Genomic DNA, 57,671 nt, shown 5'->3' on the forward strand with positions numbered 1-57,671 from the left:
GGTTATTCAAACCCTTCGAAATGCTCACGGATCAGTGTCATAAAGGCATCACCAAAACGTTCCAGTTTACGCTGCCCAACCCCGTTAATAAGCAGAAGTTCATTGGGCGTTATTGGGCACTGTTCTGCCATTTCAATCAGTGTTACGTCATTGAAAACGACAAAAGGCGGAATATTGTTCTCATCAGCAATGGATTTCCGCAATTTCCGCAACTTAGCGAACAATTTACGATCATAGTTCCCACTGTATGATTTGTTTTGTTGATTTCTGCTTTTCAAACTTAGGATTCGAGGCACAGCAAGCTGCAAAGGCACTTCGCCACGCAGAACAGGCCGCGCCGCTTCCATCAATTGTAATGCAGAATAATTGGCAATATTTTGGTTGATTAACCCCAGATGGATCAGCTGGCGCAGGATGCTCATCCAGTGTTCCTGACTATGCTCTTTGCCAAGGCCGTAAACGGGCAATTTATCATGCCCTAACTCCCTGATACGTTGATTATTAGCGCCGCGTAACACGTCTACAATATAGCCAATACCAAATCGTTGTCCAACGCGGTAGATACAGGACAAGGCTTTCTGCGCATCTACTAAACCATCATAACGTTTCGGCGGATCAAGGCAGATATCACAGTTGCCACAGGCGGTTTGCTGGCTTTCACCAAAATAGTTGAGCAATACCAATCGTCGGCAGGTTTGCGCTTCAGCAAACGCTCCCATGGCATTAAGTTTATGACGCTCAATATTTTGCTGTTCGCCTGCGGGTTTTTCTTCCAGACAACGGCGTAGCCACGCCATATCTGCCGGGTCGTAGAACAGTACCGCTTCAGCAGGCAGGCCATCCCGCCCTGCACGCCCCGTTTCCTGATAGTAAGATTCAATATTACGGGGAATATCAAAATGCACGACAAAACGTACGTTGGGTTTGTTGATCCCCATACCAAACGCCACTGTAGCAACAACTACCTGCAAATCATCCCGCTGGAAAGCATCCTGCACCCAGACACGCTGATTAGTCTCCAGCCCCGCATGGTAAGGAGCGACACTTAATCCCCGTTTTTGCAATCGCTCTGCGGTTTCTTCCACTTTGTTCCTGCTGTTGCAATAAATAATCCCGCTTTTTCCTTGCTGGCTACGAACAAATGACCAGAGTTGATCAAGAGGTTTATATTTTTCAACTAATGTATAGCGAATGTTAGGACGATCAAAACTGCTAATATGAATGATGGGATCACGCAACTCCAACAAGCGAACAATATCCTGTCGGGTGGTTTTATCTGCTGTGGCTGTTAGTGCGATAACAGGAAGATCGGGCAAGCGTCTGCGTAATTGTCCAAGCGCACGATATTCCGGCCGAAAATCATGTCCCCACTGAGAAATACAGTGCGCTTCATCAACTGCCAGCAAAGCCGGATGCCAGTCATGTAAATGATCGAGAAAGTTATCAGTTACCATCCGTTCCGGGGCAATATAAAGCAATTTGATATTTCCCTGACGGCAACGCCGGATAATATCGAATTGTTGCTCACGACTTTGAGTTGAGTTTAAGCACTCTGCTTCTATGCCATTTGTTCTCAATTGATCAACCTGATCTTTCATCAATGAGATCAATGGAGAAACGACCAGCGTTAATCCATTTTTGACCAAAGCAGGGATCTGATAACACAACGATTTACCGCCACCTGTCGGCATAATAACCAGACAATCACGGTCATCAAGAACGGCGTCTATTACCTGCTGCTGTCCGGGACGAAATTGCTGATATCCGAATGTTTTTCGTAATATTTGTTCAGCCAGCGATGCCGTGCTGATGACTTCTGCGGTAGACACGCCTTTCCTCAATTATTGAAATTATTTATTCAAAGCTATTTATTTAAACGATTTACATATAGAAGCTATACCCAATGGATTTCAAGTTGCGTCGCGGCGGCAAGGGAATGACAAATTCGTCGAGAACGAATTTGCCCAGCCAAAAGCTGGCCTCTGGTGAGTGAGCACAACCAACAAAGAGGCAACTTGAAAGACGAAGGGTATTACAGTATATCATTCAGCATGACATTGGGTCTGCTTGAAGTTGTAATCAATCATCGGTTCACCCTATCCACTGAATACTTGTGTATAAACGCGAACATGTTTCGACAGTAGGTAACTCCAATCCCGCTCTCCGCTACCATAACCATTGCTTGTTTATTACTGAGACATTCTAAACACGAAACGAGCATTTTTTATAGCAACTTTTTCTTCATAAAATTGTTTTTTCAAAGCGCTTCTCAGACTGGCAAGCTGGAAAATAAAAGCATAAACTTAACAAGTTATTAACCAAAAATAACTATCTAATATCAGTGAATTTATTTTTTTAATTTTCAGGAAATCCAATATGGAAACGATACAGCGACCAACCCAACCTTTAACACAAGAAGAGGCGCGTAAATTTATAGGTGAGGCGTTTGTTTATCATATGCCATTTAACCAACTTTTAGGGCTTGAATTGGTTCGTTTTGAAGAAGACTACGCAGAGATTCAGTTTATTAATCAAGATAAGCTAGTGGGTAATATGATCCAGAAAATCCTGCATGGCGGTGTTATAGCTTCAATACTTGATGTTGCTGGCGGTTTAGTCTGTACCGGGAGTGCACTGGCCACGATGAAAGTCATTACGATGGAAGAACTACAAAAACGCCTGCCTACGATAGGTACTATAGATCTGCGTGTTGATTACCTGCGTCCCGGACGTGGTGAAGTATTTACTGCCAGCAGTAATATCATTCGTGCCGGTAATAAAGTATCTGTCGCCAGAATAGAATTGCACAATGAAAAACAGGTACATATCGCCAGCGCAACGGGGACTTATCTGATTGGATGATATTCAATATTCTTAAATATAATGTTCTGAATTCTGCAAGAGGGGGATGTGATAAAAAACACATTCCTTTTTTGCAAGATAAACCCGCCAATTATTAAATTATGATTGAACCTGAAATATTAATTCCCGCTAATTTCTTGTCAATTTATCACTTTATTTAGAAATACTCGTGTCATTCGCTACCCGCAGACAAATATCTTGATTTCCAACCCCATATTTTGTTTTTAATTATTTGATTTATATAAATTATTGAGTGATTGCAATCACATTGCAGTGACTATTTTTCATACTAAATAAAAACCTGCTATATCTTGTCGATTATTATCTGAGCGAAAGAAATTTAAAAAATACAGTTCCTGATCGCCCTCAATATTCCCACATTAAATATTCCCGGCGAATCGTTGGTTAAAAGAGAAATTAAGGATAACAGCTACCCAAATATCGCATTAATAGCGACATTAAATAAGGACGAAAAATTATGTCACTGAAAAAGAGTATTATTTCTCAGAAGAGCCGGCAAACTGGCGGTAATTCATCCGGCGGACTTCTATTCACTCTGACAGCAGGCAGCCTGCCACCCCAAACTTTTGTTGTCACTGATTTCGCGTTGACAGAAGGTTTTTCACAACCTTTTCAGCTTAATATTGGTCTGGCAAGTGCTAATCCCTCTATCGATTTTTCTACTGTGCTCGATCACACTGCCACACTCACGATTTTGCAGGGAGAAACCGAACAACGAAGCATCAGCGGTATGGTATCCAGCTTTGAACAAGGGAATACCGGATTACATCAGACCACCTATCAGATGATTATCCGCCCTGACTTGTGGCGTACAACACTACGCCAAAATTCACGCATCTTCCAACAGCGCGATATCGTTACCATCGTCACCACCATCTTAAAAGAACACGGCATTCGTGATGTGGTATTTAGTTTGCGCCAGCCACATCCAGAGCGTGAATTTTGTGTGCAATATCAGGAAAGCGACTTCACTTTCATCCAGCGTTTGAGCGCAGAAGAAGGCATTTTCTACTTTTTTGAATGCAGCAACGGGCGTAATACGCTGGTCTTTGCCGATGATGCTGGTTCAGTACCGTTGGGCATCGAACTTCCCTACCAACCCAGTGAACAAAGTCCTACAGGTGATGTTTCTGTTAGTAGTATCACCAACCGCGCGCAGGTCAGACCGGCACAGGTACAACTTAAAGATTACACCTTTAAAAATCCGGCCTGGGCAGCAGAATTCAGCCAGCAAATGAAAGAGGACAACCTCCAGAAGCTCTATTACGAGCATTACGATTATCCCGGACGCTTCAAAGATGAACAGCATGGTGCTGCTTTTACCCGCTACCGGCTCGAAGCACTGCGTAACGATGCGCTGATAGGACATGGCAACGGTTATGCCATCGCCATCCAACCGGGGCGGCTCTTCACCCTGACCAACCATCCGCGTGGAGAATGGAATCAGCCGTGGCAGGTTATTTCCGCCAGCCATACTGGTTATCAACCACAAGCGTTAGAACAGGAAATCAGTGGCAGTGGTACAACACTAAACAGCCAATTTAGTTTTATCCGCCAAACCCAGACTTGGCGCCCTTCTCCACTGCCTAAGCCGATCGTTGATGGGCCACAAATTGCCAAAGTCGTCGGCCCTGCCGGGGAAGAAATTTTTTGTGACCAATATGGTCGTGTTCGACTCCAGTTCCCGTGGGATCGCTATGGCCGCAGTGATGATCAAAGCTCCTGCTGGATACGCGTTACTCATCCGTGGGCGGGGCAAGGCTGGGGAATGCTCGCTATTCCTCGTGTCGGCCAAGAGGTTGTGGTTGATTTCTTACATGGCGATCCAGATCAACCCATCGTTATCGGCAGAACCTATCACGCCAGCAATATCCCTCCCGGCGGCTTGCCCGGCAGCAAAACCCAAATGGCGTTTCGCTCCAAAACCCATAAGGGAGAGGGCTATAACCAAATGTTGTTTGAGGATGCGAAAGGCAGTGAACAACTCGCCCTGCATGCCCAAAAAGATATGAATACCATCGTTCTGAATGATATGAACACCACTGTCCTCAACGACCGTACCACGCAGGTGAAACACGATCACACCGAAAACATCGGCAACAATCAGGTGATATCCGTACGTAAAGATCGCATCAAGGAAGTGACTGGCGAGGAGACCAGTACTATCCACGGTAACCGGCAAGTGACAGTGGAGAAAAAAAGTAAGTTAAGCGCCAAAGAAGACATTTCTATCCAGTCTGTCAACGGTGGCATCCAAATCAGCACAGGCGGTGCCAGTATCACTCTGGACAAGAAGGGCAATATCCATATTACCGGCAAAAATATCATCATCAACGGCAAGGAACAGGTTCAACTGAACTAGCCGAGCCAATCAAAACACATGCGAACACGGTAGCTACATAGACCAAAAAAGAGTGATAAAGGAAGACACCCATGAATAAACAACCCTATCAAATGAATGAAGGAACCTTAACTATTCCATCTGACTGGCGTGATGAATCGATGCAGGTATTTGTCCTGCCAGATGACAGTGGCGTTAATTTGGTGATTAACCGCACACCCGTACCGATGGGTTCTGACCACACCGCCTACTACGCCCAAACATTGACTCAATTTGAAACCCATCTCCCCGGTTATAAAGAGCATCAAAGGCTGGAGATAGAACTAAGCGGGGCGCTGGCTTGGCGACTGGACTACCAATGGCAAAGCCCGGAAGGTGAGATGCACCAGACTGTTGTGCTGCAAATACGGGACAATTTGCTGCTGGCTTTTAACCTGACTTCTCCACAGCCGTTTGAGGAAAGGCAGCGTAACGCTCTGCTGGCAATTGTCAGTAGTTTTCAGGCGACCTGACAGGAGGTCAGTTATGGGATTGATGGATGAAATTGCTCTTCGCACTGCGCGGGTAGGTGCGACTCATGCCAGTAAGCAACTTCAACCGATAGCACGAGAGCTTGGCCCTGCGGCTGCACGTGAGGGTGATCCTATTCAGCATAAAAGTTTTTTAGGGGCACTTGCAGGCGTGGTTGTGGGCGCGTTGATCGGTGCCGCGGTTTTTGGAGCTGCTGCATTTCTGATAGGTGCAACCGGCGGGCTGGCGACTGTTGCCATTATGGCTCTCGGCACGCTGGGGACAATAGCGTTGGGTGATGTAATAGGCAAAGCCAGTTCAGCCGTTACAGACGCTATCGATAGTTGTAACCCGCCAGCCGGGATGATTACCACGGGTTCACCTAATGTCTTTATTGAAGGCAAGCCAGCGGCGCGTGTGGAAGTGGATACAGCAGACTGCAAAAACCACCCCGCGCCACGCATCGCTCAGGGCAGTGAAAGCGTCTTTATCAACGAAAAGCCCGCCGCACGAATCAAGGATAAACTGGAGTGTGGCTCAACTATCAAAGGTGGTGCAAGCAAAGTCTTTATTGGTTCTGGTCAGGGCACATACCTTGATATACAAGAAGAGTTTTCAGCCTGGCAGCGTGCATTGCTTGTTGCAGTAGAATTTCTCGTTCCGCCATCACGAGGAGCCGTAAAAGGCTTTGCAAAACTATTTACTAAAGTAGGCCGGAAAGCGGCTATCGAAGGTGCGAAAAAAGGTGCTCAAAAAGCCGCTGGAAAAATCAGAAGTGTCTCTGAACAAGCCAAAAAGATTGCCAACCGCCAAACCATCAGTTGTGCCAAACATGCTTTCAAACATAATAAAGGACTGAAGCGTTATACGGAAAGTGTCAAGAAATTCTTTACGGGCGATCCAATAGACGTTACCACCGGCGCTCTGTTTGACCAGCGTACCGATATCGAATTAGGGCAGACGATACCGCTGCAATTTATTCGCAGCTGGTCACCCGGTCATCGCGGATTGCTAGGGGAAAACTGGCTGGATAACTTCTCCGAATGTGTCCTTGTTACAGGGGATCGAATAGAAATTTTGACAACCGAAGGCTCTTCACTCTTCTTTGCCCTGCCAGCCAGTTATGACCACAGTATCAACCCTGAACACCCCAATTTCAGACTGAGCCGATATAAGCAAGGCCTTATCCTGAGTGATCGCGACAGCTTAATCAGTAAATATTTTACCTTCCCCGCGACTGTCTTTCCTACAACTGTCTTCCCTACAACCACGGAGGCTGACCCAGACAAAGAGAGCACCCAACGTTTGTGGCTGACCGAATATCGCGACAATAACGATAACACCATCCAGTTCCATTACAGTGAACAACACCAACTGGTTAAGGTTACCCATAGCGATGGCCCAGAATTAGTGTTGCTGTACCACGAAAATGGATTACTGGAAGAGATCCGTCGTACCGATAATGGCCTGAATGAAATGCTGGCGCGTTACGGTTATCACGATAACGGCTGGCTGGCCGATGCAGACAGTACACAAACCTATCACCTGTTTTATGAATACAACGAGCAAGGGTTAATCAGTCGCTGGTCTGATCATGATCAAACTGCGGTGGATTACGTCTACGATAAGCAGGGGCGCTGTATCTATAGCATCGGTTCTGGTGGTTTCTATCCGGTTCATCTCTCCTATGAACCGGGCATCACCCATTCAACCACGCCACAAGGCCATACGACGACCTGGCATTACAATGATGAGCAACAAGTAACCCAGGTGGAAACACCATGCGGTAGTGTCACGCGCTATGAATACGACGAATGGGGAAATTTGCGCCGCCAGATTTTACCGCAAGGCGAAATTATTACCCTTGATTACCTCGCAGATACCGGATTAGTGACCGCTTTTACCAATGCCATCGGTGCAATATGGCGTTATCACTATGATGATGCCGATCGCCTTATCAACATGACAGACCCACTCGGACGAGTTTGGTGGCAACAATTCGACAATAAAGGTAATCCTGAATGTTTTATCGCACCAGATGGGCATAAGACCACTCTGACCCGTAATGAGTTTGGCTTGATAACCGCCGTAGAAGACAGTGACGGCAATAAGCGCAGTTGGGAATATGACCGCCATCAACGTCTGACTAAGTTGTTTGATGAAGAAAACCGCAGCCTGCAACTGGGTTATGACAGTCAGGATCGCCTGCGCCGAATGACTACTGGCGGTGGTGCCCTTTGGCGTTGGGATTATGATCGTCATCACCGCATTTCCTTAAGTGACCGACCCAATAACAGTATTGAGCGTTTCCGCCATGACCGTCACGGCAACCTGACTGAATGGACGGACGCCCACGGCGTAAAATGGCAGATTGAATACGGACCATTTGATTTACCTCTCGCACGTGTGGATGGAGAAGGAAACCGCTGGCAGTACCGTTATGACTCTGACAGTCTGCAATTGCTGGAAGTTATCACGCCACAAGGGGAAAGCTACCGCTATACACTGGATGCAGACGGGCAGGTGATTACTGAAACCGACTATGCAGATACCCAATGGCACTACGCTTATGATCTCAACGGTAACTGCATTGAAAAGCGTGATGTGCTAGGCAATATCACTCGCTACAAATACGATGCCGCACAACGGCTGACAGCCGTACATACACCGGAAGGAACCACCAACTACAGCTATGACCTCATCGGACGTCTGCTGGAAGTACAGCACCTGATACTACTCCTTTAACATTCGAATACGATGAGCAAGGCCGTATTATTCGGGAAACCCAGCCACACGGGGAAATTCGCCATGAATATCCCAATAACGCTACAACAGAAAGGCAACTTCATACACCCGATGGCCGACTTTGGCAGGCAAAAACCACTGTTAATAAAGTTGGAGAGCTGAATTTACTGGCAATCAATGGTGACCATTCTCTGACCTTTGAGCGGGATAAGGATAGAAACGAATGGCATCGCCAGTCTGATAAGGGCTTTATCCTGCGTCAGGAGCACTCGTTAATGGGGCTGCTCACTTCCCAACGTGCCGGACGTAACACTGAGTTTTTTGCTGCTCATGAAGTGGCAGATATCCCGCAACCGACATTAGCAGGATTAGATCGCGAATATCGTTATGACGACGCACTTAACCTGGTGGCGGCGAATGATGAGCGGCAATGGTTACGTTATGTGGTTAATGGTAATGGACAAGTGACCTCAGTCAGTGATGGTGATCGGTTGCGGGAACATTATCAATATGATGCCTGCGGTTACCCATCCCGCCGTTTTGACGGCATCAATGAAATTGACGGGGAACGGCTCTACCAGAAAGGGCACCGGTTACGCCAGCTCGGCCAGCATCTGTTTGAGTATGATGATGCGGGGCGGATGACTGCCATGCAGTTGTGGCAGGAAGGCCATCGTTCTCAGTTGACCAAGTTCCGCTGGAACAGCCAGAATCAACTCATCGGCGTGCTGACACCGGGCGGCCAGCAGTGGGATTATCGCTATGATGCTTTTGGGCGGCGAACTGAGAAAATTTGCCAGCAAGCCGGAATGAGCACAACGTATTTGTGGGATGGCGATGTGCCGGCAGAAATCCGCGAGTATCGGCACAACCGATTGTACAGTATCCGTCATCTGGTGTTTGATAGCTGGCAGTTACTGGCGCAGCAGGTTCAGTTTTTCACGCCTGATCCTGAAAACCGTGATGAATTGATTGCGGGTAAAATCCAGACTCACTATGCAGTCTGTGCCCCAACGGGGGAGCCACTGGCGTTGTTTGATTCGCAAGGGCATCGGGTCTGGCGCCAACCTGTGCATTCTCTGTATGGAATACGTCTTGGAGTAGCGGGAGAAAATTCAAAATTTGATCCGGGACTAAAATTCGCAGGGCAGTGGCTGGATGAAGAAAGCGGGCTGGTCTACAATCGGTTCCGGTATTACTCGCCGGTGGCGGGGCAGTATCTGACTCCTGACCCCATCGGGCTGCTGGGCGGGGTGAATCCTTATGGGTATGTGCATAATCCATTGTCTTGGGTTGATCCATTCGGGTTAGCGAAGTGTTCTCTTCCTCCTAAAAAAATCAATTTAACCAAAGACGGTGTTCAGCATGTTAAAGATAGGCATGTTGGCAATGTTGATGGTTGGTCTCATAAGAGCAAATGGACTCTTAATAATGCTGATGTCAAATCAACGATAAGAGATGTATTCCGTAATCCAGATAGAATTACTCGTGATGGGGACCGATTTATATATGAAAAAGTTATGAAAAGAGATGTCGGTATAACTCCAGAAGGAGAAATATTAAATAAAGTAAGGGTTGTTACTGAGTCAAATGGTGATTTGGTTACTTCTTTCCCACAAAGTGTATTTAGAGATTTGAAACCAACCGATGTGATTTTATGGGACTTGATATACATATTACGGCAATTAATGGTAAAGTTACTCATATAGTTATGAGTGAAATTTTACATTCGAGCATTTTTTCTTCTTCAACGAGATGGAGTAGTTCAAAAAATCTCAGCAAGATTAAAGATTACTACAAAACAGACTGTTTGTTAAAAAGTAAGGATGCTGCTTCTTTTATTCATGAGCTAACCGAAATGAAAAATAGAGTCACAGATGGAAAAGACGAATTGAATAAAATAATCGAAAAATTAAAAAATATACAAGTCAGTTCCATTAGGGTTAGTGGTGACTGATTTACAGCTCAAAAGCCGGAAAGATCTCCATGATCTTCCGGTTTTCTTCTTTTTTAAGAGCAGCTAATTCCCTGCCCTTAGTTGCTGTTGTAGTCGCCAATCAGTTCCCGCATTCTCAGCTTAATTTCGCTGAGCTGGTCTTGCTGGCGCTGGTACTGTTGTTTAATGCTTTGGGTCTCATCGCTGTCAGGAATAAGCACCAGACAGCCGTCCATAATCTTCACGGTGAGTGTGCCGCCGATATCAAAACCGGCTGCCTTAAGCCATTGCCCTTTAAGATGTATCGCGGGCGGGGCGCTAGCCTTGTCATTTTGCGGCACATATCCCACAGTGTAATAACGTTCTGTTTTCGCGGCTTTATTTACGGCACGGTTTTGCTTAGAATGCGCCTTAGCCATCATTCAACTCCTTGTTAGTTGCTTGTGGTTAGCGTTTTGGTTGTGCTCCAACACAGCCAGAACGCGTTAAATATCAGCGTGTGATATTAATTGCCTGTTTAATCTTCTCTTGTGTGATTGCCATATCCAGAATGCGGCAAATCACATCCTGAGCTTAATCTCACTGAGCTCGTCTTGCTGGCGCTGGTATTGTTGTTTAAAGCTGCGGGTGTCATCGCTGTCAGGAATGAGCACCAGACAGCCCTCCATAATCTTAACGGTGAGTGTGCCGCCAATCTCAAAGCCCACCGCTTTAAGCCATCTTCCCGTTAAATTTATCGCGGGTCTGGGGTTCGGCCTGCCATTTTGCGGCACGTATCCCACGATGTAATAACGTTCTGTTTTGACTGTTTTATTTAAAATACTCCCCCAAATAGCCAAAATTATCTATTAACAAGCCACCACTCTGGGTATATGATAAATCATACTGCATCAGTCATTACACCGCGCTCATCTTAACAATCGCCAATTCCGGCAATACCAAAAAGTCGCAACAACTTGTCTTACAAAGTTATTTATTGAAACATCAATCAATAAACCAGCCAGAGAACAAGCTATGACCCCAAGAACCAAAGCAGAACAAAAAATCCTCGCGGGGACTCCCGTCTCTGCCGTTGTCTATATTTGGTATCCCTGCAACAAATTTGTTGCAGGGCATGCCTCTATCTATATTGGTGGAGTACCCAGATGCCCCTGGCCAATTGGGGTTACGGAACCCCCAACGCCGCCAAATTCCACACCAGCAAGCCCCATACCACCAACTGAAAGGAGACGTTCAGCTTCTTCCATTTTTTCAAGACATGAAAGAAGTCCTTCAAGGGGTTCTATCTTCTCACGGGGTGCCGGTTCTCCTGCTCCTTACAACGTTACTGAAAGAGATTGGCCTTCAACATCCATACAGCATCCACCATCTCCAACAGATAATAATTATGTCAGTTTCTATTCTGATCCCAACAGGTATCAAGGAGGCTTATCATTTGCAGGAACCTTCGGTAATATTCAGAAAGATTTTATACTACAACCCCATCTGGAATATTTGCTTATCAACTTAGATGTTGAAAAAATGCAGGCAAAAAAGAATGAAATCTATATTGGGAAAACATATGGCAACTATCATGTGAGCCATAGCTATAGTACTTTCAGTAAAAATTGCGCAACAATAGTTGCCAGAATATTAACAGCGGGTGGTGTGGAAAGTTTATTAAACCCAATTCAGAGAATAGGATATGGAAAAAATATCTATTGGACTCCGAAAGACATTGCACAACTATGTAATGAGTTGAGAAATAACGATCTTGCAGTCAAAATACGAGGACTAGATTGCCCTGATAAATCTGAAATACCAATTAGAACGATGATGGGATTCAGATAGTTTGATAGTGTAAATATGTCAACATCGCTTGCCAACGTGGTTCACTGTTAGATCCTCTCCAACATTCAGACTACTTATGTAATAAATGAGTTTTCCGCATAAATCTAGTTTATTATTTTTATAATAAACTATTATTCAGCATAATTGTCTAAAAATCCGATTGGGAAATTTTCTTTATTATTTACATCATTAATTTCTTGTAAATTACTTAACCCAGTGACACATTGTACGGCTCTATGGGCTAACATCTAACAAGCTCTTCCCACTTTTTCTGAACACTCTCTGAACATTCAAGGATATTATGAACAAACCACAGACAGCCAAAGGTATCCTGTATGCCTTAGGTGCCTACCTGATTTGGGGGTTAGCTCCCATCTACTTCAAAAGCATACAATATGTTCCCCCCGATGAAATCGTATCGCACCGTGTTATATGGTCTGTATTTTTTATGGTGCTGATGTTGACAGTAACTCGTCACTGGCGTCAGGCTTGGGTAGTTGTCCGTCAACCTAAAATCTTGCTATTGTTAGGTTTTACTGCCTTCACGATTACCAGTAACTGGCTAACTTATATCTGGGCAGTCAATAATAACCATCTTCTTGAAGCAAGTCTGGGGTATTTTATTAACCCTTTGGTGAGTGTGTTACTTGGTATGATGTTCCTCGGTGAGCGGTTCCGGCGGATACAGTGGATTGCCGTGGCTTTAGCCTTTACAGGCGTACTCATCCAAGTCGTGCAATTTGGCTCTGTACCTGTGATTGGCCTGTATTTAGCGACAACATTTGCCGTCTACGGTTTGATCCGTAAAAAGCTAGGGGTGGATGCACAAACGGGCATGTTAATTGAGACAGTCTGGGTATTCCCTGTCGCTCTGAGTTATCTGCTGTTCTTCACCGACAGCCCGACCAGCAACATGTTAGATAATACCTATTCCTTGAATCTGATGCTGATTGCAGCCGGTATTATTACGACGGTGCCACTGTTGCTTTTTACCGCAGCGGCTGCACATCTACGTTTGTCCACGCTGGGTTTCTTCCAGTATCTTGGTCCAACCATAATGTTCTTGTTAGCAACTCTGGTTTATGGTGAGAAGATTGGGCCAGATCGTTTGATCACTTTTGGCTTTATTTGGGCTGCTCTGATTCTGTTTACGCTGGATGCGCTTTATACGCAGCGCCGCTTGCGGAAGTAGGCAATCATCTTTAGTAAATTCAGAACTGATCCAATACTGTATTGAAAGTTTGGATCAGTTTCTCGATTAATTTCATTATGATTTTATTGATATATTTCAGTCCAATCTTCTAAAGGCAACCCAATTACACGCGAAAATTCACGGGTATTGTTTGTTACTAATATAGCTCCCACAGACAGGGCGTGCCCTGCAATGGCGGTATCATTATGTCCGATTGATGTGCCCGCAGAAGTCAAAGCAACTTTTACTTTTGTTGTTGCGTCCACCGCAGATTTATCCCACGATAAGATTCCATCCAAACGTTTACAAAATTCGTCCACTAATACACCATGTTTCGGAGAGGCTTTTTCCCCAATTGCCCCGAAACGCATTTCCGAATAAGTAATAGCAGATACCACAATTGGATAGTTGTTCATTACACATTTCTGTAATTGGTTTATCACCGCAATAGGCGGCTCACGCATAATGAATGAACAAATGTTAGTATCCAACATGTAAAGCTTTTTCATAACGTAAAACGTCCTTCCTCAATAATATCCGGTCGTTCAGATAGAAAATCTTCGTCCGCCTTATCCTCTGATAAAAATGAATGCCAGCTAGGTTTTACTGGGCGTAATATAATGGTCTCTCCTTCTCGGATAATTTCCAATTCATTCACTCCCTCAAAATCCAGATCTTTAGGTAAACGGATAGCACGATTATTACCATTTTTAAAAACAGCTACAGTTCTCATATGAAATCTCCTACACTGGGAAACATATGTATAGCATATGCCAACACTCAGAGCAGGTCGATATACGAACAAATGCGAGTACGAAAATATACCTTTTCAGGTTGTAGTATAACGAGAGATAGCCCCCAGAAATATAGCTGACTATGTAACTGGGGGGTCTTTAGAAATAACTAGCAAAGCGGCTATAAAGAATGGAGATCGGAATTATTACAGCCAGTTTTTCCGCTTAAAGTAGAGGTAAGGAGCCAATCCTGCTGCAATCATCAGCCCAATGGCCGCAGGATAGCCGAATGTCCAATTCAGCTCCGGCATAAATTTGAAGTTCATTCCATAACTGGAAGCCACCAGCGTTGGCGGCAGAAATACCACAGAAACAACGGAGAAAATTTTGATAATACGACTCTGTTCAATATTGATGAAGCCCATCGCTGCCTGCATCAAGAAGTTAACTTTCTGAAACAGTGATTCGTTATGCGGTAACAGGGATTCAATATCCCGCAGGATCTCACGGGCCTGTTCCAATTGGTTAGCAGGCAAACGGGCACGACGCACAAGAAAGTTCAGGGCGCGCTGGCTATCCATTAAACAGAGGCGCACTTTCCAGCCAATATCTTCCTGCTCAGCAAGATTCGATAGGGCGGAATCAAACTCATCCCCTTGTTTACCGTTCATAATCACCCGGCTCAGGGATTCCAGTACGCTGTAGATATTTTCAATCACATCTGCTAACTGTTCGATCTTGGTTTCGAACAAATCCATCAGCAGCTCATAAGCATTCCCGTCAACCATAGTCTGGTTACGGGCGCGCATTCGGTATAATCGAAATGCAGGGAGTTCACGCTCTCGCAGTGTGTAGAGACGACCGTCACGAATGGTAAATGCGACTGTCGAGTTGCCAGCATGGTCTTCAGCGTCTTCAAAATAGAAGAATGAGTGGACGTGCATACCGTCTTCATCTTCAAAAAAACGGGCCGAAGCCTCGATATCATCCAATTCAGTGCGGGTCGCCAAGGCTTGCCCTAACTCGTTCTGAACTTGGAGTCGATCATCATCTCCCAGTCCAACCAAATCTACCCACATGGAGTCGGATAACTTATCACCTTCTTCAAGTTCAAGACGGAGCAGGCGATTATTCTCTAATTTAAATGCGTTCAGCATGTACCATAAGTCTCCTTATACTCCCTACGTTTATCGTAAGGCGCGAATGTTACGCTTATACCTGTCGTATTTCAAACTGCCTCTTTGTTGACTGCGTTCGTGCCCCCCGGTCACATAATAGTTATCTATGTTCTCAGGGATTCACTCTCTTGTCGCCGCAACGCAACTTGAAATCCATAGGGTATAGAAGAAAAAAACCTGTCAACATTCGACCGGATTATTATTGGCCGGTTTCAAGCCGGGCATAAGCAGCCACCAGCCACTTGATGCCTTCACCCTGAAACGCGATTTGCAAACGGCAATGCTCCCCACTGCCTTCAATATTGATAATCGTCCCTTCACCAAATTTAGGATGGCGGACACGCTGTCCTAGGGCATATCCGCTGTCATTAGTGCTAATCGGTGTTCCCAACCGTTTATGATTCACCGGACGGGACACTGTTGCCCGCAGGCGAACTTCAGTGACACATTCTGCCGGTAGCTCCCCGATAAAACGAGACGGACGGTGATACACTTCTTTTCCGTACAGGCGACGACTTTCGGCGTAGGTCAAAGTCAGTTTTTCCATCGCCCTTGTCACACCCACGTAAGCCAGACGGCGTTCTTCTTCCAAACGCCCCCCTTCTTCAATGGACATTTGGCTTGGGAACATACCCTCTTCCATACCGACAATAAAAACTTGCTGGAATTCCAATCCCTTCGCCGAGTGCAGGGTCATCAACTGAGCAGAATCCTGATAGGCATCTGCCTGCCCTTCACCCGCTTCAAGCGCAGCATGAGACAAGAAAGCCTGCAATGGCATCAAATCTTCGTCTTCATCCTGATAGCTGTACTGGCGGGTCGCCGTGACTAATTCCTCAAGGTTTTCGATACGTGCTTGCGCTTTTTCGCCTTTTTCCTGCTGATACATCGCCCATAAGCCAGAATCACGGATAATCCGATCAGTCTGTATATGTAGTGGCATCTCTTGTGTTTCAGTTTCCAGTGCATCAATTAACTCAATAAAACGCTGTAGGGCAGATGCGGCCCGTCCTGCCAGCACTTTTTGCTGAATCAGCATCAGACTGCTTTCCCACAGCGTTTTCTGCTGATCCCGCGCCATCTGACGCACTACATCTAATGTTCTGTCTCCAATCCCCCGAGTAGGTGTATTGACCACGCGTTCAAAGGAGGAATCATCATTACGGTTTGCTACCAGACGCAGGTAAGATAAAGCGTCTTTGATTTCCTGACGTTCAAAGAAGCGTTGGCCGCCATAAATACGGTAAGGTATGGAAGCCTGCAACAAGGCTTCTTCCAATACACGGGACTGGGCATTACTGCGGTACAGGATCGCACACTCTTTCAAAGCTCCGCCGTTGTCCAACCAATGCTTGATGCGGCTAACAACATAACGCGCCTCATCCAATTCATTAAAAGCAGAATAAAGTGAGATCAGTTCTCCTTCGCTGCCTTCTGTCCATAAGTTTTTACCCAGTCGGTCATTGTTATGAGCAATCAGGGCATTAGCTGCCTTAAGTATATTGCTGGTGGAACGGTAATTCTGTTCCAGACGAATAGTCTCCGCAGCCGGGAAATCTTTGAGGAAACGCTGAATGTTTTCTACCTGTGCTCCCCGCCAACCGTAAATAGACTGATCATCGTCGCCAACAATCATCACTTTACCGGAATCACCGGCTAACAAGCGGATCCAAGCGTATTGAATGCTGTTGGTATCCTGAAATTCATCTACCAGGATATTAGTAAAACGATCACGATAATGTTGCAATATTTGCGGTTTGTTCAACCACAGCTCATGGGCACGCAACAATAACTCAGCAAAATCCACCAATCCGGCACGATCACAAGCTTCCTGATAGGCCTGATAAATTTTCAGCCATGTTGCTTCCACCGGATTGCCGTAACTTTCAATGTGCTGAGGGCGCAATCCCTCATCTTTTTTGCCGTTGATGTACCACATACCCTGACGCGCAGGCCACTGTTTGTCATCCAGATTCATCGCTTTGACGATACGTTTAATCAGACGGTGCTGATCTTCACTGTCCAGAATCTGAAAATCCTGCGGCAAGTTGGCATCCAGATGATGAGCGCGCAGTAAACGATGAGCCAGACTATGAAACGTTCCAATCCACATGCCTCCCTGACTGGTGCCAATCAGATTTTCAATGCGGTGGCGCATCTCTGCTGCTGCTTTATTGGTAAATGTTACTGCCATAACGGAGAAAGGTGAGGCATGTTCAACTGACAGTAACCAGGCGATACGGTGCACCAATACGCGAGTCTTACCACTGCCGGCACCTGCCAGTACCAGCATATTGGTACGGGGTACAGCAACGGTTTCACGTTGTTTATCATTCAGGCTTTCGAGCAGATAAGAGACGTCCATAATTACCATCAGTTGTTAACAATGACTTTTGTCGCTGTTTTTTTATACAGGATTATAGTCTGAAATTATATCAGTGAGATCAAAGAATCCAAGTCAGAAATCTCAATATGTGGAACCAGCCGCCCTTCAGGCTCTTGCATCAGATTTTTATTTTCAACATTAATCCAACAAGCCTGCATACCGCTGCAAAGCGCCCCTTCGACATCTGTCTTCAAATTATCACCAACATGCAGGATTTGATTTGTTGGCAGCTCCAATCGTTCAGCCGCCAGATGATACATGTCCGGACAAGGCTTGGAACGTCCGTCCACCCCTGCTTTAAGAACAAATTTAAAATAACGGGCAAGACCACATTCAGCAAGTTCAACATTCCCATTGGTGATCGCCACCAGCGGCATTTTTTCTGCCAGCACCGATAAGGTGTTATGGGTCGATTCTGGTATGGTGATCTGATTACGCCAATAGGTGAAACAAGACATAATCTCATCCGCACCACGTATAGCAGCCTCACGGTTAAAGCCGTGGTAGCTGAACATCAGTTCTGCGGACTGCCGCCGCCATGCTGTCAGATCATGGTAAATTTCTGGTTCCATCTCAAGAACAGCCTGACGATATACATACAGATCTTCGCTGTCAAAAAGACTGAATTTGGCATCGTATTGCCTGATAAAACACAATACTTCTTTTTCGGTTTTATCGATGACTGGATGGTTATCGTAAAGTGTGTCATCCAGATCGAATGTCATCGCAGCAAATGGTGCGAGAGGCCGATAAAAACGCATTATGGTTTCCCTCTTTTTGCTCTAGGGTGAGCCACATCATAGACTTTGGATAAGTGTTGAAAATCCAGATGGGTGTAGATCTGGGTAGACGATAAACTTGCATGGCCCAACAATTCTTGTACAGCCCGGAGATCACCACTGGATTCCAGAATATGTGTAGCAAACGAATGGCGCAGTTTATGGGGATGAATATGATTGTTTATCCCCTGACGAATACCCCACTGTTCAAATCGTTTCTGTACATTGCGGGCTGAGATCCGTTTCCCACTTTGAGTGGAAATAAAAACGGCATTATCTTCCGGTTCAAACAGCTCCCGCATTTCCAGCCAACGTTGCAACCACTCCAATGCAACCCTTCCGACCGGGACTTTACGCTCTTTACTGCCTTTACCCTGCACCCAGACCTCACCATTTTCCAAATCCAGATGCCGACAATCCAGGCCAACCAGTTCAGATAGGCGTAAACCCGCACCATACATGACTTCCATCATTGTTCTGTCACGCACAGACAGAGGATCATTCAGGTCAATATTGAGTAGTTGGTTAGCTTCGTCCACATCTATGTTTTTGGGTAAGTGGTGCTTTTTGCGTGGTGTACTGACAACTTTGGCAGGATTGGCCTCTATTTTTTCCTGTGTCACCATCCAGTCAAGAAAACTGCGCAAGGAAGAAAGACGCAGTGCAAGACTGGCAGACTGCAACCCAGCCCGACGGCCACGGGTAGCGAACATTCTGACTTTAGTCGCATCAAGAGACTGCCATTCTGTCATCCCCATTTCCAATGATATTTCTGCCAATGCTGTGAGGTGACGACGATAATTGATTATTGTCATCGGACTTAGACGACGCTCAACTCGCAGATAGTGCAAAAAGGCTTCTACTGGCTCAAGGAATAAATCGATTGGCTGACTCATACTCGTTCAATCCAACGGGATAGTAACCCCGGCAACAGTTTCACCAACTGATCCAACAGGTCAGTTCCCATCCCTTCGTGATAATACCGTTTATCATGGCTATTGAAGATCACCATGCCTAACTCTCCCTGTCCTCCTAAAAGAGATACAGCAACTGAACCAACATGACGAGCCTGAGGCATCAACAATAAAATTTCCGGGCCGTGTAACATACCGAGATAATGGTTATTGTCACCGAATCGTTGGATCCGGACTGGCTCAAAAGCATTACGGGATATCGCTAAATCCGGTGCATTCAGTGGGGCACCAAGAAACCACTTGTCAGAGAACAACCGAATATAGCAGTTGCTCAGACCCAGTGTTTTTGACCATAAGCTTAAACGGGAAAGAAAATCCTGCAAACTTTCGGCAGCAGAAAGTTCAGCAAGCAATTGCAACAGGCGATTAAACAATATTTCATTTTGTTTTGCCTGTTCCACCAGATGTATCAGATCTTCTTCCAGATAGCGGATTCGTTTTCTCTGACGGTTCATATGCCATTCCATCAGAGAAACACATTCACGTACTGGATGAGGAACCTCTATTCTATCGACCGCATTAGCATTGCGGATAAAAAAATTGGGGTTATTCAGCAGATAATCCACCACTATCTGATCATCCAATTCGTTTTCGGTATGCAATGGTTTGCTTTCTTTACCCATTTTCCAAATGCCCCATATTTCAAAAATAACTCCAGCCACACTGAATCAACTACACATGAATTGTGCCGTCATAAACGTGAGTTGCAGGCCCGGTCATATAAAGTGGCTGCCCTGACCCAGCCCAGAGAATATTCAGGGAACCGCCTGGCAAATCAACGCGAACCTGCTTATCTAACAGATTTTGCTGGATACCAACAGCAACAGCAGCACAAGCGCCACTGCCACACGCCTGCGTTTCTCCGGCACCTCGCTCAAAGACACGCAATCGGATATGGTTATGATTCATGACCTGCATAAAACCAATATTCGCTCTCTCAGGAAAACGTTCATGACGCTCTAAAACGGGGCCAAGCACTGCAACATCTGCGGTGTCCACATTCTCAACCTGAATAACACAGTGAGGGTTCCCCATTGATACAACACCACAGAGCACCGTACGATCCATGACCCGGATAATATAGGTTTTTTCTGCTTTGTTAGCGCGGAAAGGGACGGACTGCGGTTCAAAGACTGGCTCGCCCATATTGACACAGACCTGATCATCGTGCGTCACACTCAGCGTCATATGACCAGACCGCGTACTAACTTTAATGTCACGTTTATTCGTCAATCCTCTTAAACGGACAAAACGAGCAAAACAACGCGCTCCATTACCACATTGAGAAACTTCACTGCCATCCGCATTAAAAATACGATAGTGGAAGTCTAGGTCAGGATCATAGGGTGCTTCAACAACCAGCAGTTGATCAAACCCCACACCAGTATGTCTATCCGATAACCGGCAGATTAATTCCGGTGAAAAATAAACATTCTGGGTCACTGCATCAACGACCATAAAATCATTGCCAAGACCATGCATTTTGGAGAATTGCATATACTACTCCAAGTGAAATTCCATCACCTGCTTAGGCTTATTAAGCATTCGCTGAGGTATTGTTTTTAATAATATCGTTTTTAGAGATGTTATTTTGAGAAGTATTGCCCGTCGGTTGCACCTTATTCAATGAAGTTTGTGGTGCAACGGACTCTGCTGGCGGGAAATAAAGAGGGCCCTTCAAGCCACATCCCGCAATAGAGAGTAATGTTATGATAGCAAGTGACCAACGGAATTGTTTGTTCATCATAATAATTAATGCCTGTGATTCATACGCCAATACTCTCTATAATCGCAGTTAGGCCCTGAAAAGCAAATAGGAAATGAATATGAACGATAGCGAATTTCATCAATTAGCTGATCAATTGATGCTACATCTTGAAGAACAACTGGATAATTATGAGGGTGATGCAGATATTGACTGTGAAACCAATGGCGGCGTAATGACACTAAGCTTTGAGAATGGCAGCAAGATCATTATCAATCGCCAGGAACCTTTTCACCAAATCTGGCTGGCAACTAAAAATGGCGGTTATCACTTCGATTACCGGGATAACAAGTGGGTTTGCGACCGTAGCGGTAACGATTTTCTTTCCATGCTGGCACAAGCAATCACAGAACAGAGTGGCGAGCCATTTCAGTTTTAATGAAGTTTTTATCCCTTCAGTGAAACAATCGACATCTTGTGCCGTATCCCAAATACGGCACTTTTACTGACTACAACTATGACCTAACTATAACCCACTCTCAATAGTGGTACAAAGAATGAAACGGGTCATTATTTGCCCTGAATACTTCATCCAGCTCCAGATCAATAATACTTCGTGTTTCATTATCCAACGGCGACTTACCATCCATAAATGGTGCTACATGAGTACGCTCGCCTTTCTTAACGATTTGATAGAACTGTGGCAAATTAAAATTGATAAAACTGGAGCCATAGGTAAAACGATCATGCGATGAAGAATAAAAACGGCTGACATCACGCACCAATTCTTCTTTACTTCCTTCACAATGGAAATAAATTTCTACCCGGTTTGATTCATCCAGAATATAGATATTGAACTCTTGATTACCTTCAATATCTTCAAAGAAAAACTGAATTATCCCTTCACAGGCAAAACCATCAATGACAGGGGGCAGATGTTTTTCTTTAGCATCAATTTTAACTGGCAGACCATGTAGCTTGGTATTTGAAATTGCACCATAGAATTCCACCGCATTTTCCAGTTTTTGCACTGAAACGTTGAGCCGTTCAAAAAACAGCCCCCAAGTTTGACCAGAAATGCGTAGTGCCTTGAAGCGGTTAGGATCCTGCCGATTACTGGAGAGACGCAACCCGATACACTCTGAAACCAACTGCTGGATGCGGGTGCGAATTAATCCACACAAATGCTCGCTATAACAAAAAACTTCAACACTAGCTGGCGGTGCTGCATCTCTGTGCATTTTTCCCAGTATCGTTTTCAACGCTTCCAGCATGGATTGTTCACCGCTGAAATGCAGTGTTCTCACTTCATTCCATGAATTACGGTAAAGCAGGTCGATACTATCCACCAGACATTGCTGTGACTCACCAAAACTAAATACATCTAACTTTCTGAAATCAAAATGTACAATCTGATTGGAAAAATTTATGGTTGGATCGGTTTCCAGATTCACAATAATTGCCAGGTGGCGGATTTCACAAGGACTGTATAATGCCTTTGGCGTCGGTGCTGGCAATCGGATAGGGAAATGAGTAGAAATATCACTCACCAAATCGCGCAATTTCTTCTTGTCAGTCTGAAGCTCGCCATGATGAATATGAATACGGGTTTTTTCCGTCAGCAACCCGTTGAAATATGTCCATGCCACCAATTTGTTCAAATAACGATTATATTCCAGCGGTTGATGACCAATGATGGATTCTATTGCGGGCGCTCGATTATAAAGATACCAGCCACTACGATTTGCCCGCCCTGGTGGGACATAAATAAATGTCAAATCTTGTTCTGACAAATCCAGCGAAATTTGTGGGTTTACCAACGTGATTTTACCCGGCAGCGCCTCAAACGCAGCATACAATTTACGGGTCAATACGCCAATGTCTTGTGGGCTAGCACTCACACTTAAATTGTTACGCCGGGCAAAACGGATAAGATTGCGATAACTCTGCATCATGGTATCCAGCAGTTCATTGTGAGCTGCGCGTACCTGCTCGATTTTCCATGAGTTACGGTTATCCAACATTGCCAGTTTATCGTTATTCCAGCCCCATTCCTGCACTAACTGAGAGATAATCTGATGTCGCCATCCTGAGCACTCTTTACTATCGTCACCACTTTCCTGAATTTTTTCGCAAACCTTCAGGTAAAAGCAGCGACGTGCCAAATCCAAACGTGTGATGTCGTTAGTATCGGTAAGGTATCGGGTAACACGATCAAGCATCATGCTGTAAGCATCAAGGCCAAAAGAAACAATCGAGCCATCATGGAAATGCTGTTTCATCTCCATCGCCAGCAATTTGCCGTGCGGGTATTCCCACGAATAGGCTTCCAGCAACAGGCTTTTCAATACAGATTTATAAGGAGAATCTACGCTTTTATAAAGCTGCCACAGGCTGGCGCCAAAATATTCTTCTGCTGACAATTCACCTAATCCGCCCAGATCCAACCACTCATTCGGGGTTAAAACACCCTGTGCATATAAAGAAAGCACGTACTCATCGTAATTTCCTTCCTCTTCCACAGGAACCATCGTCCACAACAGGCGCTTACCCGCCATGCAGACCGCAGTGCGATAAAATTCATCCAGCAGAAGGATATGCTGAGTTGAACCACAATCTTCGCCATTCAGGCTGCCGCAGGCATGATGGCGAAAGCGATTCTCATCAATCAAAAAGAAGGTTACTTCAATACCCAGTGAAGCAGCCCACTGCTCTATTAAAATACATTTCTGTTCCAGTAGCGCTTTTTCACCACTATCCAGCCAGGATTGATGACAAACCCAAATATCTAAATCAGAAAAGCAACTCTGTCCGATAGAAGAAGTACTGCCCATTGAGTAAATACCCGTAATTGGCAGTTCACCATTAAAGGAGGGTGAGAAAACTCCAGTAAGCTGGTATTCCAGGTCATTAATCCAAAATTGCTGGGTTTCATCAGGCACAAAAAAACAGACACCATGAGGAACGTCATCTTTGATATAACCCGGCATCATTGGATGATGGTAGTGTAATAATACTGGAATTAAATTATAAACCTGCTTAAACGCGGCGCTCATTGAATTAGTCGCACGCTCTAACCTAAGCTGATTAATTGCATCCAGTCGCTGCTTCAGCGTTTCAATATAAAGATACAAGAGTTTCGCCTGTTTCAGTTCCAGTGCTTACAATCGCCAGTTTCCGCTAACGCTCAGCCACCGTTAACGTCCGATACTCGTTAACAGGTCGTATTACAAGACTATTTTTAGAATTTTTTACAAACTTATTATCGGAAACGTGATCAATTTAACACCTTGCAGTCAAGGCGTAAAGTCCGCAATATCATCTTTTCATCGTCCACACAACATCTAAAAATCAATTAACTCGTTGTAAAATATTAATTTAATCACAAATTTGATACTAAAATATGTTTTTTTGAAATAGGTATTATAACTGACTATTTTCTGTATCATTGCTGTAAGGTATTGTAAACGCCGAATTTTGCATAACTGTTTCATTAATATTACTTTTAATTAATAAATATTTTTCTCTTTTTTCGAAAAAGATAAATTTCAAATAGCAATTTGATTTTAATTCAATCTTTTTGTTTATTTTCTCCATTTAATTAAAGCATTATTTTAATGTTTAAAATTATTTTTATCTTTTCGGGCTGTATATTTATATACTATTCTGGCTTTTTCTTAACTGGAAAAAAAATTATTGAAGTGTTAAAACTGAGCCATTTTTACTGTTCTATTTTTTCACTCTTTGGAGATAAAAATCTCCAATTGCCGTTAATTAATACAATTATCCAAGATAATTACCCATGACAATGAAAACCATTCGCATTGCAACTCGCCAAAGCCCTTTAGCTATGTGGCAAGCTCGATACGTTCAAAAGCAACTAGAACATTTCCATCCTCAACTAAAAGTTGAGTTAATTCCAATGATCACTCGCGGAGATATAATCCTTGATACGCCACTCGCAAAGGTTGGCGGTAAAGGATTATTTGTGAAAGAGCTGGAATTAGCAATGCTTGAAAACCGGGCGGATATCGCTGTTCACTCCATGAAAGATGTCCCTGTCGAATTTCCTGAGGGTTTGGGATTGGTCACAATCTGTGAAAGGGATGATCCACGAGATGCTTTTGTTTCAGTAGAATACGCCTCACTTGATGAACTGCCCGCAGGCAGTATTGTTGGAACATCCAGCTTACGCCGCCAGTGCCAGCTTCGCCAGTTGCGCCCTGATCTCGTGATCCGCGACTTACGTGGTAATGTCGGCACCCGTTTGAGCAAACTCGACAATAGTGATTATGACGCCATTATCCTTGCAACTGCGGGCCTTAAGAGATTAGGGCTGGAAGAACGTATCCGAATGCCATTAGCACCGGAATTGCTGCTTCCTGCTGTCGGCCAAGGTGCTGTTGGTATTGAATGCCGCCTGGATGATACACAGACTCGTGAGCTGCTTGCTCCCTTAAATCATCAGAGAACAGAGATTTGTGTCCTCGCTGAACGTGCTATGAACACCCGCCTTGAAGGGGGATGTCAGGTTCCCATTGGTAGTTATGCTATCTGGCAGGACAGTAATATCTGGTTGCGTGCCCTTGTTGGCGCACCTGATGGCAGTGCCATTATTCGTGGCGAAAGAACTACTTACGGTGAAAGAACTATTCGCGGTGAAAGAACTCACAGTGAAAAAATGGTATCACCAGAAGAGGCCCGCCTGGCGGGTATATCATTGGCAGAAGAGTTATTAGAGAAAGGTGCACGCCAGATCCTGGCTGACGTATATCAAAGGAACCCACCTGCATGAGCATCTTAGTCACCCGTCCTGCCCCCGCAGGAGAAGCATTGACCAATCAGTTAAGAGCTATCGGTAAAACAGCATTTAGTGCGCCACTTATTGCTATTTACCCTGGTGCTGAGTTGCCCTTGCTGGCACAAAAACTGCAACAGCTATCAGCGGGTGATTTCGTTTTTCTGCTATCCCAAAATGCCGTGCATTATGCCAACGAACAGCTTGTACAAGAAGGCCTCTCATGGCCTGACAAGCTATCCTATTATGGTATCGGCAAATCGACCTCCTTGCTCTTTCATCAACAAACGGGAAAAGACATTCTCTGGTCAGAGCAAGGAGAAACAAGTGAAGATCTCCTGCAACTGCCTACCTTACAGAAAATGGAGAATAAAAAGATTTTATTACTCCGGGGCAATGGTGGCCGAGAGATGATTGCTTTAACCTTGAGGATGCGGGGAGGAGCAATCGATTACTGTGAATGTTATTCACGTCAGCCAGTCAAATATTGCACAACTGAGTTCAATCATCATTGGCAACAATGTGGTATAAAAACCATCGTTGTTACAAGTGGCGAAATGTTGCAACTGTTATATAACTTAGTTACTGAAGGTGATGGCAGTGAAGATAGTAGCACTGAGAATAGCGGTAATGGCAAAGCGTGGTTATTAGGTTGCCGACTAATTGTGGTCAGCGAACGCCTCGCCAATATTGCCCGAACGCTGGGCTGGCAAGAAATAAAAGTCGCTAAGAGTGCAGATAATGACGCCTTAATGCAGGCGCTGGAATAAACCAATATGGGATGTCCATTATGACGGAACAAAAGAAATCCACTGATGCGGTTGAGACAACACTCCCTCAGAAGCCTGAAAAGGCTTCTCGTAAATCCAGAAGTTACGGATGGGTGGGCAATACACTCTCAATTGCTATTACGCTGGCAATAGGTGCGGGTGGTATTTATCTTTTTTATCATGGTAAACAACAGAATGCAGCATTAGAAGCCGAAAACCTCACGCTGCAACAGCAAGTTGCTTCTCTCGTGCAACAACAGTCTGCGGATAAACAAGATGCAGATGACAAAATTGAAGCAATGAAAAATGCCCTGGAGCAAGCCAAGACACAAAGACAGCAATTAGACAACCGCATGGCAGAACTTCAGGATCGAATGTCCGCAATTACAAATTCTGACTTCGAAAACTGGCGGTTGGCACAGGCAAATTTTCTCATAAAAATGGCAAATCGCAAGATATGGGGTGATCAGGATATTGCCACCGCGATCGCACTGCTGAAAGATGCAGACAGCAGCCTTGCAGAAATGAATGATCCTAGTTTACTGCATGCTCGCTCAGCTATTATGCAAGATATCGACATACTATCCAAAATCAACCAGGTAGATATAGATGGCATTATTCTCACCTTGAATCAACTATCAAATCAGGTAGATAACTTGCCGCTGGTTGATAGTGTGGAACAAGGGAAGCCGATGGATGAAGATGATAAAGGGATCAGTGCTTCACTCTCTGACTGGCGCGAAAATCTGAGCAAAAGCTGGCATAGCTTTATGGATAATTTCATTACCATCAAACCTCATGATGGCTCTAAAGAACCTCTGTTGGCACCAAAACAGGAGATCTATCTACGGGAAAATATCCGCTCCAAACTGTTGATAGCAGCCCAGGCAGCTCCTCGCCGACAAGTTGATACTTACAAAGAATCATTAAAATCTGTTTCAACCTGGGTAAGAGCTTATTTTGATACATCTATGCCAGATACAGCAACTTTCCTGAATGAGGTAGATAAACTGGAAAAACGACCACTTTCCATTGACATACCAGAACAGTTAAGTAGCCAGACCGTACTGGCAGATTTAGTGCGCAAGCGTATTTATAACTTGCCACACCAGTCACTTTATCAGTCCCAAGTTCAACCAGAAATTCAGCCTCAGACGAAATCTGAAAAAGGCTCTAATCAGGCAGAAACACCCGCTAAGGAGGGCTGAACATGCTAAAAATATTATTGCTGTTCATCATCCTTATCATAGGTATTGTACTTGGCCCTTTGTTATCCGGGCATCAAGGATATGTTCTTATCCAGACAGACAATTACGATATCACTACCAGCGTTACCGGTTTGGTGATTATGTTCCTCTTGCTGCAATTCCTACTGATTTTCATCGGTTGGTGTTACCGCAGATTAAAACGCACCGGTACTTTTACCCATAGCTGGATCTTTGGTGGGTATAAACGCAACCGGGCTCGGTTACAAACCAAGCAGGCATTGCTCAAACTGGCTGAAGGGGATTTTAAACAGGTTGAACACTTAATGACCCGCAATGTTGATCATGCAGAAAACCCTGTCGTTAACTATCTGCTTGCTGCGGAAGCTGCCCAGCAGCGTGGTGATTATTTTCGTACCAATCAATATATCGAGCGTGCCGCAGAAGTGGCTGATAAAGATCAACTACCTGTCGATATTACCCGTGTGCGCATCCAATTAGCACAAGGGGAAGTTCATGCAGCCCGTAACGGTGTGGATAAGTTACTCAATCAAGCACCACGACATCCAGAAGTGTTGCGGCTGGCTGAACAGGCATATACACGTTCAGGTGCCTACCAATACCTGATTGATATTTTACCTTCAATAACAAAAATTGGTTTGCATGATGAAGAACACGTGGCTCAATTGCATCAGCAAGCTTATATCGGCCTGATGAACCAGAGCATGGCAGAGAAAGGCAGTGCTGGACTGAAAGCATGGTGGAAAGATCAAAGCCGCAAAGTTCGCAATGACACTGCGTTACAGGTTGCTATGGCCGAACATCTGATTGAATGTAACGATCATGAAACTGCACAACAAATTATTCTCAATGGGTTAAAACAGCAATACGATGAACGGCTGTTATTGTTACTCCCCCACTTAAAGGCAGATAATGCTGAAGCTGTGCAAAAATCGCTTTCACATTTGTTGAAACAACACGGTGCAACACCTTTACTTAACAGTACATTGGGGCAAGTGGCATTGCGTCATGGGGAATGGTCAAAAGCAGAAACCGCCTTCAAGGCAGCTCTTGCACAGCGTCCTGATGCTCATGATTATGCCTGGCTTGCCGATGCACTGGACAGGCTGCACAAACGCGAAGAAGCCGCTCAAATACGTACTAAAGGCTTTATGCTGACACTGAAACGTGAGAGTGATACAGAAGCATAAATATTTTCCTTTAAATTAAAATTAGCCATGGTTAACGATGATTCTTAATCCAAATTGTTAACCATGGCAAAAATTTCGATACATACAAGGAGCTTAAGGAAGTTAATGCAGGGGCTGAGTAAGAAAACGCTAAGCAAAAGATAAAAAAAACACCTATCAAATAAGACAGGTGTATAAATACAATCAGGTCTACAGACGGTATAGTGCCTCACTCAACGTTGTGTCCGGTTTCTGATGAAAAGACCATATGCTTACTCATCTATAACATGAACCATAGGCACTGACAATCAGCTCTACATCATCCAGAGGTTTATGAAGCTATGCTGTCATAAGGAGTAGGATGAGTATCTACTAATTTATTAATGCACTTTTCATGCCAATTTTCTTATACCAAGCTAATTTCCTAACCTAATATCAAGATATAGCAACGATCATAAGAGAATTTCTCCCAAACTATATGGCCGGAGTGTGGCTGATATATCACCTTTCCATAAAACACGCTAAATACCGTCTCTTATTTGAGACGCCTATTCCACATGTCAGACATAGATAAGTTTAATCAATTAGTTAAATGTCTCTAATTGGAGACACAGGATGGGATGGTTTGTCGTTGAAATACAACACTGAACATTAAATAACTTTAAAAATAAAAAGTTAATAAAATTGCAAACATATAAAACAATTAATTTCAAAGTAATTAATTACAAGAAAAGAAAGAAATAGAAAGAAAAAGAGAAAATTTTCTGTTGAATACAACGAGAAAAAGCCCTGATTTTGGCAGGGCTATTTCTTTAGAATCTGGTCGGCGAGAGAGGATTCGAACCTCCGACCCACTGGTCCCAAACCAGTTGCGCTACCAAGCTGCGCTACTCGCCGAATACATTTTTAATACATCTATCTCTTTCTTATGGTGCGAAAGGGGGGACTTGAACCCCCACGTCCGTAAGGACACTAACACCTGAAGCTAGCGCGTCTACCAATTCCGCCACCCTCGCATGTCATAAAAAAGATGGGGTGGCTAACGAGACTCGAACTCGCGACGACTGGAATCACAATCCAGGGCTCTACCAACTGAGCTATAGCCACCATAACAACTATCTTTTCTTACTACCTACAATGCTGCTGACCACGATAACTCATCGTCACTGCTCTTGCACGCTTTAAATGGCGCGCCCGACAGGATTCGAACCTGAGACCTCTGCCTCCGGAGGGCAGCGCTCTATCCAGCTGAGCTACGGGCGCTTAACGCCGTTGCGGTGGAGGATAGTACGGATTTAATCTCCAACTGTCCAGTGCTTTTTTAAGATAAATAATGCGTTTGATTATGCTTTATTCATTTAGTTGATAAAGCCAGCATTTATCCACCGCAAATTGTTCCGTTGATTGAAAATCAAACTATATTTTCTATCTGTTTTTTCCCCCGGATAAACTTTGCCCCCCAATAAATGAGTGACACGATCAGCAAAAAGACCCCACCAACGATCAATGAAAAACGGGTATCAGGATTAATCGCCATGCCAATCAATACACAGGATAAGAAAATCAATGTCAAGTAATTGACGTAAGGGAAAAGTATCGACTTAAACCGGTGCTGTTTCAACGCTTCTTGGTGGTGTTGGCGGAAACGCAGTTGGCTCACCAGAATAACAAACCACGGCACCATTCCCGGCAGTACACTGGCACTATAAACATAAACAAAAACAGCCTGTGGTTCCGGGATCAAATAATTCAAACAGGAGCCTGCAATCAGGCAACCAATGGTGATCGAGATACATCTTACAGGTACACCGTTTTTCGAAAGCTTAAGCAATGAAGCTGGCAATTGACGGTTTTCAGCCAAGGCATACAGCATTCTGCCCCCACTGTACATTCCACTGTTACATCCCGAAAGCGCCGCAGTCAATACAACAAAGTTGATTACTGCTGCCGCAGAAGTAATGCCAACTTTAGCAAAAGTCATCACGAACGGGCTGCCATGAGTCCCCACTTCTGTCCACGGGAACAAGGTAACAACAATGAAAATCGCTCCGACATAAAAGATCAAAATTCGCCACAGGATATTGTTGATCGCTTTTTTCAGCGTAATTTGTGGGTTCTTAGCTTCACCTGCGGTAATACCAACCAACTCCACCCCTTGGTACGAAGCAACCACAATACAAAGGGCAAACAGGAAACCTTGCCAGCCCCCAGAGAAGAAACCACCGTGGGCAGTCAGATTATCTAAACCGATAGCTTGCCAATCATTACCTAACCCAAAAAATATCAGCCCAATACCGACCAGGATCATCACGATAATTGTGGTGACTTTGATCATAGCAAACCAGAATTCCAACTCCCCATACAATCGCACAGCAGCCAGGTTCGCTAACGCTACCAGACCAACAGCGGCCAGTGCAGAAACCCATTGGGGCAAATCAGGAAACCAGAGTTCAGCATAAACCCCCACCGCGGTAATTTCTGAAATTCCCACTGAAACCCACATAAACCAATAGCCCCAGGCTGTCAAGCATCCCCAGTAAGGGCTAAGATATTTATGTCCAAAAGCAGCAAATGAGCCAGTGACAGGTTCAAGGAACAACATTTCCCCCATCGACCGCATAATAAAAAAGACAAAAAGACCAGCAATAATATAAGCCAGTAATACCGATGGGCCAGCCCATTTCAGAGTGCTGGCGGATCCCATGAACAGCCCAACACCGATTGTGCCGCCTAGTGCAATCAACTCAATATGGCGTGCCTCAAGTCCCCTTTGCAGACTCTGTTTTGAATCACTCATAAAACTCCCTATCCATTTTTATGATGTCTATATTTGCAAATAGAAAAAATACAGGAATTGATAATCAATGGTTGTGAAGATCAGTCGTAAAAAGGCGGGGATCAAAACACGTTTTGCCCATCAGTGAAATAGAAAATTGTAAAATAGAGTCAACGGAGACGGCCAAATTACGTAGCTAGGATAAGACAACCCACCGTATCAAGCACCAATATTAAGCCATTAAGCCGGACACTATGGGTTATAACAATCAAATCGTAACTTACAGTTTACCACTGTAATAATACCCCAAAAATTTCAATAATTTGATTTGTCTGCGGATACGACTGGGCTGTGATAGCAGACGATAGAGCCATTCCAAACCTAAATTCTGCCAGATTTTCGGCGCACGTTTAACATGTCCGGTGAACACATCATACGTTCCTCCGACTCCCATATACAGTGAACCAGGATGCCCTTTTCGACAATCACGCATGAAAATCTCCTGTTTTGGCGACCCCATTGCTACTGTGACTATCTGCGCACCACTGGCATGGATTCGTCCAAATACCGCATCACGTTCTTCAACAGTAAAATAACCATCCTGACTGCCAACAATATTGACGTTCCACTGATTGCGAAGTTTATTTACTGTCTGTGCCAGAATTTCAGGTTTTCCACCCACCAGAAATACTGGTGTACCTTCGCGCCCAGCACGTTCCATCAAAGCTTCCCATAAATCAGCTCCCGCAATGCGGGACACTTGTGCATCAGGATACTTACGCCGGATAGCACGTACAATACTGATACCATCCGCATAAAGATATTCTGCTTCATCCAGCAACATACTCAGCGCATTGTCTTTCTCCGCAGTGAGTACTTTTTCTGCGTTGATTGCCACCAATGTTCCTGTTTTTACCTGCCCATCCTGAAAAAGGTGATCAAGAAAATGGGGCATTCTACGAAATCCCCACAGGCTGAGTCCTCGGATACGATATTTAGGAATGTTATTCATCGCCATTTTTTCTCCTTACACCCACCATAACAGGTGTTTTTTGTGATGCAGACAAATTATTGATGACAAATTTTCGGACAACGCCTGCACTATCGAACAACCAATACAGCAATTTCGCGGCTATCAGGCACAGGCCAAAAACGATACCAAAGAACACAACACGGGAGACAAAAGAATCTACACCTTCACGGGCAAGGACTATCATGTTAAAAATCGCCCCAAAGCAGAATGCCTGTAAAATGGCTGCTTTATAACGGTTTGTTTCCTGTTTTCCTGCTTCATAAATCCAGTCAAACCACTTGATAATCATACCAACGGCAACTGCACCAAGCGGTATAAAGAATACCCCGCCCATGACGACCAATGAACCGATTAAGGTAGGAGAAATCGCCAGACCAGAGTGGTTATCCAGCACATCCCACGTAAAGTAATTGGCTGTGTTCCAGACCAAATTAGGTCTGTCCGGCCAAACCCAGCCTGGAATAAAGACATAGAAGTCACGGATAATCGGTGCCAATCCCTGAAAATCAATTTTATGATAGTTATCCAGCAACAGAGCCAAATTCTCCCACGGAGAAAAAGTATCCCTGGTAAGGTACAGGAAGGTATAAAAAGCTTCTGCACCACTCACATCAAGGCTATAGCGCTTCAATGCCAGCCAGAACATACCAACGATCCCCATGACTCCCGCCACAAGCAACATCCACAGCGTAATCCAGCCCCGGACAATCCCAATAAACAAGAACAACGCAAACGCAATAATAATATTGGCCCGTGTTCCTCCGACAATGATATAAGTCAGAATACCGAACCCAACCGTTCCCACTAAAAAACACAGCCAGCGAACCTTAGTCGGTTTCAGGAAAAACACCACCAGCACGGCAGGAATAAAGAAATAGAAAAAGCGCTTAAGTGCCACCCCGGAAACTTGACTGGAAAATATCTGGCTATAGGACTGTAGCTTAAACAACAGAAAACCATTTTGTAGGAAGAAAGAGCCAACAGTAACGATCGCAATACCTGCCAACAGCAGCCAGGTCAGGTTGGTTTCTACCCGATTCATGGTGAACAAAGGCTTACGAGATACAACATTATTGGATGCTGTATCATTGTCAGGAATCCGATACCTGAGCCGTATTTTATAACTGACAAAATAAATGGCATAAAAACAGCCCGACGCCAGCATCGCATGTAGCAATGAATCTACCGACACTACTTGTACATCAAACTGAAAGACCAATATGCTCGTCAGTGGAAAACCAAAATAAAATGTCAGTAAATAAAGTAATGAGAAAAAGATATTGAAGTTAAACCGAACACGTCGAAACTCCTGATACATCAATGTAAGAATGAAGATCAACGAGATGGTGTAAACAACAAATAACCCACCGAATTGCGCCAAAGTCATTGAAACTCTCCAGATGCTTCCAACAGGGCAATTTTCCACCCTTCTACAAATTTAGGATCAAAAAAGGCTATCGCCTTTTTATCAAGAGACAGCATCTGACGCTGTGCTTCCTGCACCCAGTGCTTATTCAGCTCATCACCATCAAACAGAACGGGGATTTGCTGCTCGGTTAAGTCTTGCCAGAATGGATTCTGACGACTCAAAACAAATGGAATACCTGACTGAATCAACTGGCAAAGAGTTCCTATCCCCTGCTGGCGCTTAAAAATGAAATAGCCCAAATCGCATTGACGCAGCAATGACAAATAATCGTCAAAAGCCAGTTTTGTTTTCAACATCCAGATATTCTCAGCCCGGAACAACGATAATGCAGTTCGTTCTACATGTTGGATATAGGCTTGATTATTATCAGGGTAACCCATTGGCAGAATGAGACGGGCTTCTGTGCCAAATTGACGATGAATTTTGTGCAATGCTTCAATATGACGATTGGATTTATCTCCTGAATTTCCCAACAGAATAGTGACCCCTTCAGATGAAAAGGATTTTTCCTTCACCACCAGCGAAGGTGCCATACGCGTTGGAAAATACAGCAGTGAAGCCGGTACATTAGGGTTGAACGCTGCGAAATAATTGAGATCGCCACGTGTAGCAAACACCTTTCCTATCCGTTTCTGCGCTAAACGGCGTAACAGATAGAACAGACGAAATTTAAGCTGACGGGAATCCTCATACAGATCGGCTCCCCATACATGCCACCAGAATTGATGACTTTTGATTTTTCCAATCAATAAAGCTATCCACAATCCTGTATTGAACTGTCCATGAAAAAAGAAACGTCTGGCTCTGTCTTCTTGCGCCTGTGCTATTACGGCCTTCGACAGTGCCGCTTTACTCTCATAAACAGAGATGGTTAAAGCAGGATAATTCTCTGTTATCCATGAATGCTCTTGCGCCACCACCATAAAACACGGTTTGGCTGGAGAATTTATTTCCTGTGCCAAGACGTCATTAAAAAAACGCAGTAGCGTTTGATTGTGATGTGGGATATCCGATCCCAAAACGTGGATTAAGGTTGTCATGCTCGTCCGCGATAAATAATAAATACGCTACAACAAAGAATAAAATAAACAATATAAGTAGCCATATATGACTGAGCTGCTCCCAGCGCCCCATTAACGGGGATCAGCCAATGCGAAAAACTGGTCAACAATAGAAATTGACTGATTTCAGCCAATAGATAAAAACGCAGTGCTGCTTTCGCTATCACCAGATAACCAAAAACATAAGCACCAACTTTCAGAACATCACCTACCAATTGCCATGCAAATAGTTCCCGCATTGCGGTAAATTTATCAGAAAACAGTAACCAAATAACAAAATCACGCAATAACCAGACTGAAAAGCTAGAAACTGCTACGGCCGGTAAGACAAATTTCAACGCTTTCACTATCTCACTGGCAATCTCGTTTTTATTTTCCAATCGGGAAAGGGTCGGCAGTAGATAAACCGTGAAAGAAGCCGTGATAAATTGTAAATAAGCATCTGAAATACTGCTCACTCCCTGCCAGATACCAACCTCTTCCCAGCTATAACGCTCTGCCATCAAATTTCGCATCATGATGTAGGCGACTGGCAGTGTGATGGAGGTCAATAACGCCATCAGAGTGAACTTCCCCAAATGGCTGGCAATCGCAGGATCCCAGAGAGGTTTCAATATCGAAAACGCAATAACTTTACGACGCAGAAGGATAACCACTGCCGGCAACACTACCAAAGCAGGCACTAAAGCCAACCCTATCAGAGCGCCTTCATACCCCCCTAACCAATAGCAAAGGCTATAGACAATCACACCGACTAGACTACCCAATATTATCGCCAGTGCGTTTCCCTGAGCATCGCGAAATCCCTTCAAAATAGCCAGAAAATAGTTGGCATAAGCGATTCCCATTTGAATAAATGCGAGCGCCTGCACAACCATTTTGTAATGGTTATGACCAAACAAACTGATACTGATGGTGTCGCTGAATAAGAGTAAAACTATCGCCAGCAGGGTAGAAAACCCCAAAATAATTGAGGATGATGTTCCCAATACTGCTCTGAGCTTTTCCGGTTGCTGATGGTGTTCTACAACATGCTGTTCTACAACATGGTGTTCCGCAACATATTTGGTAACACCGTTAAAGATCCCCGCACCAGACAGTACACCCAGAACAGTAATGAGTTGGCGGAAATTGCCCGCCTGCCCCACGCCTGTCGGGCCAAAGGAGACGGCCAGAAGTTTTACGACCAGCAACCCGACGCCAATCTTGATTAGTGTAGAGCCAGCCGTCCAGACTGAGGCTTTGGCAAGTGACATCAGGCAAAAAATTCCTTAATGCGGCTGATGACCATCTGCTGCTCTTCATCAGTAATATTGTAAAACATCGGCAAACGCACCAGACGTTCACTTTCGCTGGTGGTAAAGCGGTCTTCACCGTGAAAATGACCACATTTCTCACCGGCTGGGCTGGTGTGCAACGCTACATAGTGGAACACTGTCAAAATATCAGCCGCTTTCATATGGCTATTAAACTCGCTACGCTCTTCTACATCTTTCAGTTTGATATAGAACATATGTGCATTGTGCTCTACATTTTCTGGCACAATCGGCAGAGTTAAAAGCCCCTTCTCAGCCAATGGTTTCAAGGCCTGATAGTAGTTATCCCATAAGGTCAGACGGCGCTGATTGATTTCCCCAGCAACTTCCAACTGTGCCCACAGGAAAGCGGCTTGTAAATCGGACAGCAGATAACTGGAGCCAATATCACGCCATGTGTATTTATCCACTTGTCCACGGAAGAACTGCGTACGGTTAGTCCCTTTTTCACGAATAATCTCCGCGCGGGAGAACATGGATTTATCGTTGATCAGTATTGCCCCACCTTCACCTCCGGAAGAGTAATTTTTGGTCTCATGAAAGCTGAAACAGCCAATATGGCCAATGGTTCCCAACGCGCGGCCTTTGTAAGTGGACATTACACCCTGTGCAGCATCTTCCACGACATACAGATTGTATTTTTCCGCCAGTGCCAAGATAGTATCCATTTCACACGCTACCCCTGCATAATGCACTGGCACGATAGCACGGGTTTTATCTGTGATAGCAGCTTCAATCTTGGTTTCGTCAATATTCATCGTATCCGAACGGATATCCACGAAAACAATTGTCGCTCCACGCAGCACAAACGCATTGGAAGTCGAAACGAACGTGTAACTGGGCATGATAACTTCATCACCCGGCTGGATATTCAGCAGTATTGCCGCCATTTCTAATGCAGCGGTACAAGAGGGTGTCAGCAGCACTTTTGAACTATGAAGAGCGTTTGAATAATTAAAACGCTTTTCCATCCACTCTTCACAACGCTTGGTAAAACTGCCATCACCACACAATTTTCCACTGGTCATCGCCTGTTGCATATATTTCAGTTCAGTGCCGACTACCGGTGGTTTGTTAAATGGAATCATTTCGTCCTCTGTATAACCAATATGCGGTGCTTTCGATTGTCGCACCACTACGTGTATAAAGGCGCAAGGCCGTGATATTGCTGATTTGTGTTGCAATTCTCAACCGTTGTATCCTATGACCATGACACCACTGCTGCGCCGCCGACATCAACTTCTTTCCAATTCCCTGGTGATGCTTTCCTGGTAATGCTGCCAGTAAACCTATTCGTGCTTCATGGCAACCGATGTTTCTCATGGTGACAAAGCCGGCAAGCCCACCACGCTGATCATTGACGAGCAAACATTCGTGATCAAAGGTTCCCAGAACCGCGTTTTCAACCCAAGTCGCGTAAAAACGGCCACTGTCATCCGGTTGATACCAAGGAGCACGGAAGCGGCTGGTTGCGAACACACGGGTCGCTGCAGCTTTCAATACCGGAATATCCGGTGGCGTTGCGATTATCAATGCCTGGTATTTATCACATTCTTCTGAACTGGTAGGTAACGAACTGACAGATGATGAATTAACAGACAACAGTAAATCCGCTTCGCCTTCCACCAGAGAGAAGTCCAGAGCAGATAACTGATCAACCAAATAGAGTTGTTGCGCAGGAACTTTCGCCTGCACCAAAGCATATTCATCCAACTGAGTTGTTGTTATCCGTCCCTTAGTAGAAGAAAACTCCGATACAAAATTTAGACGGGCAGTAGATAAACCAAAAAACTGACTATCCCATACCAAAGGCTCAATATCAGCGTGAACAGGTTCAACGTGAATAGACATGGAGTAAATCCAGCAAATATTGACCGTAACCTGTTTTTGCCAGCTCTGTCGCAGAGGCTCTTACCTGTTCCTCATCCATCCATCCATTGCGCCATGCGATCTCTTCCAGACAAGCTATTTTGAAACCTTGCCGTTTTTCGACAGTCTGAACAAACATACTGGCCTCGATCAGACTGTCATGCGTGCCAGTATCCAACCAGGCAAACCCACGTCCCAGCAGTTCAACATTTAGCTCTCCGCACTCCAAATACATCTGATTAATGCTGGTAATTTCCAGTTCACCACGGTCGGAAGGTTTCACCTGTTTAGCAAAATCCACGACTTTGTTGTCATAAAAATAGAGTCCGGTTACTGCCCAATTTGATTTTGGCTGCGCTGGCTTTTCTTCAATGGAAAGTACACGGTACTGCTCATCAAATTCCACAACCCCAAACCGTTCAGGATCCATAACCTGATAACCGAATACTGTTGCTCCGTGCCCGCGAGCCACAACACTTTGCAATTTCGGACTGAATGCTTGACCAAAATAGATATTGTCACCAAGTACCAGACAACAGGCATCATCGCCAATAAACTCCTCGCCGATCAGAAATGCCTGTGCCAAACCATCCGGTGAAGGTTGTACTACATAACTCAGGTGAATACCAAAACGATCACCATCACCCAATAACCGTTTGAAGGCAGGCAGATCTTCCGCAGTAGAAATAATCAGGATGTCGCGTATCCCTGCCAGCATCAAGACTGACAACGGATAGTAGATCATTGGCTTATCATAAATAGGCAGTAACTGCTTTGATACACCGCGTGTTATTGGATAGAGACGAGTACCAGAGCCACCTGCCAGTATAATGCCTTTCATGCTGTCCCCCAGGCGGGTTTATTCATTCCCGCAGTGATCAACCAAACCAAGACGCTCTCCTGCATAAGAGCCGTCCTGAACGCTACGCCACCAACTCTCATTTTCCAGATACCACTGCACCGTTTTACGAATGCCGGACTCAAATGTCTCCTGTGGTGTCCACCCCAATTCACGCTCAATTTTCGCTGCATCAATGGCATAACGCATATCATGCCCCGGACGGTCAGTGACATAGGTGATAAGCTCACGATAACAGGCAACACCCATTGGCTTTTCCGGACGCAACTCTTCCAGTAATTCGCAGATAGTTTTCACTACATCAATATTCCGGCGCTCATTGTGGCCGCCAATATTATAGGTTTCACCAGGTCTTGCCTTGGTAACCACCAGATGTAGTGCCCGTGCATGATCTTCTACATACAGCCAGTCACGGATCTGCTCTCCTTTACCGTAAACGGGCAAAGGTTTACCTGCCAACGCATTCAGGATCATCAGAGGGATCAGTTTTTCCGGGAAATGGTAAGGCCCATAGTTATTCGAACAGTTAGTGATCACTGTCGGTAAACCATAGGTACGACGCCACGCTCTGACCAGATGATCACTGGATGCTTTCGATGCAGAATAAGGGCTGCTCGGTGCATAAGGTGTCGTTTCTGTGAAAAAACCCTCATCACCATGCAAATCACCATATACTTCATCGGTTGAAATATGGTGAAAACGAAATGCAGCCTGCTTATCCTGATCCAATTGTTGCCAAAACGCTCGAGCAGCTTCTAATAAGGTATAAGTTCCAATAATATTGGTTTCGATAAAAGCCGCAGGCCCATCAATGGAGCGGTCAACATGACTTTCTGCCGCCAGATGCATCACTGCATCAGGTTGGTATTGCTGAAAGATACAATCTAAAGCTTCGCGATGACGGATATCCACCCGCTCAAACACACAACGAGGATGTCCGGCAATCGGAGCCAATGACTCAAGATTGCCAGCATAAGTTAGGCTATCAACAACAACGACGCTGTCTTCAGTGTGATTAATAATATGGCGAACCACCGCTGAGCCGATAAAGCCTGCACCACCAGTAATCAGAATACGTTTCAACGCCAAACTCCTTTGGTATCAACAACCCATTTTTGTTTTATTTGATTGCCATTAATGGACTTAAATTGGCTGTGATCCACCAGCATTAACACAACGTCGGCCTCTTCCAGTGCCTGTTGCAAATCTACCAGTTCCACGACACCCTCCAGTGAATGAGGCAGTTTATGGATATTCGGCTCAACTGCGAAGGTGGTGCCGGCATGCCACTGTGCGACCATTTTGGTGATATGAACTGCCGGGCTTTCCCGTAAATCATCAATATTTGATTTAAATGCCAGACCAAAACAGGCGATTTTAATTTCACTTGCCCGTTTGCCACTTTCAACTAAACAGTCCGCCACCGCAGCTTTCACTTGATCAACGACCCAAAGTGGCTTGCCATCATTCACAAGGCGGGCAGTGTGAATCAAACGGGATTGTGCAGGATTCTGTGACACAATAAACCACGGATCTACAGCGATGCAGTGTCCACCAACCCCTGGGCCCGGTTGCAGAATATTAACGCGAGGATGCCGATTTGCCAGACTGATTAATTCCCAGACATTAATCCCCTGCTCAGCACAGATAAGCGAGAGTTCATTAGCAAATGCGATGTTGACATCCCGAAAGCTGTTCTCTGTCAGCTTACACATTTCCGCAGTTCTGGCATTGGTGACAACACATTCGCCTTCAAGGAAAATTTTATACAATTCGCTTGCTCTGGAAGACGATTTTGGTGTCATGCCGCCCACAACGCGATCATTTTTGATCAGCTCCACCATGACCTGCCCCGGCAGTACCCGCTCAGGGCAATATGCGATATCAATATCTGAATTTTCCCCTGCCTGCTGTGGAAACGAAAGATCAGGGCGAACTTCTGCCAGCCACTCTGCCATCTGCTCAGTCGCACCAACAGGCGATGTTGATTCCAGAATAATCAAATTCCCTTTTTTCAAAACCGGAGCAAGAGATTCTGCCGCCGCGCGAACATAAGCTATATCAGGCTCGTGAGCTCCCTTAAAAGGCGTGGGAACCGCAATTAAAAATGCATCGGCGGGTTGGGGGGAAGACACTGCTTTCAGATAGCCATCTTCAACAGCGGTTTTGACTACTTTATCCAAATCAGGTTCAACAATATGGATCTTTCCACGATTAATCGTCTCCACTGCATGTTGATTAACATCAACACCAATAACCGTTTTCTGACGAGACGCAAATGCTGCTGCAGTAGGTAAGCCAATATAACCAAGACCGATAACAGAAATTGTTTCAAAGCTCATAATGTCACCTGATTTTTCTTCAATACTTCCAGAATTCGCTGGCAAGCCTTACCATCACCGTAAGGGTTATGGGCTCGGCTCATCTGTTGATAGGCAGAGTCATCCGTCAACAAACGTGTGACTTCATCAACGATAGTTTGGGTTTTTGTTCCTACCAACCGCACTGTGCCAGCATCAATTGCCTCTGGTCGCTCTGTGGTATTACGCATGACCAGAACGGGTTTTCCAAGTGAAGGGGCTTCTTCCTGGATCCCGCCTGAGTCGGTGAGGATCAGGTAGGCATGATCCATCAAATAGACAAATGGCAGATAGTCTTGTGGATTGATAAGAATAACATTATCAATATCATGCAGAATGCGTTTTACCGGCTCACACACATTAGGATTCAGGTGAACAGGATAAACGACCTGTACATCAGGGTGCATTCTGGCAATTTGCGCTAACGCTTCACAAATCCGCTCAAACCCACCACCAAAATTCTCACGGCGATGGCCTGTCACCAGGATCATTTTCTTATTGGGATCAATAAAGGGGTAAAGCTCAGCAAATTGTTCACTCAACACTTCATCATTCATAATGCGGTCACGCACCCAGAGCAAAGCATCAATGACCGTATTTCCCGTGACAAAAATAGTGTTATCTGCAATTGATTCTTGCAAGAGATTGTTACGAGAGTTTTCCGTCGGCGCGAAATGGTATGTTGCCAGATGACCAGCAATCTTACGATTGGCCTCTTCCGGCCACGGAGAGTACAAATCGCCAGTTCTCAATCCGGCTTCAACATGACCTACCGGAATACGTTGGTAAAAAGCTGCCAGACTAGTTGCCATTGTCGTTGTCGTATCACCATGCACCAGCACCACATCTGGCTTGAACTCACTTAATACAGGCTTCATGGATTCAAGTATCCGGCAGGTAATATCCGTGAGATCCTGCCCTTGTTTCATAATATTGAGATCAAAATCCGGCTTAACCCCAAATAAGTGCAGTACTTGATCCAACATTTCCCTATGCTGTGCAGTGACACAAACTTTTGCCTCAAAAGCATTATCCCTGGCCAAAGCATGTACCAATGGTGCCATTTTGATGGCTTCCGGGCGAGTACCAAACACAGTCAACACTTTCACAGTGGCTCTCTTATTTTGTCAATCAATTGCTGGTAATTCCACAAAGGGATATTTGTTGCAATTACTTTCATCCCGCTTCCAATGTATGTGTATACAAAATACAGACTATCTGAAACAGTCATTCATTTGTTCTTGCGATAAATGAAATTTATATAGTTATTATTTACATAAAATTATGTACGCGAACGCCTCGCTAATGCGACTCCAGCACCAACCAACATACCGATGGCTCCCCACAGAATCATCATAAATCCACGGCGAGGACTGTCTCTGTTGACAGGTTCTTCAGGTGTTCTGAGATAACGGTAGGTCTGAAAAATATTCTGCAAAGTAGGACCAACATTTAATGTCGCCAACATTGCTATATTTTGATCATAATCAATGCTGTAATTGGGACCTGTAGCTTGCAAAGTTTCGATCTGGGCTTGCAGCAATGGTACACCTAGCATGAACATTTTGGATTCAGGCAGTTCATCAAGAGGGATGTTCGTCTGATTACGCTGAATGCCCTGTTTCTCAGCAACCTTCAATGATTGCTGCAAGACATTCAACTCACGGTTATACATTGCCTTGGCCACCATTTCTTGTCGTTTGACCAACGCCTTCATTGATTGAGTACGTGTAGCCCATGCACCTTTAATTTCACTGTTCAGGTAGGTGCTTGCGCGTTGATTAGCAAAAGCAATATATTCCCGCAGCAGCCGGTTGGCATCTATTGCTGTTTCTGCCGTTAATTTAATGTGTTCATTCTGCACATTTTTCTCATTACGGCGTGTCACCTGAATATTGTTGATCAATTCTTCCAGTAACACGGCATCCGCTTTACTATTGCCATCTCGGCGCTGTTTGTAATAATTGGAATGAAGCCAGAATTCACGACGGGTATCATATGCCTCGATTTGCGTCATGAACTCGTTATATGCACCGTCGGGAATAGTCGGTAACTGAGCTTCCGGCGAAGCATTAATGTGTGTATCTAAATTGCGCAGAAATTGCTGTTGTGAATAGTAGCTCCCCAGATTATTCGTCGTCGGTAAATCTACAATAGCGGTTGCGCTCCATTTTTGCTGCATCAGATACGATGCAGCCAGAGCGACAGCAGCGAAAATAATTGCCAGTGCGATAATCCATATCTTTCCACGCCACAGAGCATAACATAGTGCACGAATATCCAGTTCATGCTCTATAGCCGCCTGACCCTGATTAGATTTCGTTTCTGAGTTTTTCACTGCGCCAAACCTCTTTGATAAGCCGATTATTTTTTAATGATGGCTTGCAACCCGACGCATCCGACGTTTACACCGTTTGATAAAACGAGCAACTCGCCATGCTCTTTTGATGCAATAACCATACAATATAAATGTAAGCAAAAATAATACCAACATTACCCATTCAGGCACAAAACTTAACCGTTCACCCATAATGCCCACTCCGGCTAACAAAGCTGCCGCCACGGTAATTAAGACGAATGCCTGACGGGAAGTAAAACCTGCACGCATGATCAAGTGATGAATATGCTGACGATCCGGGGAAAATGGACTCATGCCCTTACGCAATCGGCGGTACATAATCGCAACCATATCCATCAATGGGATAGCAATGATCCATAATGCTGTCACAGGGTCAATAGAACGATTTTCCCCTTGAGTCACCTCAGTCAACAGCCAGATGATGGTGAAACCAATCAATGTACTTCCGGCGTCCCCCATAAAGACTTTGAAACGTTTACCAAGCAGGCCCAGATTGAGAAAAATATAAGGCAATATTCCAGCTATAAACGCAAAGCACCAAAATGCCAATGCAGTATTGCCGCTTTCATAAAGCAAAATACCTAATGCACCGAAAGAGACGCAAGACAATCCTCCCAGTAAACCATCAATGCCATCCATCATGTTAAAAGCATTAATGGCAGCCCAGACCGCAAACAGAGTAACCACATAGCTAAATGGGCCTAACACCATTTCCCATGGTCCAAACGCATCCCCCAAACTTTCTAACTTAAGCCCAGAGAAATACATCATACTAATACCTACTAAGGCTTGGATTGTTGCCCGGATTTTTACGCTAAGATCAAAGCGATCATCCAATGCACCAACAAAAACTAATGCCCCCGCACAAGATAAGTACACCCATTTATGAGGGATAAATTCTTTTGTTATAGCAAAACCAAAACAAATCCCCAAAAAGATAGATATTCCCCCTACCAGTGGTATTACTCCATGATGACATTTACGATAATTAGGCTTATCAACAAGACCAATCCGCTGTGCTAACTTACGCGCCACAAATAAAAATATAAATGAGAATATAAATACGCATAAGATTTCGGCAGCTATGCTGGGAATATTCACAATAATAACTCTCTGCAAAAATAACAGTAGATCATCTAGTATTCATTGACTCTTACTATTTCCTTTAACATCAAACTCACTCAATAAGTATCTAGTCAACAAAAAGATGCCTACAATGTAGGAAATTTACACATCGGTAAAGCCAATCATAGATCGTGATCAATCATTATTTACGGAGTATCTACGAAGCACCGTCAGGGAACACGTATCTAAAAATAGAAAAGCAAAATACATGCCATCTTTGCGATTAAATTAAACCATCAATAAAAAACGCCACTTTTTGTGGCGTTTTGAAGAAGTGATCGCTTAACTATTTTTTGTATATGGAGTGCGCGAATTTTTGTTTACAGACTACGAACGTTTCATAAAGTCGAAGAATTCTTCGTTTGTTTTTGTCATAGCCAGTTTGTTGATAAGGAATTCCATTGCATCAATTTCACCCATCGGATGAATGATTTTGCGCAATATCCACATTTTCTGTAATTCATCTTGCGCAGTGAGCAACTCTTCTTTACGTGTACCAGAGCGATTGTAGTCGATAGCAGGGAAAACACGTTTTTCCGCAATCTTACGGGACAGGTGCAACTCCATATTACCTGTGCCTTTAAATTCTTCGTAAATAACCTCATCCATCTTAGACCCGGTATCAACCAGGGCTGTCGCGATAATGGTCAAGCTACCACCTTCCTCAACATTACGTGCCGCACCGAAGAAGCGTTTGGGACGATGCAATGCGTTTGCATCCACACCACCAGTCAATACCTTACCGGAAGCAGGAACAACGGTGTTATAGGCACGAGCCAGGCGGGTTATGGAATCTAACAGGATAATAACGTCTTTTTTGTGTTCAACCAGACGTTTTGCTTTTTCGATCACCATTTCAGCCACTTGAACGTGGCGGGAAGCCGGCTCATCAAAAGTAGAAGCGATAACTTCACCTTTTACCAGACGCTGCATTTCAGTGACTTCTTCCGGACGTTCATCGATCAGCAACACCATCAACACACAATCTGGATAATTATGGGCAATATTAGCTGCGATGTTTTGCAGCAGCATAGTCTTACCCGCTTTTGGTGGAGCAACAATCAAACCACGCTGACCACGACCAATAGGCGCCGCCAGATCCAGAACTCGAGCAGTCAAATCTTCAGTAGAACCATTACCACGCTCCATACGTAAACGGCTGTTAGCATGGAGGGGAGTCAAGTTCTCAAACAGGATTTTACTACGGGCATTTTCAGGTTTATCAAAGTTAACTTCATTAACTTTCAGCAGAGCAAAATAACGTTCACCTTCTTTCGGTGGGCGGATTTTACCTGAAATGGTGTCACCGGTACGGAGATTAAAACGGCGGATTTGACTAGGAGAAACGTAGATATCATCGGGACCTGCAAGGTAGGAGCTGTCTGCTGAGCGGAGGAAACCGAATCCATCCTGCAATATCTCCAGCACACCATCTCCGAAAATATCTTCTCCACTCTTCGCATGCTGTTTGAGGATAGAGAAGATAATGTCTTGTTTGCGCATACGAGCCAGGTTTTCCAGCCCCATATTTTCGCCGAGAGAGATCAACTCTGATACCGGCGTATTCTTTAATTCGGTAAGATTCATAATGGTGGGTTCTTTAACTCGGGGTATATCTCGAACTATGAACGTGAATGGTATGGCAGCGTTATCGGTGCCTGTTTATTTGTACCCAAAACAAATACAACCTTTTAACATATTAATTTATATTACAAGGCAATAGTCTGAAGTACTCTAATTGATTTCAAAATAAGGCTAACAAACTGTTAAAACATAACTGAGATGACAATAACGAAATGTGATTAATCTCAATACAAGAGCTATCTCAGTGTAAATACTGTTTCAGCACATACTGTTTAACAAATATTGTCTTAGTAAACATTATCTCAGCAAAAGGAGGCTTCGACATAAAACGCCCAGTACGAAAACATCATCGGAATGTTTAGCATAAAAACGTCTTCAGCACCAAGCTATATACTGAATGGCTCACTATATATGCTTTCAGATACTTTACTAAATACGATATGCTATCAGATATTTCAAGGTGATCCAGAGATAACAGATTTATCAGACACTATAGATTGTTTAGTATGTAACATGCCTGCTGTCAATTCTTCATATAAGTTATGAAAATCTTTCTAACGCATGTTTCATATAAGCACGTGGCAGCTAACTTACCATGCTTCGTTGCGGACGTCTAGCTGTCAATAAGATAAATCACTCTATCTGCTAAACGCCCATAATTACTGTGAGCTAACTCTAAATTAGAGGTGTGGTTTCAAAAATTCTTTCAATTGAGTTTTTGACAAAGCTCCCACTTTCACCGCAACTTTTTCGCCATCTTTGAACAAAATCATCGTCGGAATACCACGAATGCCGAATTTCGGCGCAGTTTTGGTATGATCATCAACGTTTAATTTAGCAACGATTAGTTTACCTGTGTACTCAACAGCGATTTCATCCAGAATAGGCGCAACCATTTTACAAGGGCCACACCATTCGGCCCAAAAATCAACCAGAACGACACCTTCCAATTTTAGCTTATCTTCATTAAAGTCACTGTCAGCCAGATGAATAACCCCAGCATTCACAATCTTTTCACTCATTATTTGGACTCCAAAGTAAAATCTTTTACGTTATCAGTGTACATTAACCAATATAAGGTGTCTTTATTTCAGCGGACACACTTTCTTAAAGCAATAGTTAGCTGATATTCTACCACACTATGAGCAAAACACATTTGACAGAAAAGAAGTTTTCCGACTTCGCATTGCACCCCAAGGTCATTGAAGCCCTTAATAAAAAGGGTTTTTCCAACTGTACACCGATACAGGCGCTAACATTGCCTTTTACTGTCGAAGGCCAAGATGTTGCGGGGCAAGCACAAACCGGAACGGGCAAGACGCTCGCATTTCTGGCGTCTACTTTTCATTATTTACTGACTCATCCCGCCAAGGCGGAGCATAAAACCAATCAACCAAGAGCGTTGATTATGGCTCCGACCCGTGAGCTGGCCGTCCAGATCTACTCTGACGCAGAAGAGCTAGCTGAAGTCACAGGGTTAAAAATGGGTCTGGCCTATGGTGGAGATGGCTATGATAAACAGCTAAAGGTGCTGGAATCTGGCGTTGATATCATCATTGGCACAACGGGTCGTCTTATTGATTACGCCAAGCAGGGGTATATCAATTTCAACGCCATTCAGGTTATCGTACTGGATGAAGCCGACCGCATGTACGATCTCGGTTTTATCAAGGATATCCGTTGGTTATTCCGTCGGATGCCTGCTGCAACTGAACGCATGAATCTGCTGTTTTCCGCCACCTTGTCTTATCGGGTGCGTGAACTGGCCTTTGAACAGATGAACAATCCTAAATATGTGGAAGTGGAACCATTACAAAAAACGGGACACCGCATCCGGGAAGAACTTTTTTATCCTTCCAATGAAGAAAAAATGCGTCTGCTACAGACCTTATTGGAAGAAGAGTGGCCCGACCGCTGCATTATTTTCGCGAATACCAAACACCGCTGCGAAGATATCTGGGCTCATCTGGCTGCCGATGGACATCGTGTCGGTCTGCTGACCGGTGATGTAGCACAGAAAAAACGCCTGCGCATATTGGAAGAATTCAGTCTGGGCAATCTGGATATTTTGGTCGCCACCGATGTTGCTGCACGTGGGCTGCATATCCCTTCCGTAACACACGTGTTTAACTATGATTTGCCGGATGATTGTGAAGATTACGTTCATCGTATCGGCCGAACGGGCCGTGCCGGCGAAAGCGGCCATTCAATCAGTCTGGCCTGTGAAGAATATGCGCTGAATCTGCCAGCCATTGAAGAATATATCCGGCATCAGATCCCTGTGAGCAAATATAACAGCGATACATTACTGAAAGATTTACCAGTGCCTAAACGCCGCAACCGCGCACGTTCAGGAGGACATCCGCGCCGTACCAATATGACGCGCCGTGGTAATACTGTTCATAATCGTAAACGCAATTCGTAACCGTAATGTTCAGGCTGATTAACATAATTCTGGAATAACAAAATGCTGAGTTCTTCTTCGCTCTATGCCGCTATCGATTTAGGCTCAAACAGTTTTCATATGCTGGTTGTCCGCAGAGTGTCCGATAGTATTCAAGTGGTCGCCCGCATCAAGCGTAAAGTCAGGCTGGCCGCTGGGTTGGATAAAAATCACCATTTATCACAACAGGCAATGGAGCGGGGATGGCAATGCCTTCGCCTTTTTGCAGAATATTTGCAGGATATCCCTGCTCCACAGATCCGCGTTGTTGCTACAGCAACATTGCGACTTGCCGAAAATTCCGATGAATTTGTTGGCAAAGCCTCTGAAATATTAGGCACTCCGACCAAAGTCATCAAAGGTGAAGAAGAAGCTCGGCTGATTTATCAAGGCGTTGCCCACACTACAGGCGGGCCGGAAAAACGTCTGGTGGTGGATATTGGTGGTGGCAGTACAGAACTTGTTACAGGTACTGGTGCAAAAGCTACACAGTTATTCAGCCTTGAAATGGGCTGTGTTACCTGGCTCGAACGCTATTTTAATGATCGTAGTCTGACGGAAGAAAACTTTGCTAAAGCGGAAACGGCTGCTCACCATATTCTTGCTCCGGTTACCACAGCACTTCTGGAACAAGGTTGGCAGATTTGTGTCGGAGCATCGGGTACAGTGCAGGCTCTTCAGGAGATCATGATTGCCCAGGGTATGGATGAGCTTATCACCCTGTCCAAATTGCAACAGCTTAAATCTAAGGCGATTGAATGCAGAAAACTGGAAGAGCTGGAGATAGATGGCCTGACACTAGAGCGGGCATTGGTTTTTCCAAGCGGTTTGGCAATCCTGATTGCTATCTTTCAGGCATTGAGTATCGAAAGTATGACTCTGGCAGGAGGGGCGCTGCGTGAGGGGCTGGTTTATGGCATGCTGGAGCTATCTGTCGAACGGGACATCCGTGCCAGAACCTTGCAAGATATTCAACAACGCTTTCAGGTTGATGCTGAACAAGCACAAAGAGTCAGACAGCTGGCAGAGCATTTTTTTCAACAAGTCGCTAAAACGTGGGAATTGGATGAGCGATGTCGGGAACTGTTGGTCAGCGCTTGTTTGCTCCATGAAATCGGCTTATGTGTCGATTTTCGCCAAGGGCCAACCCATTCTGCTTATTTGATCAGCCACTTAGATCTACCCGGCTATACTCCTGCTCAAAAACGCTTACTGGCAACATTGTTGAAAAATCAAAGTGGATCAATCAATCTGACATCATTAAGTCAGCAAAATGCGTTACCAGCATTACTGGCGCTGCGGTTATGCCGTTTACTGCGCCTTGCCATTATCTTTGCCAGCCATCGGCGGAATGATTCTTTAGTAACTCTGCATTTGCGGGCAGAAAATGACGTACTTACCATTACTCTCCCTCATCAATGGCAAACACGACACCCACTCAGTGCTGAAACATTACATCAAGAAATCAAGTGGCAAAGTTACATTCAATGGCCGCTAATTATTGAAGAGCAGAATAATTCCAGTTTGGGATAATTGTGCATTCTAATAACTCTTAACTTACAAGAAAAAACGAAGGAAAGTTCCCCAGCAGCATCACTGGTGATGAAACTGGGGTAAGGACATTAACCCGCTTAGTTACCACTACTTTTCTGCCCAAGGCCAAAGCGGGATTTGATATCGGCAAGACGTGATTGCCCCCGTTCCATACGTTCTTCTGCACTGACTACCTTCCTACCTTGCGGCCAATCCAGATCATCTTGTGGCAACTCTAACAAAAATCGGCTCGGTTCAGGGCGAATCAATTCTCCATACTGACGACGCTCTTTACTAAGGGTAAAAAAGAGTTCCCGTTGTGCACGGGTAATACCGACATAAGCCAAACGCCGTTCTTCTTCGATATTATCCTCATCAATACTGCTTTGATGTGGTAATAACCCTTCTTCCATTCCCACCAGAAAAACATAAGGGAACTCCAGTCCCTTGGAAGCATGCAACGTCATGAGCTGAACCTGATCCAATTCCCCATCTTCTTCACCTCGCTCCAGCATATCCCGTAAAGTAAAGCGAGCCACAACCTGAGAAAGCGTCATAGGTTCATTCAGATCATCGCCTTCAAGCATTTCACTCATCCAGGTGAAAAGCTGATTGACATTTTTCATCCTCATTTCAGCAGCTTTAGGGCTGGGTGAGGTTTCATACAGCCAACTTTCATAATCCATACCGTGCAGTAAATCCCTTACGCCCAGCAATGGCTCACGTCCTGCCCGACGGGAAATTTCATCCATCCAGTGGGTAAAACGCTGTAGAGCAGCCAACCCGCGACCAGACAAATTCTGTTCCAGACCAAGGTCGAAGCTGGCATGATACAGGCTTTTGTTACGCTGCTTCGCCCACTCTCCCAATTTCTGAATCGTTACGGCCCCTATTTCCCGGCGTGGTGTATTGACAATCCGCAAAAATGCGCCGTCATCATCAGGATTAGTCAGTACTCGCAAATAAGAAAGCAAGTCCTTAATTTCCGGCCGGGAAAAAAACGACGTTCCGCCAGAAATGCGGTAAGGAATCCGGTTTTGTATCAACATCTTTTCAAAGATACGGGATTGATGATTACCACGGTATAAAATAGCGTAATCTTTATACTCGGTTTTATTGATAAAGTGATGGGCAATCAATTCCCCTACGACACGCTCAGCTTCATGATCTTCATTATTTGCTTCGATCACACGTAGAGGATCGCCATAACCCAATTCAGAAAAAAGTTTCTTCTCAAATACATGGGGATTATTCGCAATCAGGATATTTGCCGATTTCAGTATTCTCCCTGATGAGCGGTAATTCTGCTCCAGCTTGATCACATTGAGCTGTGGAAAATCTTCCTTTAACAGGCTCAGGTTTTGCGGGCGAGCACCACGCCATGAATAAATTGACTGGTCATCATCACCGACAACAGTAAAACGCGCCCGGCTGCCTACCAGTAACTTCACCAGTTGATACTGACTGGTATTAGTATCCTGATATTCATCCACCAGCAAATAACGAATTCTGTTTTGCCAACGCTCCCTGACCTCTTCGTCCCGTATTAACAACAAGGTTGGTTTGGTAATCAAATCATCAAAATCAAAAACATTACAACTGTTCAGATGTAAATCGTAGCGACGATAGCACTCCGCAAACTGATGTTCCTGTGCTGAACGAGCTTGTCTCATCACCTGTTCCGGTGGCATCAGGTCATTCTTCCAATTGGAGATATTTGAGATTAGCTTTTGTAGCAGATCTTTATCTTCTTCCAATAAATCCGCTGTCAGATCTTTCAACAATGCCATTTGATCCTGATCGTCAAACAGAGAGAAGTTACTCTTCATTCCAAGTGCCTTGTACTCACGCTTGACGATCTCCAACCCCAACGTATGGAATGTTGAGATCATTAATCCCTTAGTTTCCTTACGACCCAATGTTTGGGCCACACGCTCTTTCATTTCGCGTGCCGCTTTATTGGTGAAAGTCACAGCCGCAATATGACGGCCTTGATAACCACAAGTGCGGATCAGGTGGGCTATTTTATTGGTGATAACTCTGGTCTTACCGGAGCCTGCACCGGCCAGAACCAAACAAGGCCCTGTTACAAACTCAACCGCTTGTTGTTGGTTAGGGTTTAATCGCATACTGTTTTGAAGGTTATGTCAGGATGAAAGATCGAGGGATGAAATTGTAGCAGAAAGCAGCACAGGAAGGAGATTTTCTTTACCGTAGGTGTTATTACTAAATAAGATAATCAATCTGCTTCAGTTAGTTATTTTCAATCAAGATGGAAATACGCATAAAAGATATATTTAAAATAACAGAAATAAAAATATAGCAATAACCCATTTTTAATAGAAAATTTCTAAAAAAATAACAAATAGTCTTATTTTAAAATGAATTAATAATAAACCCTATCCAATTAATTATCCTAGCATTTCTCAATTGCTCATTAATCATGACATTCATCAATCAAAAATAATTATTTTAGTAACTATCAAATTCACTGTTCTACCATAGATTTATTACTTTTCTATATGTAATAGTAGCTATCAATGCATTGTAAAAATAACATCATTTTCATCTGTTTGATTGGTATAGCAATAATAAATTTTTTATTTTCATATTAGTCAGCCAAAGAGGATACAATATGTTACGCAAAACAGGTTTTTTCTTTGATGAAAGCTGTTTCTGGCACACTACCGGATTACAACATGTCGTAACGCTCCCAGTTGGCGGATGGGTACAACCGCCATCCGGAGCGGGTCATGCCGAGTCACCAGAAACTAAGCGAAGAATGAAAAATTTAATGGATGTTTCTGGTTTAAGCCGCTCATTACAACTGTTAGGGGCTGATCCTATTGATGAAACAACCTTAAGGCTTATCCATCCAGAAGCGTATTTACAGAATTTTAAGTCGCTGAGCGATGGTGGCACAGGTATGCTTGGCTTTGAAGCCTCTGTAGGACCAGGCAGTTATGAAATCGCCAAATTATCTGCCGGATTAGTCTGTGCAGCAGTGGAAACCGTCCTGCACGGCGAACTGGACAACGCTTATAGCCTGTCACGTCCTCCCGGACACCATTGTCTACCCAATAAAGCTATGGGATTTTGTTTCCTTGCTAATATCTCCCTTGCCATTGAACGGGCCAAAAGGCAGTTTGGGCTTGGCCGGGTCGCAGTCGTTGACTGGGATGTTCACCACGGTAACGGAACACAATATATCTTTTGGGAGCGCGATGATGTTTTGACGATGTCATTGCATCAGGATGGTTGTTACCCCGAAGGGTACAGTGGTGAAGATGATATCGGTGCAGGTAAAGGCGAAGGCTTTAACATCAATATTCCACTCATGGCAGGAGCCGGGCACAATAGTTACATGTATGCTATGGATCAAATCGTTCTTCCCGCATTACAGCGTTATCAACCCGAATTGATTATTGTCGCCTGTGGATATGATGCTAACTCCGTCGATCCACTTGCCAGAATGCAGCTCCATAGTGAGAGTTTCCGGGAAATGACGCGTAAAATACAGCAGGCAGCAGATGAATTATGCGATGGCAAACTGGTTGTCGTCCATGAAGGTGGTTATTCCGAACTCTATGTGCCGTTCTGTGGCTTAGCCGTGCTGGAAGAGTTGAGCGGTGTCCGCACTAAAGTTCAGGACCCTTTACTGAACATGGTTAAGGCCCAACAACCGAGAGAACGTTTTGATACGTTCCAGCGCCAGGAAATTGATGAGCTGAAGCAAAGATTTAACCTGTAACTGAGATTAAAATTATGCCCGATACACAATATCGGGCATACAATAGAGTAACATTATCAGTAGGTATTATCCGCCGACAGCAATACGTTTCATATCTGTCATATAACCACGTAAAGTCCGGCCTACAACCTCAATTGGATGGTTACGGATAGCGTCATTAACATCGCGTAATTGAGCATTATCGATACCTTTATCAACAACAACCTTGCCTAAATCTCCAGTCTGTAGGGTTGGCATGAATTTTTCTTGCAATAATGGCACCGCAACATAAGAGAACAAGTAGTTACCATATTCTGCCGTATCAGAAATCACCACGTTCATTTCATAAAGACGCTTACGAGTAATGGTATTCGCAATTAATGGCAGTTCATGTAGTGATTCATAATAAGCGGACTCTTCAATAATGCCTGAATCTACCATTGTATCAAATGCCAGCTCTACTCCGGCTTTAACCATAGCAACCATCAGTACACCATGATCAAAGTATTCTTGCTCACTGATATGACCGTTGTAATCAGGGTAGTTTTCGAATGGCGTTTGACCTGTTTCTGCACGCCAGGTCAGCAGATCTTTGTCATCATTCGCCCAGTCGGCCATCATAGTGGAAGAGAATTTACCAGAAATAATGTCATCCATATGTTTTTGGAACAGTGGAGTTAAAATGGTTTTCAACTGTTCAGAAAGGGCATAAGCACGTAGTTTTGCTGGATTAGAAAGCCTGTCCATCATCAAGGTAATGCCACCCTGTTTCAGGGCTTCTGTGATGGTTTCCCAACCAAACTGGATCAATTTACCCGCATAACCCGGCTCTGAGCCATCAGCCACCAGCTTGTCATAACACAACAGAGACCCCGCCTGTAACATCCCACACAGAATCGTTTGCTCACCCATCAAGTCAGATTTCACTTCTGCCACAAAAGAGGACTCCAGAACTCCTGCACGATGACCTCCGGTTGCGGCTGCCCATGCTTTTGCAATTGCCATGCCCTCGCCTTTTGCATCGTTTTCCGGATGGACGGCAATCAAAGTCGGAACACCAAATCCACGCTTATATTCTTCACGCACTTCCGTTCCCGGGCACTTCGGAGCAACCATCACAACCGTGATGTCTTTACGGATCTGCTCACCCACTTCAACAATATTAAAGCCGTGGGAATACCCTAAAGCCGCCCCTTCTTTCATTAACGGCTGAACAGCCTGTACAACCGCAGAGTGCTGTTTGTCCGGTGTCAGGTTAATAACTAAATCAGCTTGTGGGATCAATTCCTCATATGTGCCGACGTTGAAACCATTTTCAGTTGCCTTACGCCATGATGCACGTTTCTCTGCAATGGCTTCTTTACGCAGAGCATAGGCAATATCCAAGCCAGAATCACGCATATTCAGCCCCTGATTCAATCCTTGCGCACCACAGCCGATAATCACCACTTTCTGGCCTTTTAAATACCCTGCTTCGTCAGCAAATTCTTCCCGCGTCATAAAACGACATTTGCCTAACTGCGCCAATTTCTGGCGTAAGTTCAATGTATCAAAATAATTAGCCATGGTGACTCCGATATAATTAGGTGTGATGTTGTTTGCATAAAGCCAATATATGACATGAAATCCATTGCTTAAATTGATATATTGACAAGACTATATTGCAATTTATGCAACATATCTTTATTTGTGACAATCTCCCATCGTACGACGGATATATAGCAAAAAAACCTAGTAAAAGGCATAAGAACGATGGACTTACGTGATCTAAAACTGTTTTTACATCTTACAGAAAGTTGTCATTTTGGTCATACAGCCAAAGCTATGCATGTTAGTCCATCCACGCTTTCACGCCAAATTCAACGTATTGAAGAACAATTGGGGCACTCACTATTTCTGCGAGATAATCGGACAGTAAAACTAACCTTCGCAGGGGAGCAATTAAAGCAATTTGCCCAACAAACTCTGCTGCAATATCAGCAATTGCTCCATTCACTGAATCACCAAAGCCCATCTTTAACGGGAGAATTACGCCTTTTTTGTTCGGTCACTGCCGCTTATAGCCATCTTCCGCAGGTTCTGGATAAATTTCGAGCTGAACATCCTTTGGTGGAAATTAAACTGACAACGGGGGATGCTGCTGATGCCGTGGATAGAGTCCAATTTGATGCTGCTGATTTGGGGATTGCAGGCAAGCCTGAAAAACTACCTGATAATGTTAGTTTTGCTAAAATAGGTGAAATACCGTTGGTACTGATTGCGCCTTCCCTACCTTGTGCCGTGAGAACTCTATCGACACAGGAACACCCCAATTGGAACAACATTCCTTTTATCCTGCCTGAGCATGGCCCTTCCCGTAAGCGTATTGAACTTTGGTTTCGTCGGCACAAAATCAATCATCCACAAATTTATGCTACAGTTTCTGGTCATGAAGCGATTGTTTCCATGGTCGCTTTAGGTTGTGGTATTGCGTTAATCCCTGCGGTTGTCGTCGAAAATAGCCCAGAACCAGTACGCAACCGTATATTACTGTTGGAAAATATTTCGTTGGTTGAGCCATTCGAATTAGGGGTTTGTGCTCTTGGCAAGCGGCTGCATGAACCACTGATAAAGGCATTTTGGGGATTGTTACCCCATGAAATAACGTGATCCCATGAAAAAATAGCACTCTAAAAGGTGCTATTTCTCATAATATTAACTGTTTCTATTTCAACAACAAATTAAATGAGGGATTATCAGTCTCATCATGGTATTCGTAACCTAGCTCATCTAAATGGCGGTCAAAACAGACTTCCGACCCTGACAATTCAAAAGCGGCCAGTACTCGTCCATAATCTGTGCCATGACTACGGTAATGAAACAGTGTGATATTCCAGTATGTTCCTAATGTTTGCAAAAATTTCAGCAATGCTCCCGGTGATTCGGGAAAAGCAAAGCTAAATAACCGCTCCTGCAATAGTCTGGGTGGTCTTCCACCGATCATATAACGAACATGCAGTTTCGCCATTTCATCATCAGTAAAATCAGATACCTGATAT

General features: G+C 44.4%; 47 protein-coding genes and 4 tRNA genes (1 of these 51 cut by a window edge). 16 read left to right on the plus strand and 35 right to left on the minus strand.

The genetic code is table 11. The features are described 5' to 3' along the window. Positions 1-2 precede the first annotated feature (2 nt). Positions 3-1,829 carry an ATP-dependent DNA helicase RecQ gene (gene recQ / locus HGO23_RS18075; RefSeq protein ID WP_099134239.1) on the minus strand — a complete coding sequence of 609 codons (1,827 nt, stop codon included), beginning with the start codon at positions 1,827-1,829 and terminating at the stop codon, positions 3-5. A gap of 547 nt (positions 1,830-2,376) precedes the next feature. On the opposite strand from recQ, the gene HGO23_RS18080 reads away from it, so the two are divergent. The 5 genes from HGO23_RS18080 to HGO23_RS19850 all read left to right on the plus strand — a co-directional run bounded on the left by HGO23_RS18080 (position 2,377) and on the right by HGO23_RS19850 (position 10,188). Next, a complete protein-coding gene (locus HGO23_RS18080; RefSeq protein WP_209027426.1) occupies positions 2,377-2,862 on the plus strand; it encodes a thioesterase family protein in 486 nt (161 codons plus the stop codon). A 478-nt stretch (positions 2,863-3,340) separates the two neighbouring features. Further along, positions 3,341-5,245 (plus strand): type VI secretion system Vgr family protein, encoded by a 1,905-nt coding sequence (locus tag HGO23_RS18085; RefSeq protein WP_209027427.1) that lies wholly within the window; start codon positions 3,341-3,343, stop codon positions 5,243-5,245. 71 nt (positions 5,246-5,316) lie between these two features. After that, the gene (locus HGO23_RS18090) at positions 5,317-5,736 is read left to right on the plus strand and encodes a DUF1795 domain-containing protein (protein ID WP_099134236.1); all 420 of its coding nucleotides are present in this window, start codon (positions 5,317-5,319) and stop codon (positions 5,734-5,736) included. Between the two features lie 13 nt (positions 5,737-5,749). Then, positions 5,750-8,479 (plus strand): PAAR domain-containing protein, encoded by a 2,730-nt coding sequence (locus tag HGO23_RS19840; RefSeq protein ID WP_244967840.1) that lies wholly within the window; start codon positions 5,750-5,752, stop codon positions 8,477-8,479. A gap of 275 nt (positions 8,480-8,754) precedes the next feature. Further along, on the plus strand, positions 8,755-10,188 hold the full coding sequence (locus HGO23_RS19850) for an RHS repeat domain-containing protein (protein ID WP_244967841.1): 1,434 nt from the start codon (positions 8,755-8,757) through the stop codon (positions 10,186-10,188). 325 nt (positions 10,189-10,513) lie between these two features. Here HGO23_RS19850 and HGO23_RS18100 read toward each other — a convergent pair whose 3' ends face one another. After that, positions 10,514-10,834 carry a SymE family type I addiction module toxin gene (locus HGO23_RS18100; protein ID WP_209027428.1) on the minus strand — a complete coding sequence of 107 codons (321 nt, stop codon included), beginning with the start codon at positions 10,832-10,834 and terminating at the stop codon, positions 10,514-10,516. A gap of 141 nt (positions 10,835-10,975) precedes the next feature. After that, complete coding sequence (locus tag HGO23_RS18105; RefSeq protein WP_244967842.1) at positions 10,976-11,254, minus strand: SymE family type I addiction module toxin; 279 nt, start codon at positions 11,252-11,254, stop codon at positions 10,976-10,978. A gap of 175 nt (positions 11,255-11,429) precedes the next feature. Here HGO23_RS18105 and HGO23_RS18110 point away from each other — a divergent pair, with 175 nt between their 5' ends. Further along, positions 11,430-12,245, plus strand: coding sequence for a hypothetical protein (locus tag HGO23_RS18110; protein ID WP_209027429.1), 816 nt, complete (start codon positions 11,430-11,432; stop codon positions 12,243-12,245). Between the two features lie 301 nt (positions 12,246-12,546). Next, positions 12,547-13,437, plus strand: coding sequence for an EamA family transporter RarD (gene rarD, locus HGO23_RS18115; protein WP_099134230.1), 891 nt, complete (start codon positions 12,547-12,549; stop codon positions 13,435-13,437). An 83-nt stretch (positions 13,438-13,520) separates the two neighbouring features. Here rarD and HGO23_RS18120 read toward each other — a convergent pair whose 3' ends face one another. The 9 genes from HGO23_RS18120 to lptM form a co-directional block, all read right to left on the minus strand. Next, positions 13,521-13,946, minus strand: coding sequence for a type II toxin-antitoxin system VapC family toxin (locus HGO23_RS18120; protein WP_099134229.1), 426 nt, complete (start codon positions 13,944-13,946; stop codon positions 13,521-13,523). Then, positions 13,943-14,170: a type II toxin-antitoxin system VapB family antitoxin gene (vapB, locus tag HGO23_RS18125; protein WP_047683259.1), complete on the minus strand. Its 228-nt coding sequence runs from the start codon at positions 14,168-14,170 to the stop codon at positions 13,943-13,945. Before vapB ends, HGO23_RS18120 begins: the two co-directional genes overlap by 4 nt. A 207-nt stretch (positions 14,171-14,377) precedes the next feature. Then, on the minus strand, positions 14,378-15,328 hold the full coding sequence (gene corA / locus HGO23_RS18130) for a magnesium/cobalt transporter CorA (protein ID WP_099134228.1): 951 nt from the start codon (positions 15,326-15,328) through the stop codon (positions 14,378-14,380). A gap of 220 nt (positions 15,329-15,548) precedes the next feature. Continuing rightward, on the minus strand, positions 15,549-17,714 hold the full coding sequence (uvrD, locus tag HGO23_RS18135; protein WP_209027430.1) for a DNA helicase II: 2,166 nt from the start codon (positions 17,712-17,714) through the stop codon (positions 15,549-15,551). 65 nt (positions 17,715-17,779) lie between these two features. Next, positions 17,780-18,496 carry a 5-amino-6-(5-phospho-D-ribitylamino)uracil phosphatase YigB gene (yigB, locus tag HGO23_RS18140; RefSeq protein ID WP_209027431.1) on the minus strand — a complete coding sequence of 239 codons (717 nt, stop codon included), beginning with the start codon at positions 18,494-18,496 and terminating at the stop codon, positions 17,780-17,782. Beyond that, positions 18,496-19,410 carry a tyrosine recombinase XerC gene (gene xerC / locus HGO23_RS18145; protein ID WP_209027432.1) on the minus strand — a complete coding sequence of 305 codons (915 nt, stop codon included), beginning with the start codon at positions 19,408-19,410 and terminating at the stop codon, positions 18,496-18,498. Before xerC ends, yigB begins: the two co-directional genes overlap by 1 nt. Beyond that, positions 19,407-20,111, minus strand: coding sequence for a DUF484 domain-containing protein (locus HGO23_RS18150; protein ID WP_209027433.1), 705 nt, complete (start codon positions 20,109-20,111; stop codon positions 19,407-19,409). Before HGO23_RS18150 ends, xerC begins: the two co-directional genes overlap by 4 nt. 49 nt (positions 20,112-20,160) lie before the next feature. After that, positions 20,161-20,985 carry a diaminopimelate epimerase gene (dapF, locus tag HGO23_RS18155; protein WP_209027434.1) on the minus strand — a complete coding sequence of 275 codons (825 nt, stop codon included), beginning with the start codon at positions 20,983-20,985 and terminating at the stop codon, positions 20,161-20,163. 40 nt (positions 20,986-21,025) lie between these two features. Then, positions 21,026-21,232 (minus strand): LPS translocon maturation chaperone LptM, encoded by a 207-nt coding sequence (gene lptM, locus HGO23_RS18160; protein ID WP_169923014.1) that lies wholly within the window; start codon positions 21,230-21,232, stop codon positions 21,026-21,028. A gap of 82 nt (positions 21,233-21,314) precedes the next feature. On the opposite strand from lptM, the gene cyaY reads away from it, so the two are divergent. Next, positions 21,315-21,632, plus strand: coding sequence for an iron donor protein CyaY (gene cyaY / locus HGO23_RS18165; protein WP_099134221.1), 318 nt, complete (start codon positions 21,315-21,317; stop codon positions 21,630-21,632). A gap of 100 nt (positions 21,633-21,732) precedes the next feature. On the opposite strand, the gene HGO23_RS18170 is transcribed toward cyaY, so the two are convergent. Next, the gene (locus HGO23_RS18170; RefSeq protein WP_209027435.1) at positions 21,733-24,327 is read right to left on the minus strand and encodes a class I adenylate cyclase; all 2,595 of its coding nucleotides are present in this window, start codon (positions 24,325-24,327) and stop codon (positions 21,733-21,735) included. Positions 24,328-24,995: 668 nt separating this feature from the next. Between HGO23_RS18170 and hemC the strand changes: the two genes are divergently transcribed. Genes hemC through hemY form a run of 4 tightly spaced genes read left to right on the plus strand, consistent with a single transcriptional unit; the run spans position 24,996 to position 29,177 of the window. Beyond that, a complete protein-coding gene (hemC, locus tag HGO23_RS18175; protein WP_209027436.1) occupies positions 24,996-25,988 on the plus strand; it encodes a hydroxymethylbilane synthase in 993 nt (330 codons plus the stop codon). Further along, positions 25,985-26,761 (plus strand): uroporphyrinogen-III synthase, encoded by a 777-nt coding sequence (hemD, locus tag HGO23_RS18180; protein WP_209027437.1) that lies wholly within the window; start codon positions 25,985-25,987, stop codon positions 26,759-26,761. The genes hemC and hemD overlap by 4 nt, the downstream gene beginning before the upstream one ends. Before the next feature lie 20 nt (positions 26,762-26,781). Then, the gene (gene hemX / locus HGO23_RS18185; RefSeq protein WP_209027438.1) at positions 26,782-27,969 is read left to right on the plus strand and encodes a uroporphyrinogen-III C-methyltransferase; all 1,188 of its coding nucleotides are present in this window, start codon (positions 26,782-26,784) and stop codon (positions 27,967-27,969) included. Between the two features lie 2 nt (positions 27,970-27,971). Further along, positions 27,972-29,177 carry a protoheme IX biogenesis protein HemY gene (gene hemY / locus HGO23_RS18190; RefSeq protein ID WP_209027439.1) on the plus strand — a complete coding sequence of 402 codons (1,206 nt, stop codon included), beginning with the start codon at positions 27,972-27,974 and terminating at the stop codon, positions 29,175-29,177. 799 nt (positions 29,178-29,976) lie between these two features. Here the strand turns inward: hemY and HGO23_RS18195 are convergent. The 19 genes from HGO23_RS18195 to trxA form a co-directional block, all read right to left on the minus strand. Then, positions 29,977-30,053: transfer RNA gene (locus HGO23_RS18195), tRNA-Pro, on the minus strand. 32 nt (positions 30,054-30,085) lie between these two features. Beyond that, positions 30,086-30,172, minus strand: a tRNA-Leu gene (locus HGO23_RS18200). 15 nt (positions 30,173-30,187) lie between these two features. Then, positions 30,188-30,263, minus strand: a tRNA-His gene (locus tag HGO23_RS18205). 79 nt (positions 30,264-30,342) lie between these two features. Continuing rightward, positions 30,343-30,419, minus strand: a tRNA-Arg gene (locus tag HGO23_RS18210). 148 nt (positions 30,420-30,567) lie between these two features. Beyond that, positions 30,568-31,953: a bifunctional threonine/serine APC transporter ThrP gene (gene thrP, locus HGO23_RS18215; protein WP_099134214.1), complete on the minus strand. Its 1,386-nt coding sequence runs from the start codon at positions 31,951-31,953 to the stop codon at positions 30,568-30,570. A gap of 259 nt (positions 31,954-32,212) precedes the next feature. Next, complete coding sequence (wecG, locus tag HGO23_RS18220) at positions 32,213-32,950, minus strand: lipopolysaccharide N-acetylmannosaminouronosyltransferase (RefSeq protein ID WP_209027440.1); 738 nt, start codon at positions 32,948-32,950, stop codon at positions 32,213-32,215. Further along, positions 32,937-34,352, minus strand: coding sequence for an ECA oligosaccharide polymerase (wzyE, locus tag HGO23_RS18225; RefSeq protein ID WP_209027441.1), 1,416 nt, complete (start codon positions 34,350-34,352; stop codon positions 32,937-32,939). Before wzyE ends, wecG begins: the two co-directional genes overlap by 14 nt. After that, complete coding sequence (locus HGO23_RS18230; protein ID WP_209027442.1) at positions 34,349-35,434, minus strand: TDP-N-acetylfucosamine:lipid II N-acetylfucosaminyltransferase; 1,086 nt, start codon at positions 35,432-35,434, stop codon at positions 34,349-34,351. Before HGO23_RS18230 ends, wzyE begins: the two co-directional genes overlap by 4 nt. After that, entirely contained in the window at positions 35,431-36,711 is a 1,281-nt protein-coding gene (gene wzxE / locus HGO23_RS18235; protein WP_209027443.1) for a lipid III flippase WzxE, read from the minus strand. Before wzxE ends, HGO23_RS18230 begins: the two co-directional genes overlap by 4 nt. Beyond that, positions 36,711-37,859, minus strand: a complete 1,149-nt coding sequence (gene rffA / locus HGO23_RS18240; protein ID WP_209027444.1) for a dTDP-4-amino-4,6-dideoxygalactose transaminase — start codon at positions 37,857-37,859, stop codon at positions 36,711-36,713. The genes wzxE and rffA overlap by 1 nt, the downstream gene beginning before the upstream one ends. Then, on the minus strand, positions 37,846-38,622 hold the full coding sequence (rffC, locus tag HGO23_RS18245; RefSeq protein WP_209027445.1) for a dTDP-4-amino-4,6-dideoxy-D-galactose acyltransferase: 777 nt from the start codon (positions 38,620-38,622) through the stop codon (positions 37,846-37,848). Before rffC ends, rffA begins: the two co-directional genes overlap by 14 nt. After that, positions 38,606-39,481 carry a glucose-1-phosphate thymidylyltransferase RfbA gene (rfbA, locus tag HGO23_RS18250; RefSeq protein ID WP_099134207.1) on the minus strand — a complete coding sequence of 292 codons (876 nt, stop codon included), beginning with the start codon at positions 39,479-39,481 and terminating at the stop codon, positions 38,606-38,608. Before rfbA ends, rffC begins: the two co-directional genes overlap by 17 nt. An 18-nt stretch (positions 39,482-39,499) precedes the next feature. Further along, positions 39,500-40,582, minus strand: coding sequence for a dTDP-glucose 4,6-dehydratase (rffG, locus tag HGO23_RS18255; protein WP_209027446.1), 1,083 nt, complete (start codon positions 40,580-40,582; stop codon positions 39,500-39,502). Then, positions 40,579-41,841, minus strand: a complete 1,263-nt coding sequence (wecC, locus tag HGO23_RS18260) for a UDP-N-acetyl-D-mannosamine dehydrogenase (RefSeq protein ID WP_099134205.1) — start codon at positions 41,839-41,841, stop codon at positions 40,579-40,581. Before wecC ends, rffG begins: the two co-directional genes overlap by 4 nt. Continuing rightward, positions 41,838-42,968: a non-hydrolyzing UDP-N-acetylglucosamine 2-epimerase gene (wecB, locus tag HGO23_RS18265; RefSeq protein WP_209027447.1), complete on the minus strand. Its 1,131-nt coding sequence runs from the start codon at positions 42,966-42,968 to the stop codon at positions 41,838-41,840. The genes wecC and wecB overlap by 4 nt, the downstream gene beginning before the upstream one ends. A 173-nt stretch (positions 42,969-43,141) precedes the next feature. Then, complete coding sequence (gene wzzE, locus HGO23_RS18270) at positions 43,142-44,197, minus strand: ECA polysaccharide chain length modulation protein (RefSeq protein WP_209027448.1); 1,056 nt, start codon at positions 44,195-44,197, stop codon at positions 43,142-43,144. A gap of 33 nt (positions 44,198-44,230) precedes the next feature. Next, positions 44,231-45,319 carry a UDP-N-acetylglucosamine--undecaprenyl-phosphate N-acetylglucosaminephosphotransferase gene (gene wecA / locus HGO23_RS18275; RefSeq protein ID WP_209027449.1) on the minus strand — a complete coding sequence of 363 codons (1,089 nt, stop codon included), beginning with the start codon at positions 45,317-45,319 and terminating at the stop codon, positions 44,231-44,233. A 351-nt stretch (positions 45,320-45,670) separates the two neighbouring features. Beyond that, on the minus strand, positions 45,671-46,930 hold the full coding sequence (gene rho, locus HGO23_RS18280) for a transcription termination factor Rho (RefSeq protein ID WP_099134202.1): 1,260 nt from the start codon (positions 46,928-46,930) through the stop codon (positions 45,671-45,673). 677 nt (positions 46,931-47,607) lie between these two features. Next, complete coding sequence (gene trxA / locus HGO23_RS18285) at positions 47,608-47,949, minus strand: thioredoxin TrxA (RefSeq protein WP_099134201.1); 342 nt, start codon at positions 47,947-47,949, stop codon at positions 47,608-47,610. Positions 47,950-48,068: 119 nt separating this feature from the next. Between trxA and rhlB the strand changes: the two genes are divergently transcribed. Together rhlB and gppA are read left to right on the plus strand one after the other, a co-directional pair. Then, on the plus strand, positions 48,069-49,352 hold the full coding sequence (gene rhlB / locus HGO23_RS18290; RefSeq protein WP_209027450.1) for an ATP-dependent RNA helicase RhlB: 1,284 nt from the start codon (positions 48,069-48,071) through the stop codon (positions 49,350-49,352). A 42-nt stretch (positions 49,353-49,394) separates the two neighbouring features. After that, positions 49,395-50,903 carry a guanosine-5'-triphosphate,3'-diphosphate diphosphatase gene (gene gppA / locus HGO23_RS18295; RefSeq protein ID WP_209027451.1) on the plus strand — a complete coding sequence of 503 codons (1,509 nt, stop codon included), beginning with the start codon at positions 49,395-49,397 and terminating at the stop codon, positions 50,901-50,903. 98 nt (positions 50,904-51,001) lie between these two features. On the opposite strand, the gene rep is transcribed toward gppA, so the two are convergent. Then, complete coding sequence (gene rep / locus HGO23_RS18300; RefSeq protein WP_209027452.1) at positions 51,002-53,032, minus strand: DNA helicase Rep; 2,031 nt, start codon at positions 53,030-53,032, stop codon at positions 51,002-51,004. A gap of 506 nt (positions 53,033-53,538) precedes the next feature. Between rep and HGO23_RS18305 the strand changes: the two genes are divergently transcribed. Next, positions 53,539-54,654 (plus strand): class II histone deacetylase, encoded by a 1,116-nt coding sequence (locus HGO23_RS18305; RefSeq protein ID WP_209027453.1) that lies wholly within the window; start codon positions 53,539-53,541, stop codon positions 54,652-54,654. Between the two features lie 66 nt (positions 54,655-54,720). On the opposite strand, the gene ilvC is transcribed toward HGO23_RS18305, so the two are convergent. Next, a complete protein-coding gene (gene ilvC, locus HGO23_RS18310; RefSeq protein ID WP_209027454.1) occupies positions 54,721-56,199 on the minus strand; it encodes a ketol-acid reductoisomerase in 1,479 nt (492 codons plus the stop codon). A 186-nt stretch (positions 56,200-56,385) separates the two neighbouring features. On the opposite strand from ilvC, the gene ilvY reads away from it, so the two are divergent. Continuing rightward, positions 56,386-57,282: an HTH-type transcriptional activator IlvY gene (ilvY, locus tag HGO23_RS18315; protein ID WP_099134195.1), complete on the plus strand. Its 897-nt coding sequence runs from the start codon at positions 56,386-56,388 to the stop codon at positions 57,280-57,282. A gap of 55 nt (positions 57,283-57,337) precedes the next feature. Here the strand turns inward: ilvY and ilvA are convergent, their stop codons facing one another. Further along, a protein-coding gene (gene ilvA / locus HGO23_RS18320) for a threonine ammonia-lyase, biosynthetic (RefSeq protein ID WP_425330502.1) crosses the window boundary here: on the minus strand, positions 57,338-57,671 show its 3' end. 1,214 nt of this gene lie beyond the right edge of the window; the window shows 334 of its 1,548 coding nt (coding positions 1,215-1,548); the start codon falls outside the window, past its right edge; its stop codon occupies positions 57,338-57,340.

Source organism: Xenorhabdus budapestensis, assembly GCF_017743015.1.
In the GTDB taxonomy this organism is placed as follows: domain Bacteria; phylum Pseudomonadota; class Gammaproteobacteria; order Enterobacterales; family Enterobacteriaceae; genus Xenorhabdus; species Xenorhabdus budapestensis.

What these genes read in the sequence shown, in the direction of transcription:
- HGO23_RS18080 (WP_209027426.1), top strand. Translation starts at nt 2,377, where the DNA reads ATGGAAACGATACAGCGACCAACCCAACCTTTAACACAAGAAGAGGCG.
- HGO23_RS18085 (WP_209027427.1), top strand. Translation starts at nt 3,341, where the DNA reads ATGTCACTGAAAAAGAGTATTATTTCTCAGAAGAGCCGGCAAACTGGC.
- HGO23_RS18090 (WP_099134236.1), top strand. Translation starts at nt 5,317, where the DNA reads ATGAATAAACAACCCTATCAAATGAATGAAGGAACCTTAACTATTCCA.
- HGO23_RS19840 (WP_244967840.1), top strand. Translation starts at nt 5,750, where the DNA reads ATGGGATTGATGGATGAAATTGCTCTTCGCACTGCGCGGGTAGGTGCG.
- HGO23_RS19850 (WP_244967841.1), top strand. Translation starts at nt 8,755, where the DNA reads ATGGGGCTGCTCACTTCCCAACGTGCCGGACGTAACACTGAGTTTTTT.
- HGO23_RS18100 (WP_209027428.1), bottom strand. Translation starts at nt 10,834, where the DNA reads ATGGCTAAGGCGCATTCTAAGCAAAACCGTGCCGTAAATAAAGCCGCG.
- HGO23_RS18110 (WP_209027429.1), top strand. Translation starts at nt 11,430, where the DNA reads ATGACCCCAAGAACCAAAGCAGAACAAAAAATCCTCGCGGGGACTCCC.
- rarD (WP_099134230.1), top strand. Translation starts at nt 12,547, where the DNA reads ATGAACAAACCACAGACAGCCAAAGGTATCCTGTATGCCTTAGGTGCC.
- HGO23_RS18120 (WP_099134229.1), bottom strand. Translation starts at nt 13,946, where the DNA reads ATGAAAAAGCTTTACATGTTGGATACTAACATTTGTTCATTCATTATG.
- vapB (WP_047683259.1), bottom strand. Translation starts at nt 14,170, where the DNA reads ATGAGAACTGTAGCTGTTTTTAAAAATGGTAATAATCGTGCTATCCGT.
- corA (WP_099134228.1), bottom strand. Translation starts at nt 15,328, where the DNA reads ATGCTGAACGCATTTAAATTAGAGAATAATCGCCTGCTCCGTCTTGAA.
- uvrD (WP_209027430.1), bottom strand. Translation starts at nt 17,714, where the DNA reads ATGGACGTCTCTTATCTGCTCGAAAGCCTGAATGATAAACAACGTGAA.
- yigB (WP_209027431.1), bottom strand. Translation starts at nt 18,496, where the DNA reads ATGCGTTTTTATCGGCCTCTCGCACCATTTGCTGCGATGACATTCGAT.
- xerC (WP_209027432.1), bottom strand. Translation starts at nt 19,410, where the DNA reads ATGAGTCAGCCAATCGATTTATTCCTTGAGCCAGTAGAAGCCTTTTTG.
- HGO23_RS18150 (WP_209027433.1), bottom strand. Translation starts at nt 20,111, where the DNA reads ATGGGTAAAGAAAGCAAACCATTGCATACCGAAAACGAATTGGATGAT.
- dapF (WP_209027434.1), bottom strand. Translation starts at nt 20,985, where the DNA reads ATGCAATTCTCCAAAATGCATGGTCTTGGCAATGATTTTATGGTCGTT.
- lptM (WP_169923014.1), bottom strand. Translation starts at nt 21,232, where the DNA reads ATGAACAAACAATTCCGTTGGTCACTTGCTATCATAACATTACTCTCT.
- cyaY (WP_099134221.1), top strand. Translation starts at nt 21,315, where the DNA reads ATGAACGATAGCGAATTTCATCAATTAGCTGATCAATTGATGCTACAT.
- hemC (WP_209027436.1), top strand. Translation starts at nt 24,996, where the DNA reads ATGACAATGAAAACCATTCGCATTGCAACTCGCCAAAGCCCTTTAGCT.
- hemD (WP_209027437.1), top strand. Translation starts at nt 25,985, where the DNA reads ATGAGCATCTTAGTCACCCGTCCTGCCCCCGCAGGAGAAGCATTGACC.
- hemX (WP_209027438.1), top strand. Translation starts at nt 26,782, where the DNA reads ATGACGGAACAAAAGAAATCCACTGATGCGGTTGAGACAACACTCCCT.
- hemY (WP_209027439.1), top strand. Translation starts at nt 27,972, where the DNA reads ATGCTAAAAATATTATTGCTGTTCATCATCCTTATCATAGGTATTGTA.
- thrP (WP_099134214.1), bottom strand. Translation starts at nt 31,953, where the DNA reads ATGAGTGATTCAAAACAGAGTCTGCAAAGGGGACTTGAGGCACGCCAT.
- wecG (WP_209027440.1), bottom strand. Translation starts at nt 32,950, where the DNA reads ATGGCGATGAATAACATTCCTAAATATCGTATCCGAGGACTCAGCCTG.
- wzyE (WP_209027441.1), bottom strand. Translation starts at nt 34,352, where the DNA reads ATGACTTTGGCGCAATTCGGTGGGTTATTTGTTGTTTACACCATCTCG.
- HGO23_RS18230 (WP_209027442.1), bottom strand. Translation starts at nt 35,434, where the DNA reads ATGACAACCTTAATCCACGTTTTGGGATCGGATATCCCACATCACAAT.
- wzxE (WP_209027443.1), bottom strand. Translation starts at nt 36,711, where the DNA reads ATGTCACTTGCCAAAGCCTCAGTCTGGACGGCTGGCTCTACACTAATC.
- rffA (WP_209027444.1), bottom strand. Translation starts at nt 37,859, where the DNA reads ATGATTCCATTTAACAAACCACCGGTAGTCGGCACTGAACTGAAATAT.
- rffC (WP_209027445.1), bottom strand. Translation starts at nt 38,622, where the DNA reads ATGTCTATTCACGTTGAACCTGTTCACGCTGATATTGAGCCTTTGGTA.
- rfbA (WP_099134207.1), bottom strand. Translation starts at nt 39,481, where the DNA reads ATGAAAGGCATTATACTGGCAGGTGGCTCTGGTACTCGTCTCTATCCA.
- wecC (WP_099134205.1), bottom strand. Translation starts at nt 41,841, where the DNA reads ATGAGCTTTGAAACAATTTCTGTTATCGGTCTTGGTTATATTGGCTTA.
- rho (WP_099134202.1), bottom strand. Translation starts at nt 46,930, where the DNA reads ATGAATCTTACCGAATTAAAGAATACGCCGGTATCAGAGTTGATCTCT.
- trxA (WP_099134201.1), bottom strand. Translation starts at nt 47,949, where the DNA reads ATGAGTGAAAAGATTGTGAATGCTGGGGTTATTCATCTGGCTGACAGT.
- rhlB (WP_209027450.1), top strand. Translation starts at nt 48,069, where the DNA reads ATGAGCAAAACACATTTGACAGAAAAGAAGTTTTCCGACTTCGCATTG.
- gppA (WP_209027451.1), top strand. Translation starts at nt 49,395, where the DNA reads ATGCTGAGTTCTTCTTCGCTCTATGCCGCTATCGATTTAGGCTCAAAC.
- rep (WP_209027452.1), bottom strand. Translation starts at nt 53,032, where the DNA reads ATGCGATTAAACCCTAACCAACAACAAGCGGTTGAGTTTGTAACAGGG.
- HGO23_RS18305 (WP_209027453.1), top strand. Translation starts at nt 53,539, where the DNA reads ATGTTACGCAAAACAGGTTTTTTCTTTGATGAAAGCTGTTTCTGGCAC.
- ilvC (WP_209027454.1), bottom strand. Translation starts at nt 56,199, where the DNA reads ATGGCTAATTATTTTGATACATTGAACTTACGCCAGAAATTGGCGCAG.
- ilvY (WP_099134195.1), top strand. Translation starts at nt 56,386, where the DNA reads ATGGACTTACGTGATCTAAAACTGTTTTTACATCTTACAGAAAGTTGT.